This is a genomic window from Paenibacillus sp. NFR01, assembly GCF_900111565.1.
Lineage (GTDB): Bacteria > Bacillota > Bacilli > Paenibacillales > Paenibacillaceae > Paenibacillus_AQ.
This window is the reverse complement of the sequence record NZ_FOIK01000001.1, coordinates 1,879,001-1,936,671: the sequence shown is the minus strand read 5'-3', so window position 1 is coordinate 1,936,671 and position 57,671 is coordinate 1,879,001. Positions and strand designations below refer to the sequence as shown.

General features: G+C 56.0%; 56 protein-coding genes, 2 riboswitches and 1 other annotated feature (2 of these 59 running past the window's edge). Of the genes, 50 read left to right on the top strand and 6 right to left on the bottom strand.

Features of this window, described 5'->3' with window-relative positions; genetic code table 11:
• The 3 genes from BMW84_RS08965 to BMW84_RS08955 form a co-directional block, all read left to right on the top strand.
• Nucleotides 1-148, top strand: the 3' end of a protein-coding gene (locus BMW84_RS08965; protein WP_091066840.1) for a DNA topology modulation protein. It extends 362 nt beyond the left edge of the window; 148 of the gene's 510 nt are visible here — the last part of the coding sequence; the start codon falls outside the window, past its left edge; the stop codon is at nt 146-148.
• A 90-nt stretch (nt 149-238) separates the two neighbouring features.
• Complete coding sequence (locus tag BMW84_RS08960) at nt 239-1,402, top strand: AI-2E family transporter (RefSeq protein WP_091066838.1); 1,164 nt, start codon at nt 239-241, stop codon at nt 1,400-1,402.
• A gap of 20 nt (nt 1,403-1,422) precedes the next feature.
• Nucleotides 1,423-2,901: a carboxylesterase/lipase family protein gene (locus BMW84_RS08955; RefSeq protein WP_091066835.1), complete on the top strand. Its 1,479-nt coding sequence runs from the start codon at nt 1,423-1,425 to the stop codon at nt 2,899-2,901.
• Nucleotides 2,902-2,999: 98 nt separating this feature from the next.
• On the opposite strand, the gene BMW84_RS08950 is transcribed toward BMW84_RS08955, so the two are convergent.
• The gene (locus tag BMW84_RS08950; protein WP_254772902.1) at nt 3,000-4,085 is read right to left on the bottom strand and encodes a PstS family phosphate ABC transporter substrate-binding protein; all 1,086 of its coding nucleotides are present in this window, start codon (nt 4,083-4,085) and stop codon (nt 3,000-3,002) included.
• Between the two features lie 276 nt (nt 4,086-4,361).
• Nucleotides 4,362-4,508, top strand: a riboswitch (FMN riboswitch).
• 114 nt (nt 4,509-4,622) lie between these two features.
• Here BMW84_RS08950 and BMW84_RS08945 point away from each other — a divergent pair.
• From BMW84_RS08945 to glpK, 26 genes are all read left to right on the top strand, one after another.
• Nucleotides 4,623-5,582, top strand: a complete 960-nt coding sequence (locus BMW84_RS08945) for a DMT family transporter (protein WP_091066830.1) — start codon at nt 4,623-4,625, stop codon at nt 5,580-5,582.
• 152 nt (nt 5,583-5,734) lie between these two features.
• On the top strand, nt 5,735-6,394 hold the full coding sequence (locus BMW84_RS08940; RefSeq protein WP_091066827.1) for a stage V sporulation protein AA: 660 nt from the start codon (nt 5,735-5,737) through the stop codon (nt 6,392-6,394).
• Nucleotides 6,391-6,816: a stage V sporulation protein AB gene (locus BMW84_RS08935; protein ID WP_091066825.1), complete on the top strand. Its 426-nt coding sequence runs from the start codon at nt 6,391-6,393 to the stop codon at nt 6,814-6,816. The genes BMW84_RS08940 and BMW84_RS08935 overlap by 4 nt, the downstream gene beginning before the upstream one ends.
• Nucleotides 6,817-8,247: 1,431 nt before the next feature.
• Nucleotides 8,248-9,837 (top strand): spore germination protein, encoded by a 1,590-nt coding sequence (locus BMW84_RS08930; protein WP_254772951.1) that lies wholly within the window; start codon nt 8,248-8,250, stop codon nt 9,835-9,837.
• 123 nt (nt 9,838-9,960) lie between these two features.
• On the top strand, nt 9,961-11,295 hold the full coding sequence (lysA, locus tag BMW84_RS08925) for a diaminopimelate decarboxylase (protein WP_091066822.1): 1,335 nt from the start codon (nt 9,961-9,963) through the stop codon (nt 11,293-11,295).
• A gap of 145 nt (nt 11,296-11,440) precedes the next feature.
• Complete coding sequence (locus BMW84_RS08920) at nt 11,441-11,872, top strand: peptidylprolyl isomerase (RefSeq protein WP_091066820.1); 432 nt, start codon at nt 11,441-11,443, stop codon at nt 11,870-11,872.
• Nucleotides 11,873-12,152: 280 nt separating this feature from the next.
• Complete coding sequence (locus tag BMW84_RS08915; protein ID WP_175498711.1) at nt 12,153-15,494, top strand: LPXTG cell wall anchor domain-containing protein; 3,342 nt, start codon at nt 12,153-12,155, stop codon at nt 15,492-15,494.
• Between the two features lie 238 nt (nt 15,495-15,732).
• A riboswitch (FMN riboswitch) is annotated at nt 15,733-15,897 on the top strand.
• A gap of 226 nt (nt 15,898-16,123) precedes the next feature.
• Nucleotides 16,124-17,224, top strand: coding sequence for a bifunctional diaminohydroxyphosphoribosylaminopyrimidine deaminase/5-amino-6-(5-phosphoribosylamino)uracil reductase RibD (gene ribD, locus BMW84_RS08910; RefSeq protein ID WP_091066816.1), 1,101 nt, complete (start codon nt 16,124-16,126; stop codon nt 17,222-17,224).
• 24 nt (nt 17,225-17,248) lie between these two features.
• A complete protein-coding gene (gene ribE / locus BMW84_RS08905) occupies nt 17,249-17,917 on the top strand; it encodes a riboflavin synthase (RefSeq protein WP_091066813.1) in 669 nt (222 codons plus the stop codon).
• Between the two features lie 27 nt (nt 17,918-17,944).
• Nucleotides 17,945-19,198 carry a bifunctional 3,4-dihydroxy-2-butanone-4-phosphate synthase/GTP cyclohydrolase II gene (locus BMW84_RS08900; RefSeq protein WP_091066810.1) on the top strand — a complete coding sequence of 418 codons (1,254 nt, stop codon included), beginning with the start codon at nt 17,945-17,947 and terminating at the stop codon, nt 19,196-19,198.
• A gap of 36 nt (nt 19,199-19,234) precedes the next feature.
• A complete protein-coding gene (ribE, locus tag BMW84_RS08895) occupies nt 19,235-19,702 on the top strand; it encodes a 6,7-dimethyl-8-ribityllumazine synthase (RefSeq protein WP_091066808.1) in 468 nt (155 codons plus the stop codon).
• Nucleotides 19,703-19,837: 135 nt separating this feature from the next.
• A complete protein-coding gene (locus tag BMW84_RS08890; protein ID WP_091066806.1) occupies nt 19,838-20,629 on the top strand; it encodes a segregation and condensation protein A in 792 nt (263 codons plus the stop codon).
• Nucleotides 20,598-21,197 (top strand): SMC-Scp complex subunit ScpB, encoded by a 600-nt coding sequence (gene scpB / locus BMW84_RS08885; RefSeq protein WP_091066803.1) that lies wholly within the window; start codon nt 20,598-20,600, stop codon nt 21,195-21,197. The genes BMW84_RS08890 and scpB overlap by 32 nt, the downstream gene beginning before the upstream one ends.
• A gap of 161 nt (nt 21,198-21,358) precedes the next feature.
• Nucleotides 21,359-22,084: a DUF2953 domain-containing protein gene (locus BMW84_RS08880; RefSeq protein ID WP_091066801.1), complete on the top strand. Its 726-nt coding sequence runs from the start codon at nt 21,359-21,361 to the stop codon at nt 22,082-22,084.
• 139 nt (nt 22,085-22,223) lie between these two features.
• Nucleotides 22,224-22,691 carry a GerW family sporulation protein gene (gene ytfJ, locus BMW84_RS08875; protein ID WP_091066797.1) on the top strand — a complete coding sequence of 156 codons (468 nt, stop codon included), beginning with the start codon at nt 22,224-22,226 and terminating at the stop codon, nt 22,689-22,691.
• A 153-nt stretch (nt 22,692-22,844) separates the two neighbouring features.
• Entirely contained in the window at nt 22,845-24,023 is a 1,179-nt protein-coding gene (locus BMW84_RS08870) for a D-alanyl-D-alanine carboxypeptidase family protein (RefSeq protein WP_254772901.1), read from the top strand.
• Between the two features lie 18 nt (nt 24,024-24,041).
• Complete coding sequence (locus BMW84_RS08865) at nt 24,042-24,680, top strand: nucleoside recognition domain-containing protein (RefSeq protein ID WP_091066792.1); 639 nt, start codon at nt 24,042-24,044, stop codon at nt 24,678-24,680.
• 61 nt (nt 24,681-24,741) lie between these two features.
• Nucleotides 24,742-25,275, top strand: coding sequence for a spore maturation protein (locus BMW84_RS08860; RefSeq protein WP_091066789.1), 534 nt, complete (start codon nt 24,742-24,744; stop codon nt 25,273-25,275).
• Nucleotides 25,276-25,969: 694 nt separating this feature from the next.
• Complete coding sequence (locus tag BMW84_RS08855; RefSeq protein WP_091066786.1) at nt 25,970-26,314, top strand: peptidoglycan recognition protein family protein; 345 nt, start codon at nt 25,970-25,972, stop codon at nt 26,312-26,314.
• A 19-nt stretch (nt 26,315-26,333) separates the two neighbouring features.
• Nucleotides 26,334-27,092: a pseudouridine synthase gene (locus tag BMW84_RS08850; protein ID WP_091066785.1), complete on the top strand. Its 759-nt coding sequence runs from the start codon at nt 26,334-26,336 to the stop codon at nt 27,090-27,092.
• A 112-nt stretch (nt 27,093-27,204) separates the two neighbouring features.
• Nucleotides 27,205-27,729 (top strand): thiol-disulfide oxidoreductase ResA, encoded by a 525-nt coding sequence (gene resA / locus BMW84_RS08845; protein WP_091066782.1) that lies wholly within the window; start codon nt 27,205-27,207, stop codon nt 27,727-27,729.
• Nucleotides 27,726-29,399 carry a cytochrome c biogenesis protein ResB gene (locus BMW84_RS08840; RefSeq protein ID WP_254772900.1) on the top strand — a complete coding sequence of 558 codons (1,674 nt, stop codon included), beginning with the start codon at nt 27,726-27,728 and terminating at the stop codon, nt 29,397-29,399. Before resA ends, BMW84_RS08840 begins: the two co-directional genes overlap by 4 nt.
• Nucleotides 29,393-30,652, top strand: a complete 1,260-nt coding sequence (ccsA, locus tag BMW84_RS08835; RefSeq protein ID WP_175498768.1) for a cytochrome c biogenesis protein CcsA — start codon at nt 29,393-29,395, stop codon at nt 30,650-30,652. The genes BMW84_RS08840 and ccsA overlap by 7 nt, the downstream gene beginning before the upstream one ends.
• Nucleotides 30,653-30,727: 75 nt before the next feature.
• On the top strand, nt 30,728-31,444 hold the full coding sequence (locus tag BMW84_RS08830) for a response regulator transcription factor (RefSeq protein WP_091066778.1): 717 nt from the start codon (nt 30,728-30,730) through the stop codon (nt 31,442-31,444).
• Nucleotides 31,445-32,887, top strand: a complete 1,443-nt coding sequence (locus tag BMW84_RS08825; RefSeq protein ID WP_091066774.1) for a HAMP domain-containing sensor histidine kinase — start codon at nt 31,445-31,447, stop codon at nt 32,885-32,887.
• Between the two features lie 106 nt (nt 32,888-32,993).
• Entirely contained in the window at nt 32,994-34,472 is a 1,479-nt protein-coding gene (gene glpK / locus BMW84_RS08820) for a glycerol kinase GlpK (protein WP_091066771.1), read from the top strand.
• A 141-nt stretch (nt 34,473-34,613) separates the two neighbouring features.
• Here the strand turns inward: glpK and BMW84_RS08815 are convergent, their stop codons facing one another.
• The gene (locus BMW84_RS08815) at nt 34,614-35,864 is read right to left on the bottom strand and encodes a methyl-accepting chemotaxis protein (RefSeq protein ID WP_091066769.1); all 1,251 of its coding nucleotides are present in this window, start codon (nt 35,862-35,864) and stop codon (nt 34,614-34,616) included.
• Nucleotides 35,865-35,969: 105 nt separating this feature from the next.
• Nucleotides 35,970-36,950, bottom strand: a complete 981-nt coding sequence (locus BMW84_RS08810; RefSeq protein ID WP_091066767.1) for a helix-turn-helix transcriptional regulator — start codon at nt 36,948-36,950, stop codon at nt 35,970-35,972.
• A 178-nt stretch (nt 36,951-37,128) separates the two neighbouring features.
• Between BMW84_RS08810 and BMW84_RS08805 the strand changes: the two genes are divergently transcribed.
• Nucleotides 37,129-37,974: an SDR family NAD(P)-dependent oxidoreductase gene (locus BMW84_RS08805; RefSeq protein ID WP_091066765.1), complete on the top strand. Its 846-nt coding sequence runs from the start codon at nt 37,129-37,131 to the stop codon at nt 37,972-37,974.
• A 144-nt stretch (nt 37,975-38,118) separates the two neighbouring features.
• On the opposite strand, the gene serA is transcribed toward BMW84_RS08805, so the two are convergent.
• Both serA and BMW84_RS08795 read right to left on the bottom strand, forming a co-directional pair.
• Complete coding sequence (gene serA, locus BMW84_RS08800) at nt 38,119-39,711, bottom strand: phosphoglycerate dehydrogenase (protein WP_091066763.1); 1,593 nt, start codon at nt 39,709-39,711, stop codon at nt 38,119-38,121.
• Nucleotides 39,712-39,929: 218 nt separating this feature from the next.
• Nucleotides 39,930-40,157: a binding site (T-box leader), on the bottom strand.
• Nucleotides 40,158-40,267: 110 nt separating this feature from the next.
• Complete coding sequence (locus tag BMW84_RS08795) at nt 40,268-41,170, bottom strand: hypothetical protein (RefSeq protein WP_091066759.1); 903 nt, start codon at nt 41,168-41,170, stop codon at nt 40,268-40,270.
• Between the two features lie 69 nt (nt 41,171-41,239).
• Here BMW84_RS08795 and BMW84_RS08790 point away from each other — a divergent pair, with 69 nt between their 5' ends.
• The 3 genes from BMW84_RS08790 to BMW84_RS08780 are packed head-to-tail and all read left to right on the top strand — an operon-like array spanning nt 41,240 to nt 43,222.
• Complete coding sequence (locus tag BMW84_RS08790; RefSeq protein ID WP_091066757.1) at nt 41,240-41,833, top strand: type II CAAX endopeptidase family protein; 594 nt, start codon at nt 41,240-41,242, stop codon at nt 41,831-41,833.
• Nucleotides 41,834-41,835: 2 nt separating this feature from the next.
• The gene (locus BMW84_RS08785; protein WP_091066755.1) at nt 41,836-42,390 is read left to right on the top strand and encodes a hypothetical protein; all 555 of its coding nucleotides are present in this window, start codon (nt 41,836-41,838) and stop codon (nt 42,388-42,390) included.
• A gap of 7 nt (nt 42,391-42,397) precedes the next feature.
• Nucleotides 42,398-43,222: a metallophosphoesterase gene (locus BMW84_RS08780; RefSeq protein WP_091066752.1), complete on the top strand. Its 825-nt coding sequence runs from the start codon at nt 42,398-42,400 to the stop codon at nt 43,220-43,222.
• Nucleotides 43,223-43,322: 100 nt separating this feature from the next.
• On the opposite strand, the gene BMW84_RS08775 is transcribed toward BMW84_RS08780, so the two are convergent.
• Entirely contained in the window at nt 43,323-44,231 is a 909-nt protein-coding gene (locus BMW84_RS08775) for a polysaccharide deacetylase family protein (RefSeq protein WP_091068192.1), read from the bottom strand.
• 94 nt (nt 44,232-44,325) lie between these two features.
• Here BMW84_RS08775 and BMW84_RS08770 point away from each other — a divergent pair, with 94 nt between their 5' ends.
• The 17 genes from BMW84_RS08770 to spoIVA all read left to right on the top strand — a co-directional run.
• Nucleotides 44,326-44,688 (top strand): hypothetical protein, encoded by a 363-nt coding sequence (locus tag BMW84_RS08770; RefSeq protein ID WP_091066750.1) that lies wholly within the window; start codon nt 44,326-44,328, stop codon nt 44,686-44,688.
• 218 nt (nt 44,689-44,906) lie between these two features.
• Nucleotides 44,907-45,524: a genetic competence negative regulator gene (locus BMW84_RS08765; RefSeq protein WP_091066748.1), complete on the top strand. Its 618-nt coding sequence runs from the start codon at nt 44,907-44,909 to the stop codon at nt 45,522-45,524.
• A 75-nt stretch (nt 45,525-45,599) separates the two neighbouring features.
• The gene (prsW, locus tag BMW84_RS08760; RefSeq protein ID WP_091066745.1) at nt 45,600-46,292 is read left to right on the top strand and encodes a glutamic-type intramembrane protease PrsW; all 693 of its coding nucleotides are present in this window, start codon (nt 45,600-45,602) and stop codon (nt 46,290-46,292) included.
• A gap of 73 nt (nt 46,293-46,365) precedes the next feature.
• Nucleotides 46,366-46,512 (top strand): hypothetical protein, encoded by a 147-nt coding sequence (locus BMW84_RS24740; protein ID WP_175498710.1) that lies wholly within the window; start codon nt 46,366-46,368, stop codon nt 46,510-46,512.
• A 72-nt stretch (nt 46,513-46,584) separates the two neighbouring features.
• Nucleotides 46,585-47,943 carry a germination protein YpeB gene (ypeB, locus tag BMW84_RS08755; RefSeq protein ID WP_091066743.1) on the top strand — a complete coding sequence of 453 codons (1,359 nt, stop codon included), beginning with the start codon at nt 46,585-46,587 and terminating at the stop codon, nt 47,941-47,943.
• Nucleotides 47,944-48,087: 144 nt separating this feature from the next.
• Complete coding sequence (locus BMW84_RS08750) at nt 48,088-48,741, top strand: flagellar brake protein (RefSeq protein ID WP_175498709.1); 654 nt, start codon at nt 48,088-48,090, stop codon at nt 48,739-48,741.
• Nucleotides 48,742-48,867: 126 nt separating this feature from the next.
• Nucleotides 48,868-49,578, top strand: coding sequence for a (d)CMP kinase (cmk, locus tag BMW84_RS08745; protein ID WP_254772898.1), 711 nt, complete (start codon nt 48,868-48,870; stop codon nt 49,576-49,578).
• The gene (locus BMW84_RS08740) at nt 49,575-50,162 is read left to right on the top strand and encodes a lysophospholipid acyltransferase family protein (protein ID WP_091066738.1); all 588 of its coding nucleotides are present in this window, start codon (nt 49,575-49,577) and stop codon (nt 50,160-50,162) included. Before cmk ends, BMW84_RS08740 begins: the two co-directional genes overlap by 4 nt.
• Before the next feature lie 134 nt (nt 50,163-50,296).
• Nucleotides 50,297-51,610, top strand: a complete 1,314-nt coding sequence (gene rpsA, locus BMW84_RS08735) for a 30S ribosomal protein S1 (protein WP_091066736.1) — start codon at nt 50,297-50,299, stop codon at nt 51,608-51,610.
• 213 nt (nt 51,611-51,823) lie between these two features.
• On the top strand, nt 51,824-53,149 hold the full coding sequence (der, locus tag BMW84_RS08730) for a ribosome biogenesis GTPase Der (protein WP_091066733.1): 1,326 nt from the start codon (nt 51,824-51,826) through the stop codon (nt 53,147-53,149).
• A 12-nt stretch (nt 53,150-53,161) separates the two neighbouring features.
• Nucleotides 53,162-53,779 carry a glycerol-3-phosphate 1-O-acyltransferase PlsY gene (gene plsY, locus BMW84_RS08725; RefSeq protein ID WP_091066732.1) on the top strand — a complete coding sequence of 206 codons (618 nt, stop codon included), beginning with the start codon at nt 53,162-53,164 and terminating at the stop codon, nt 53,777-53,779.
• Complete coding sequence (locus BMW84_RS08720; protein ID WP_091066729.1) at nt 53,772-54,812, top strand: NAD(P)H-dependent glycerol-3-phosphate dehydrogenase; 1,041 nt, start codon at nt 53,772-53,774, stop codon at nt 54,810-54,812. The genes plsY and BMW84_RS08720 overlap by 8 nt, the downstream gene beginning before the upstream one ends.
• A 66-nt stretch (nt 54,813-54,878) precedes the next feature.
• Nucleotides 54,879-55,154: a stage VI sporulation protein F gene (locus BMW84_RS08715; RefSeq protein ID WP_091066726.1), complete on the top strand. Its 276-nt coding sequence runs from the start codon at nt 54,879-54,881 to the stop codon at nt 55,152-55,154.
• A gap of 161 nt (nt 55,155-55,315) precedes the next feature.
• Nucleotides 55,316-55,495, top strand: a complete 180-nt coding sequence (locus BMW84_RS08710; protein ID WP_091066724.1) for a DUF2768 family protein — start codon at nt 55,316-55,318, stop codon at nt 55,493-55,495.
• A 76-nt stretch (nt 55,496-55,571) separates the two neighbouring features.
• Nucleotides 55,572-56,222, top strand: coding sequence for a hypothetical protein (locus BMW84_RS08705; RefSeq protein WP_091066721.1), 651 nt, complete (start codon nt 55,572-55,574; stop codon nt 56,220-56,222).
• Nucleotides 56,219-56,941, top strand: coding sequence for a DUF3939 domain-containing protein (locus tag BMW84_RS08700; RefSeq protein WP_091066718.1), 723 nt, complete (start codon nt 56,219-56,221; stop codon nt 56,939-56,941). Before BMW84_RS08705 ends, BMW84_RS08700 begins: the two co-directional genes overlap by 4 nt.
• 295 nt (nt 56,942-57,236) lie before the next feature.
• Nucleotides 57,237-57,671: the 5' end (the start) of a stage IV sporulation protein A gene (spoIVA, locus tag BMW84_RS08690; RefSeq protein WP_091066713.1), read on the top strand. 1,044 nt of this gene lie beyond the right edge of the window; 435 of the gene's 1,479 nt are visible here — the first part of the coding sequence; the start codon lies at nt 57,237-57,239; its stop codon lies off the right edge, out of view.

Sequence of the window (57,671 nt, the reverse complement as noted above, 5' to 3'; positions counted from 1 at the left end):
GGCTTTTCTGAAGTGGATCTGGGATTACCCAAAGCGCAGCCGCCTAAAGATTATTCAGGCGATGGAAGCGCAGCAAGGCGTCAAAAACATTATATTCCTGAAAGGACGAAAGGCCGTGAAGGCTTTCCTTCAGGATATCGCCCGCTGAACATTTGACTTGCGCCCCCCGTGTTGACTATGCTTATTACAAACAGGAATAAGTGCGATAAATCACATGTTTAACTGTGGGGGGTTCGGTATGGAGAGGCTGCAAGTATGGCCTGAAAAATTCAAGAAGTTTTTTCTGAATAATAAATTCGTTGTATCGCTGCTCATCATTCTGCTCGTAGGGATCAACCTGCTCGTCTTCTCCAAGGTTCCGTTCATCTTTAAGCCGATATCGGTCCTGCTGCATACGGTAGCTGCGCCGCTGCTGCTTTCGGGCGTCGCTTATTATTTGCTCAACCCGCTGGTGGACCGGATGGAAAGGCGCAGCCGGGTTAAACGGGCGTACGGTATCGTGATTTTGTATCTCCTGATTGCCGGCATTATTACGCTGATCCTGCTTACCGTCATTCCGATGATCCGCGTCCAGCTGCTGGAGCTAATCGACAATTTCCCGAAATACAGCAAGCAGATCCAGGACGAATTTTTGGATTTGACCGGCAGCGAGGTTTTTGGCCATATCCAGGAGAATATCGGCACCGATTTCAGCAGCGTCTCCGGCAAATTGACTACCTGGGGCACGTCGTTCCTCAACAATGCCGCCAGCAGCGTCGGCAACTTCGTCGGTACGCTGACCGAGATTATTCTGGCGCTTGTGACGACGCCGTTCATTCTGTTCTATCTGCTGCGCGACGGCAAACGGCTGCCCGACTATCTGATGCGGTTCGTGCCGACCGCGCTGCAGCCGCAGACGCGAATGGTGATGTCGGAGATGAACAGCCAGGTGGCGTCCTATATCCGGGGGCAGATCATCGTCAGCTGCTGCATCGGAGCGCTGCTCTACATTGGCTATCTGATTATCGGCCTGAACTATTCGCTGGTACTGGCGATCGTAGCGGCTTGTACCGCGGTTGTCCCTTATCTGGGTCCGGCCATTGCGATTACCCCCGCCTTGGTTGTTGCGGCAGTGGCTTCGCCGTTCATGCTGCTTAAATTAGTCGTGGTCTGGACAGCCGTGCAGCTGATCGAAGGCAAGTTTATCTCCCCGCAGATTATGGGCAAATCGCTGCGGGTCCACCCGATTACGATCATATTCGTCATTATATTTTCCGGGAAAATGTTCGGCGTGCTCGGCATCATTCTGGCGGTTCCGGGGTATGCCGTACTGAAGGTGGTCGTTACCCATGTATTTCAATGGTTTCGCTTCCGGTCGGGGCTTTACGAGAAGCCTGCCCCGGAAGGGGAAGAAAGTGTGTAAATTTGGAGAGGATGATACATTTGACGGAACCCGTTGCAACGACAATTTATGGAAAAGTGCGCGGACTCGCGCGTGACGGGATTCGGCTCTGGCGCGGCATTCCTTTTGCCGCGCCTCCGGCCGGAGAGCGGCGCTTCCGCGCGCCGCAGCCGCCGGAACCCTGGACCGGCGTGCGGGACGCGCTGAACTTTAGCGCGGTCTGCTGGCAGCCGCCCAGCTCGAACGGCATCCGGTTCGGCGGCACTCTTCCGGAATATTCGGAGGATTGCCTGTACCTGAACGTCTGGTCGCCTGCGGCAGACGGCGAGACGCTGCCGGTCATGGTATGGATTCATGGCGGCACCTTTATAACCGGCTCCGGCAGCCAGCCGATGTTCGACGGAACGAACATGGCCTCGCGCGGGCGGGTCGTGGTCGTGACCCTCAACTACCGCCTTGGCCCGCTCGGTTTTTTGCATCTGTCCCCGTTCGGCGAGGACCTGTGCTCCAATGCCGGCCTGCTCGATCAGATCGCCGGGCTGAAGTGGGTGCAGGATAACATCGCCGCTTTCGGCGGCGACCCCGCGCGGGTAACGGTATTCGGCGAATCGGCGGGGAGTATGAGCATCGCCGCGCTGCTGGCGATGCCCGAAGCCAAGGGCTTGTTCTCCGCGGCGATTCTGCAAAGCGGAGCGTCCCAATCCCTCAGCGGCGGGCAGGGACGGCATATTGCCGAGGCTTTCCTCACAGAGCTGGAACTGCAGCCGGACGGTGCGCTTGACGCGCTTCACACGCTGCCGGTCGGCGTCATTCTGTCCGCCGCGGCCCGAATGGTCAGCAAGGTCGGCGGGGACTCGCTGGCTCTGCTGTTCCAGCCGGTGCTCGATCCTGCCACCTTGCCGCTGGAACCGCTGGCTGCCGTCGGCGAAGGCTCGGCGGCCGGTGTGTCGCTGCTGATCGGGACGAACCGGGACGAAGGCCACTTCTTTTTCCGGCCGGACCGCGAGGCCGGCAGCTTCGAGTCCGGGCTGCAGGCGCTGCAGCTGATGATGGGCATCCCGAGCCTGGAAGCGCTGGCGCAGGAGTATCCTCGGAACTGGGAAGGGCAGGCGCAGCTGCTGACCGACTTGCTGTTCTGGGGCGGCTCCATTGCGCTGGCGGAGTGCCAGCAGCCTTACGCGCCAGTCTGGATGTACCGTTATGATTGGGCGATTAACGGCCATCCCCTGCTGGATAAAGCCATCCATGCCGCAGAGATTTATTACGTGTTCAATAATCTGCCGCTGCTCGGCCAATACGGCGTGACCGTAACGCCGGAAATGGAGCGGGTAGCGCTGGCGATGCTGGACGCATGGACGTCGTTTGCGCATACCGGCAAGCCGGCGGTCGACGGCGCCGAGTGGCCGCCATATACGGCTAAAGAACGGGCCACGATGATCTTCGACCGGGAGCCGGAGCTGCAGGTCGATCCCGACCCGGCGAAACGGCTGCTGGTGATGGCGGCGCTGCAGAGTCGATAAACTTACAAGAGCTGTGCCGTTCCGCTTATCTTGCGGCTTGCGGCACAGCTTTTTAGTTCCGAAAATCCGTATGGAAGACGGAGCGTTGAATCCGGAAGCTACCGGATCGCCACATACCCGGTCTGCTCCACCAGCTTCTGCCCCTGCGGGGACAGAATCCAGTCGAGAAACGGCTGGATATTCGGATTGGCGCTGCCTGCGGTCACGGCATAAAATTCGGTCACATACGGATATTCGCCGCTGCGGATCGTCTCCGCCGAAGGCGCGATTCCGTCGATGGACAGCAGCTTGATTTTGTTGCTGCGGTTCATCTCCGAGGCGTAGAACAGAAAGCTGAAGCCGAGCGCATTTTTGTAATTGCGGTAGCTGGAGGTCTCCCTGATGATTCCGGCCATCATGCTCGTGACATCCTCATGCGGAGGCGTCATCAGCGTCTCCCCGGCCATGATCTGCTCCAGCCGCGTCTGGCTTCCGCTGTCCGGATTACGCTGGAAGGCGCGAATATGCCCGTCAGCCCCGCCAACGTCTTTCCAGTTTGTCGCCTTGCCGCCGTAGATGTCCTTGATCTGCCGGGTCGTCAGACCGTCCACCGGGTTTTTGCGGTTCACGAAGAATACGAAGGCCTCACGGCCGATCGGCGTCAGCTTCAGTTCGACTCCTTTGTTCTTCGCCAGCTTGGATTGGGCGTACGAAGGCGCAGCGGCAAAAATGATGTCGGCCTCTCCGCTGATCAGCCGGCGGTAAGCTTCGGTTGTCGAAGAGCAGACGACGGGACCGGCTTTTTCATCGTAAGGTTCATAAGTATTTGCCGGATAAACAGCCTGGACAAAGGCAGCATAAAGCGGGTAAAGCGCCGTTGCTCCGTCCAGCCGCGGCAGTTCGCTCCCGATACGGTAGGATGCAGGTTCGTCCAGCCGTACAGCTTTGGTGGGGTTGGCAAAAGGTTGGTATTCATGCAGGTTTACCTCCCGTTCATCCACGCTTCCGAGGCCGTCGATGTAAGCTTCTTTGGCTTCATAGTATCCGGCGGCTGCAAGACAGAGCAGAACACAGCCAAGTGCCGTGAGTACGCGGGTCCGCCGGGCAAACCAACCGAAGATGACGATAACGAGGTTCAAGGCGAGAAGCACCGCTGCCAGAACGACGAGGGAGACATAAAATCGGGCGCCTCCGAACAGCAACACGAAGAAACTTGCGAAAAATGCGCAGAAGGCAATGCCTACACAAGCAAAGACGGACAACGAGAAGCGGCTCCAAAAGTCCCTGGTCAATCGATCCCTACTTTCCATGTGTTAAATTATGGATTTACTAGAATCTATTATAACGTAACGGGGCTAAGAATATGGTGATTTATCGTTCAGCTTGGCATAATTATGAAAAATGTATGGATACTTTCAGTAAAAGCTGGACGAATAGCGAAAACGCAGGTATGCTGATGTTGTGAAAAAAATAACGGAGTACAAGATTCTCGGGGTAAGGTGAAATTCCTGACCGGCGGTAAAGTTCCATGGGAACAAGCCCGCGACTCGCAGCTTTGGCAGCAAGGCTGTGACTGATCTGGTGCAAGTCCAGAGCCGACGGTAAAGTCCGGATGGGAGAGGATCAACGTAGGGACGCCGCTTTTTGGTGTCTTTATTGTCGACGCCCCCGAATGCCATTCCCGGCAATTGGGGGTTTTTTGGTCTCTTGCGAGGTTTTGGCTCACACAAGGAGAATGAAGAATGAGTAACGTAATCAAGTCCACGGCTTCTAAACCGGCTGTACGCGTAGCGCCGATGCGCAGCGGATTCTGGCTGGTCGTCCTGGGAGCGGCGCTGTGGGGCGTCGATCCGCTGTTCCGCATTATTTTGCTGAAATCCCTCACGTCGTCGCAGATCGTCCTGCTCGAGCACTTGGTGCTCTTCGTCGCGGCAGCGCCCGTACTGTGGCGTCACCGGGCGGAATTAAAGGGAATCCGCATGAAGCAGCTCGGCGCGATTTTGGCAGTAGCCTGGGGCGGTTCGGCCATCGCCACCATTTTGTTCACTAAAGCGCTGACCGGCGGAGACCTGAACTCCGTCCTGCTGCTGCAAAAGCTGCAGCCGCTGTTCGCCATCGGCCTGGCTGCGGTGGTTTTGAAGGAGCGCCTGCCTCGCAATTTCGGATATTTGCTTGTCCTTGCGCTGGGCGGTACGTATCTGTTGACCTTCGGCTGGACGCTGCCGTTTGGCAATGTTCATGGCTTTGTGGGCAAAAGCAGCCTTTATGCGCTGGGTGCAGCGGCGCTCTGGGGCGGTTCGACCGTCATGGGCCGTTATCTGCTGGGTTCGATGAAATACGAGACCGTTACTTCGCTGCGTTTTGTCGTCGCTTTGCCGCTGCTTATCGTGATTACCGTAAATGAAGGCAACCCGTGGCAAATTCACGGCGGCGCTGGAACCGGCGCGCTGATCGCTGTGAACCTGCTGCTGCAGGCGCTGCTCCCGGGACTGCTCAGCATGCTGCTGTATTATAAAGGATTAAATACGACCAAAGCGTCTTATGCTACGCTTGCCGAACTCAGTTTCCCGATGGTCGGGGTTCTGATCAACTGGATTGTGTACCAGCAGCTCGTTACGCTGCCGCAGATCATCGGTTTTGCCTTTATCTGGACGGCTCTGTACCTGATCTCCTCGCAGGAGAGCCGGCAGGCTTCGCTATAATCGAATAAATAAACAAGGGATGGATTTCCGGGGGCACGCCGCCAGGAGATCCATCCTTTTTTTGCGTGCACAGAAGGAATGCCCTTCCGGAGTAAAAAAAAGTCTTTCCTCCCATACTATCGATATTCTTACCCGTACAGGAGGGATATGCGATGAACCACCAACAAGGCCCCGTCATTTATATACAGCTCAAAGCCCGGATTACGGTACCTAAAGGCAAAGCCATCTACCTGCGCGATGTGGCCGACTGGATCGCCGAGCCCGAATGGAAAGAACGGTTGAAATCGGTGTTGCTGCAACAACCGAAGCAGACCGACGGTAATTTGATTTTAATCGACCTGCTCAGCATTATCCCGAAGATTAAGGAGCAGGCTCCGGATGCGGAAATTCAGCTGATCGGCGAAGGCCGGTGCATCGTGCAGATTGAAGGGCGGGTGACCCGGAAGCCGTCGATTGCCTTATTCGTGCTCGTCTGGCTGCTGCTGTTCTTCGGATCGGCGCTCACGATCATGAATTTCCATGCCGATGTCAGCATGCAGGAAGTGCATGTGCGGATCGTGGAGATGCTGACCGGGCGCAGGGACGAACATCCGTACCTTTTCCAGGTGGCCTATTCGCTGGGCATCGGATTTGGCATGGTCATCTTTTTTAACCATCTGTTCAAGAAAAAATGGAATGAAGAGCCGACGCCGCTGGAAGTGGAGATGTTCCTATACCAGAAAAATATCGACCAGTTCGTCGTGCATGAGGAGTACGCCAAACGGAAGAGCCTGAAGAACCGCCCCGGCAGCCGGGCGGAGCGTAAGCCATGACGGCTCCCATATCGCTGGGGATACATCTGTTGCTGGGGATTGCCGGAGGCATTGCGGTAGGGGGCGGCGTCATCGCCTTGTTCATCGTACTTGACGTGATCCCCAGGCTGGCTCAGCTGACCTCTTCCTACGATAAAGTGCACTGGTATGAAGGTGCGATGGTCAGCGGATCGCTGCTCGGCACGCTCAGCGATTTCTGGAGCTGGCGAATTAGCGCGGGGCCGCTGGCCGAGCTGGCGGTCGGCTGGTTTGACGGCGTATTCGTCGGTATGCTGGCTGCAGCTTTGACCGAAGTGCTGAATGTGCTGCCGATTCTGGCGAAGCGGCTGCAGATGACGCATTATCTGTTCGGGCTGCTGATGGCGATGGTGTGCGGCAAAGTGGCCGGGTCATTGTTCGATTGGTTTGTTTACCAACATTAATCCGAGGAGGGGTACACATTGGTGCGATATATACACAGCGGCGACCGGGCGGAAGCCGACGACCGGAAACGCGGGGACAATGAGCGTCAGCCCGCAGGGGGCGAAGAGCGGCAAGATATCGAAGCTTCGGCGGAGCTTGGAACCGGCATGAAGGCAAGCGATAGGGAAGAAGACGACGAAAAAGAGGGTCCGGATGAAGGTAGCACGGCGCAAGAAAGAGCGCCGGGCCGGGAGGATGCGGGCTCCGAATCCGGACAAGGGCAGGCCGTGGCAAACGGAGCCCCCGGGATCGGCCAAACCGGCGGCATTCCCGGCGAACTGTCCGTTACCGGAACAGACAAACCGGCGGAAGGGCCGATGCTGTCCACCAACGGCAAAGGTACGGGTGCCGGAAGCGAGGCGGCAGCGGTGAACCCCGGGGCCGTTGCCTTTAATCCGGGCACTGCGAGCAATTCCGGGAGCGCCGCCGGTTCCGGAGGAGCGGGCACTGCTGCGGGTGCCGCTTCCGCCGGCGCAGGAGCGCTGGCGGGAGATCTTGCCGTAAATTCCCGCCTGCTCGATCACGGGCAAGAGCATGCGATCGGCAATGACGACCGCCGGATCGACATGACCGCTCCGCTGGGGCGCGGCAATGCCCAAGGAGCCGGCGGAGATGTTGAGGCGGGCAACGCCGGGGATGCCAGTCCTGACAGCGGCGCAGACCGGCAAAACAACGGCGGAGCTCTCGCATCCCGGGAGGCGCAGTATGACAGCGGCTCCGGGGATGAGGAGCGCGTCGGGGTGGACGCTGTCGGCGGCCAAGAGAGCGGACATCAAGCGTCCCCGGAGGATGATGCCGATGTACGCAGCGTCACAGCCTCATCCACCGATGGTGCGAGACAAAATGCGGGAAGGGCCGACGAGTCGCAATCACGCTCGGGCGGCGGTGCAGAGGAGAACAGTTACCGCGCCCAGGACAGCGGGAATTCCGAGGCGGAAGCCGAGCCGGGTGAATCAGGAACCGAAGAAGGAATCCGCGCCCAGTCCGGAAGTGATGTAGATACTCTAAACGGCACGGAGCAAAACGGCACGGAGCAAAACGTCAACGGTATGGAACGAGGCGGAGCCCAAGATAACGGCACGGAAGACGGGCAAATGGGAAATATGGAGGAACAGGACGACACCGGCTCGTCCTTCAGCGCAGGGGGGCAGGATGCCGAGGCTTCTGATGAGCTGGGAGCCGAAGAATCGCCGCGCGGCGGCTTTTTCGGGTTTCTGCACAGTATCTTCGGGGAAGATGGTTCGGAAGAGGATGAAGAAGCTCCTGAAGGGCAAGGGCCGGATGCGCAGGATGGCAGTCAATCCAAGTCGGAGAAATATTCGGCGAATTCGCAAGAAGTCAGCGGGGAGGGGCAGAAACGCGGCGGCAAAGCGGATCAGAGGGAGATCAGACTGAAGGTAGGGCCATCCGGGGGAGAAGAGGATCAGAAGGCCAAAGATCCGCGGCAGGAGAAGCGGGATGCCGAAATGTCGGATTCGCTTGAGGAGTCAGTGATTTACTGGCAGGGCGAGGATACCATTCCGGACTCGTTAAAGAAGACCAAAGATACATTGACCGAAGTGATCGGCCTCGGTTCTTCGTTTGACCTCGTATTCCGTGAGATGAGGTTTGGCGGGCGCAAAGCGGCACTGCTCTGCATCAGCGGGTTTGCCAACTCGGCAATACTCGATGATATTTTGCGCCGGTTGACCTACTTGACGCCCGATAACGTGGATTCGGACGTCGTTGCCGATTTTGCCAATGAATATATCCCGCATGTGCAGGTGGAGAAAGGCACGGTGCTGAGCGAAAGCATCAACAAAGTGCTTACCGGGATGAGCGCCCTTTTCATCGACGGCGAAACGACGGCAATCATTATGGACACCCGGATGTATCCCAGTCGCAATCCGGATGAGCCTTCCATCGAACGCGTCGTGCGAGGGTCGCGTGACGGTTTTACGGAGACGCTGCTGCAGAACGTTGCCCTCGTCCGCCGGCGCCTGCGCGATCCGGGCCTGAAATACGAAATGCACCAGGTGGGCCGCCGGACGCGGACCGATGTGTGCGTTGCGTACATCGACGATATCGTCGATAAGACGCAGGTGCAGGCAGTGACGGATCAGATCAAAGGCCTGAATATCGACGGCATTCCGCTGGCGGATAAACAACTGGAAGAAGCCATAGTGGCCAAAGGCTGGAACCCGTATCCGATGGTACGATACTCCGAGCGTCCCGATGTGGTCGCTTCGCATCTCATGGAAGGCCGGGTCGTCGTGTTCGTGGATACGTCGCCCAGCGTCATGATTTTGCCGACCACTTTTTTTGATCTGTGCCAGCACGCCGAAGAGAACCGCCAGACGCCGTTTATGGGGACCTATTTGCGCTGGGTGCGGTTTATCGGCATCTTTGCTTCTATGTTCCTGCTTCCGCTGTGGATGTTAATGGTCATTCATCCGGAGCTGAAGCCGCCGATGCTGGATTTTATCGGCCCGCAAAAAATGGCCAAGATTCCGCTGATTGCCCAGTTCCTGATCGTCGAGCTCGGGGTCGATCTGCTGCGGATGGCCGCCGTGCATACTCCGACGCCGCTCGGTTCAGCCATGGGCCTCATCGCAGCCATCCTCGTCGGAGACATCGCTGTGCAGACCGGCCTTTTTGTCAATGAGGTGGTGCTTTATATGGCCGTCGCGTCCATCGGCATGTTCGCTACGCCGAGTTATGAGCTGGGGTTGGCCAACCGGATTGTCAGGCTGGTTCTGCTGGTGGCCGTCGCCGCCTTCGGGGTGCCGGGTTTTGTGATTGGTACTACGCTGCTCATAGTTATGCTGACGATGAACCGTTCCTACAACTCGTCGTATCTGTGGCCGTTTATACCATTTAATGCAAAGGCCATGGGGGAGATTATTCTCCGTCCGCCGGTGCTCAGCTCCAAAACAAGGCCGTCTTTCAACAAAACGAGAGACAACACCCGGATGCCGCTATCCGATGCGAAGAAAAAATAAAAGCGGAAATATACAAATCAACTGCAAATTAGTCCATTCTATGGCGTTCCCTTCGTCTGCTATACTGAATACACTAATTTAGACGAAAGTGGAGGATTCCACGGAAATTGGAGGATTGTGCGAATGTTTTTACACGGGACGAGCCGAATTAACGCTGCCGGGCATTTGGAGATCGGCGGCTGTGATGTTACGGAGCTGAAGGCGGAATATGGAACTCCGCTGTATATAATGGACGAGCAATTGATCCGGCGCCGCTGCCGCGAATACATGGATGCTTTTGCGGCTTCGGGCTTGGGCTTCCAGGTGGCTTATGCCAGCAAGGCATTTTCGATCATGGCGATGTGCCGCATCGTTGACGAGGAAGGGCTGTCGCTGGACGTCGTATCCGACGGCGAACTGTACACCGCGCTGCAGGCCGGCTTCCCGGCGGCGCGCATCCACTTCCACGGCAACAACAAGACGCCGGATGAAATCGAAATGGCAATCGACGCCGGAATCGGCTGCTTCGTAGTCGATAACCTGGTGGAAATGAGCATGCTGCAAGCCATTGCCGCACATAAGGGCGTTACCGTCAACGTGCTGCTTCGCGTTACTCCAGGCGTAGAAGCGCATGCCCACCATGCCTACGCTTCCACCGGCCAGACCGACTCGAAGTTCGGCTTCGACATCGGCAATGGCGCCGCGTATAACGCAGTGCGCGAGGCATCCGCCCAGGCGAATCTGAAGCTGCTCGGCGTTCATTCGCATATCGGCTCGCAAATTTTCGAGACGGAGGGCTTCCAGCTTGCCGTTGAACGCGTAGCCGCATTCACCCGCCAGGTGAAAGAAGAACTAGGCGCGGAATTTACGGTCGTCAACCTGGGCGGTGGCTTCGGCATCCGTTATGTCGAAGGCGACACGCCGCTGGCCGTATCGGAATACGTGGCTGCCATCACCGACGCGGTGAAGACGCATTTTGCCGGCATCGGCGAGAAGCTGCCGCAAATTTGGGTGGAACCGGGCCGCAGCATCGTCGGCGATGCGGGCACGACGCTCTATACAGTCGGAACCAACAAGGAAATTCCGGGCGTGCGCAAATATGTGGCCGTTGACGGCGGCATGACCGACAATCCGCGACCGGCGCTGTATGAATCCAAATATGAAGCGATGCTGGCCAATCGCGCGAACGATGCTACCGAAGAAACGGTATCCATTGCCGGGAAATGCTGCGAAAGCGGCGATATGCTGATCTGGGACGTAGAGCTGCCGAAGGTGGAGAGCGGTGACCTGCTGGCAGTGCCTTGCACCGGCGCCTACAACTATTCGATGGCCAGCAATTACAACCGGATCCGCCGTCCGGCCGTGGTGTTCGTGCAGAACGGGCAAAGCGACCTGGTTGTGCGCCGTGAAAGCCATCAGGACATCATTGCCAACGATATCGTTCCGGAGCGGATCATCAAGCAAACGGTGGCTAAATAAACCGGCAGCACACATCAAACAGGAGCGAGCGGGAGATTCTCCCGCTTGTTTTTGTTTATCGGGGTTACTTTGCTTTGTCCTGCAATTCATAGTAAACTAAAAACTGGTGTTTAACTTCTGCATTTTAGAAAGGGGTCATTTACATATGGCAAAGCAAGCGAAGATTACTCTTGAAAACGGCGGCGTTGTACTGATCGATCTGTTCGAAAACGACGCGCCAAACACGGTCGCCAACTTTGAAAAGCTGGCCAACAGCGGATTCTACAACGGTCTTGTATTCCACCGCGTCATTCCGGGCTTCGTAGCTCAAGGCGGCTGCCCTAACGGCACCGGCACCGGCGGCCCAGGCTACACCATCAATTGCGAAATCAACCCGAACAAACATGAACGCGGCGTTATCGCCATGGCGCATGCCGGCAAAAACACCGGCGGCAGCCAGTTCTACATCACTTACGCGCCGCAGCCGCATCTGGACGGCGTGCACACCGTATTCGGCAAAGTAACCGAAGGCATGGAATACGTGGACGCATTCAAGGGCCGCGACAAAATGAGCACAGTAGAAGTAACTGAAGTTTAATCCATCCGATCCGCTTGTAACAGGAGACGCCGATGATATCGGCGTCTTTTTGCTGTGCTCCTTTATAATTATCAAATATTTAATTTAATTTTTTGAATTTCGTGATTCTACCATTACATGGAAAGGTGATATATGTATATAGGTCATACTATGCCAGCTGTCCATCCAAGGCAGGTCATACATAAACGGAACACCTATGGTTGAAGCCAAAGGGTTTGACCGGCTGCCAGACTGCAATGATTTAATACCCATCATTCACCGAAACGGAGGAACCCCGCAGATGTTGAAAAAGAGAATAAGTGTGGCGCTTGCTTTGCTCCTGCTGTTTGTGCAGGTCGCTTACGGCAATGATTTCAGCCCGCAAGCCAAGGCTGCGGCCATCGAAAACAACGGGAACATCTTGACCAGCATAACGATGTCTGTCTATGGTTCTAACGGCCAGACCGTTACAGACAATGTGTACACGCTGGACGACCAAGTAATCCTTGATTACACATGGGCATTGCCCGATGGCCACAACTATAAGGAAGGAGATTCGTTTACCTTCTCGTTGCCGGCCCAGTTTGCGTTGTTCAATGACATCAGCGGATCGCTTTCATCCGCCGATGGGGATGTTGGCACGTTTACGGTCAACCGTGCGACCCATCAGGTAGTCATGACCTTCAATGACTACATTAAAACCCATGGCAACGTGCAGGGGACGCTGCGGATCGAGACGAACTTCGACAAGCAGACGATTACCGGCAGCACCGTGCAGGAAGTCGTCTTCCCGCTGAACGGCGGCTCGCAGACGGTAACGCTGAAATTCAGGCCGCAATCCGATAAAGCAATCGGCAAAGCGGGTTCTTCACCGGGCTTTAATCCCGACCATCTGGATTGGACGATCGACATCAACAAAAAGCTGGAGACGATCAGCCAACCGGTCGTTACCGATCCGCTTCCAGCGGGGCTGTCGCCAGGCGCCACAGTGACGGCGGCCGTATATGAGCTGGACGTACGGCTCGACGGCACGCTCGTGCAAGGGGCGCTGCTGGATGCCAGCCGGTATGCGGTTTCCGCGGAAGGCGGCGTTATCAAAGTAACGTTTGCCGACGGGACGATCAGCAGTGCGTACCGGATCGCTTTGTCCACACCGATTACGGATCTCAGCCAAACCTCGTTCACGAACACGGCAACCTTGAGCGGCGACGGCCGCGATCCGGAAAGCGCATCGGCGACCGTGGATATTCAGCGCGGCGGAAGCCTCAAGAAGGTGGCGGCTAACTATGAATGGGGCAAACAAACCATCACCTGGGCGCTGGAGTATAACTACGGTGCACAGAATATTCCGGCAGACAACGCCGTACTGCAGGACTGGTTCGATGATACCGTGGAGTTTGTGCCGGGTTCACTGAAGGTCTACCCGGTGACGCTGGATGCAGCGGGCAACGCCACAAAAGGAACTCCGCTTACCGAAAACGCGGATTATACCGTAACCCCGACATGGATGGAAAAGAAAATGGGTTTTGAGCTTAAATTTAACAAAGCGGTGACTTCGCCTTATCGCGTCGAATACAAGACCTCGGCCGCTTATCGCGTGTATAAGGACACAACGGTTCGCAATACCGTGACGGACAGTACGTATACCAGCGAGGCGACTCAGCTTCTCCGTACGGCGATTATCTATAAGACACTGTCCGCGGTAGATTATCGTAACCATACAACCGATTGGAAAATTACCGTAAACGGCGACCGCTACATGATGGCGAGTGTCGTCGTCACGGACAGCTTTCCGCAGGGCGGGCAAAAGCTGGATCCTTCCACCATCGTGATCCGGGACGCCAGCGGAGACGTTGTCGAAGCTTCCTCATACAAGCTGGAATACGCTTCGCCCATCCAGCCGAATGTGGGCTTCAAAGTGAAGTTCCGGAACGTAATCTCTAATCAATACACGATCAGCTACCGGACAGAATTCAATTTCGACTGGATTACCGGCAATACCGACAACTTTAACAATACGGCCCGCGTCGAGTGGACCGATGAATCCAAAATCGTCAAATCTGTGGAAGCGAAGGGATTGTTCATTCCGCGGGCGGAAGCCAAGCAAAACGGCTTCAAGAAAGGGGCTTATGACGCCGCCGCCAAAGAATTAACCTGGACAGTAGGGGTTAATTACAACAGCAAAGCGCTGAATGACGCCGTGGTCAGCGACCCGTTGGGTTCGGGGCAGACGCTGGTGCCGGGTTCGCTCCATGTTTACCCGATGCTGCTTGACGCCAATGGCGATTACACATTAGGAACGGAAGTCAGCACAGGCAACTATACCGTAGATGCATCGGCTGGAAATGCACTGAAGGTTCATTTCACGAGCCCGATCAAGGATCCTTATGTTGTTGTATTCAAAACCAGTCTCGCCGGGCAACTGATCGGCAAGGACGTCAGCAATAAGGCGGTACTGCTTGACGGCGGCAAGCAGGTTTCGAAAGATCTGGTAGCAACCGTGACCATTCCGCATGGCGACGAATATGTCTTCAAGGACGGAGTGCAAGCGGGTGACCGGGTCAATTGGACGGTGCTGATTAACCGCACGCAGTCGCATGTGGCCGAGGCAGCCATTACCGATGAACCGAGCGGCAACCAGCTGCTCGTACCGGATTCTTTCCGGCTGTATAAAGCTGTAGTCGCCGCGAACGGCGAAGTGACGGCGGGTGGTTCGGCGCTGGTGAAAGATACGGACTATACGCTGGAGATCGGCAGCGACAGCAGCGGCAAACAGACCTTTACGCTGCGCTTCCTCCAGCCGATTGACACGGCATATGTGCTGGAATACGAATCCCTGATTGTGGCGGCAAGCGGCGAGAAGCTGACCAATACCGTGAAGCTCACCGGCAGCAACGTGGTTCTGGTGAACAAGGAAACGACGAAGGAACTGATTGTCGGCGTATCCAGCGGCTCGGGTACGGGCAGCGGCGAGCGCGGCTCCCTGACGGTTCATAAAGTGGATGCCGCGAATCCGCAAGCTTCGTTGTCCGGCGCGGTATTTACGTTATACCGTCTGAGCGGCTCGGATCGCGTGCTCGTCGGCACCCGTGCAACCGATACAAGCGGGAATGCGGAGTTCGCCCAGCTTTGGCTTGGCAGCTATGTGCTGACCGAAACGACGGCACCTGCCGGGTATGCGCTGAATGCGCAGGAATATCCGGTTACGATAGGGTCTGCCGCAAAAGTTAATCTGACGGTGACGAATACGGCTCTGCCAGTCTCGACTCCAACCCCGACGCCGGGTCCGTCAACCGCACCGACAACCGGACCGACAACCGCGCCGACGGCAAGCCCGAGTGAAGTGCCGGGCGTTATCATTGACGAGCCGGAGATTCCGGCAGGCGGTCCGGGAGGCTCGGCGACACCGTCGCCGTCCGCGGGAAGTACGCCGCAGCCGGGCGATGTGACGATCACGGATGACGATGTGCCGCAAGGCGGCGTGAAACCCGAAGACGATGACGTAACGGGCGGCGCCGGCAATCCGGCGAAGCTGCCGCAGACCGGCGAAAGCAGCCCTGCTCCGATCTACTGGACCGGCTTCGGCCTGATCGTGCTCGGGCTTGCGCTAAGCCGGATCAGACGCGGACGCCGCGAGGAATAGCCCCGCAATCGAAACAGCGGTTCCCCTAAGCAGGAGAACCGCTGTTTTTTATATACCTATCGTTGTTCTGCTCGGATGTTAATCTTTATTTTGGTTAAAATCCCTAAATGTGGTTCTCAGAACTATAGGTACGGCAAGGAGCTCTTGTGTTTTTTGGGTGAAGGTGGTATATTACCGCTAGGTTAGACCTGCTGAATTTTTAGCAGATTGCCGGGTTATACATCTAACTGAATAGGCATTTATCCTTCAGGGCAGGGTGCGATTCCCTACCGGCGGTGATGAGGCTTGACGGCTGTAAGGCGGTCAGGTCGGCTAAGTCCGCTACCCGTGTCATAGTCATATGAACGGTGGATCCGGTGCAAATCCGGAACCGACAGTATAGTCTGGATGGAAGAAGGAGAGATGAGCGCGCGGTCTGCTGTTAGCGGACAGGGCCGAATCCAGTGTTCTACATGATTATGTGCGAACTTTCACATGCCGTCTTTTTGGCGTGGTTTTTCGTATCATTTTTTTGAACTGCCGGAATAATCTCTTTCTTACCCGTCTTGAACTCCTCCTGGAGATCTAAGACGGGTTTTGTTGTTTTTCATGCGTTTCTACATTGCAGCCCAGAGATCGGAGGTTCTTCTATGGACAAAATGAATGATGAGTTTTACATGTCGCTTGCCTTGGACATGGCGGAACGCGCGCAGGGCCAGACGGGGATCAATCCGGTGGTTGGCTGCGTCGTCGTCAAGGACGGGGTAATGATCGGACTGGGAACCCACCTGCAGCGCGGCGGCGGCCATGCCGAGGTACATGCGCTGAACATGGCGGCGGGCAAAGCCCAGGGCAGTACGGCTTATGTTACGCTGGAGCCTTGCAGCCACTTTGGCAAAACTCCGCCATGCGCCCAGCGGCTGATCGATGAAGGCGTCTCCCGGGTGGTAGTGGCCTGCGAAGACCCGAATCCTCAAGTGGCGGGCCGGGGCGTCGCCCTGCTGCGCGAACACGGCATTGAGGTGGAGGTCGGACTGCTGCGCGGCCGCGCGCTGCGGCTGAACGAGAGATTCATCAAGTATATTTTGACTAAGCAGCCTTTTGTCACCTTGAAGAGCGCAAGCACGCTGGACGGCAAAATTGCCACAAAAACCGGGGACAGCAAATGGATTTCGAATCCTGCTTCCCGGGAGATCGTACACACGCTGCGGCATCGCCATCAGGGTATTATGGTCGGCGTGGGTACAGTGCTTGCGGACAACCCTTCGCTTACGACACGGCTGGAGGTGCCAGGGCTGAATCCGGTGCGGATTATCGTTGATTCAAAGCTGCGCACTCCGCTGGATGCGGCGGTAGTCACGGACAAAGTTGCCCCTACCATCATCGTGACGACGGAGGCGGCCGACCCGGCCAAACGCGCGGCGCTGCTGGAAGCGGGCGTCCAGGTCCTTGTCAGCGGCAGCGGTCCGCGGGTTGATCTGAAAGCGGCAATGGCGACGCTCGGGGAGATGGAAATCGGCTCGATCCTGCTGGAAGGCGGCGGTACGCTGAACGGTGCGATGCTGGAACTGGGTCTGGTGGACAGAGTCATGCTCTTCTTCGCTCCGAAAATCGTCGGCGGCGGGGCGGCCGCGGCCGGGACCTTCGATTTCCCCGGTGTGGAGCTGATGCGCGAGGCGATCGTGCTCGACGGATTGGAAGTCGAAGTGCTCGGGGATAATGTGTGTATCAGCGGCACGCCTGTCCGGTAAGCACGAAGGAGAAGGAGGGATCATATGTTCACCGGCTTGATAGAGGAACTTGGCGTCCTGCGCGGGGTGACCGGCGGAGGCGAAAAGATGGAGCTGAACATCGGCGCATCCCGGATTATGGATGATCTGAAAATCGGCGACAGCGTTGCCGTGAACGGGGTGTGCCTGACGGCAACCGCCCTCGGCAATCAGCATTTTACGGTCGATGTAATGCCGCAGACGTACCGCAATACGAATCTTAAGGATTTGCGTACCGGGAGCAAACTGAATCTGGAGCGGGCGATGGCGGCGGGCGGACGGTTTGGCGGGCATATCGTACAGGGTCATGTGGACGGCACCGGGCAGATCCGCAGCGTCAAACGCGACCAGAACGCGGTGGTATTCGAAATTGCGCCCGAGAAGAAGGCGCTCTTCAAATACATTATTCCGAAAGGCTCGATTACCGTGGACGGCATCAGCTTGACGGTGGCCTGGGCGGAAGGCGAGGGCTTTGCCGTTTCGATCATCCCCCACACGCTCGGCGAGACGCTTCTCGGCTTCAAACGTCCGGGCGATACCGTCAATCTCGAATGCGACGTCCTGGGCAAATATGTAGACCATTTACTGCATTACCGCGCAGAGCCGGGAAACGACGCTGAAGGGCATGATTCGAAGATCAGTGCGGAATTTTTGGCGGCGAACGGATTTTTGTAAGATAAAAAGCATCGGGAGGACCGAACCATGAGTGAGGAAGCGAAGCAAGGGCGCGTGCTGGATCCCATTGAGGACGCGATTTACGATTTGATGCGCGGCAAAGTCATTATTGTCGTTGACGACGAAGACCGCGAGAACGAAGGCGATTTTATCGCACTCGCAGAGAAAGCGACGCCGGAAGTCATTAATTTCATGATCAAGGAAGGCCGCGGACTCGTCTGCCTGCCGATTACGCAGGAACGTGCCGAAGAACTGGATCTTTCGCCGATGGTGACTCACAACACTGACAACCACGGCACAGCTTTTACGGTGTCTATCGACCATATCAACACCACCACCGGAATATCGGCCGGCGAACGCTCGATGACGATCAAAGCGATTATGGACCCGGACGCCAAGGCTTCCGACTTCCGCAGACCGGGGCATATGTTTCCGCTGATCGCCAAAAAGGGCGGCGTTTTGCGGCGCTCGGGCCACACGGAGGCGGCAGTCGATCTGGCCCGCATGTGCGGCGCCTATCCGGCCAGCGTTATCTGCGAAGTGGTGAAGGAAGACGGCGAAATGGCCCGCCTGCCGGACCTGATCGAAATCGCTAAGAAACATGATCTCAAGCTGATCAGCATCAAGGACTTGATCCATTACCGCAATGAAAAGGAACATCTCGTGACCCGCGAGGTATCGGTGAACCTGCCGACTGATTTCGGCGTGTTCCAGACCATTGCCTACACGAACGAGGTGGACGACAAGGAGCATGTGGCGCTTGTCAAAGGCGATATTTCCGGCGATGAGCCGGTGCTCGTCCGCGTGCATTCCGAATGCCTGACCGGCGACGTGTTCCATTCCCACCGCTGCGATTGCGGCCCGCAGTTTGAAGCGGCGCTGCGGCAGATCGAAGAGGCCGGCAGCGGCGTGCTGCTCTACATGCGCCAGGAAGGCCGGGGCATCGGGCTGATCAACAAGCTGCGGGCTTACAAGCTGCAGGAGGAAGGGCTGGATACCGTGGACGCCAACCTGAAGCTGGGCTTCCCGGCGGATCTTCGCGATTACGGCATCGGCGCGCAAATCCTCAAGGATCTGGGCATCCGCAAAATCAAGCTGATGACGAACAATCCGCGCAAAATCAAAGGGCTTGAGGGCTACGGACTGGAAGTCGTGGAACGCGTGCCGATCCAGATGCCGGAGAACAAGGATAATACGAAATACCTGCACACCAAGCAGGAGAAGCTAGGCCATCTGCTGTCGTTTGACAACATCGAGCAGAACGAGGATTCGAAAAATTAATATATCCTACTTACTAATGAAAGGTTGATGAATGTAATGCCGAACTATTTTGAAGGACATTTAGTATCCGAAGGGTTAAAATACGGGGTTGTCGTAGGCCGTTTCAACGAGTTTATTACCAGCAAGCTGCTGTCCGGGGCACTCGACGCCTTCAAGCGTCACGGCGTGGCCGACGATGAAGTGGATGTGGCCTGGGTTCCCGGCGTATTCGAAATTCCGCTGATTGCCCAAAAAATGGCCGAAAGCGGCAAATACGACGCCGTCATCACGCTTGGCACCGTTATTCGCGGATCGACGACGCATTATGATTATGTGTGCAACGAAGTGGCCAAAGGCGTCGCGGCGATCAACCTCAAGACCGGCATTCCAACGATTTTCGGCGTGGTGACCACCGAGAACATCGAGCAAGCCATCGAGCGCTCCGGAACGAAAGCCGGCAATAAAGGCTGGGACGCGGCGACTGCAGCCATTGAAATGGCGAACCTGAACAAACAGTTCAAATAAGCTCCCCTCTTGACGAACCGGCTGAAATCGTGCTTATTTATTAGTATGGGAAGAAAGTCTGGACGATAGAACCTTTCTACTTGTGTAGCGCCCTCTGCGGCGCTGCACTTTACTTTTTTAGCGGGAGGAAATCGTGTGACGGTATTGTACAAGCTGGAGACGTTCGAAGGTCCGCTCGATCTGCTCTTGCATTTGATAGATAAGGCGGAAATCGACATCCAGGACATTCCGGTCAGCGAGATCACCGAGCAGTACATGGATTATTTGCAGAGCATGCAGGAGCTGGAGCTGGATATCACCAGCGAATTTTTGGTGATGGCCGCTACGCTTTTATCCATTAAAAGCAAGATGCTGCTGCCCAAACCGCCGGTCATCGAGTTCGAGGATTTCGAATATTACGACGAGACGGATTTGGATCCGCGGGCCGAACTGGTGGAGCGACTGATCGAATACCGCAAAATCAAAAGCATTGCCGTGCAGCTTATGGATATGGAAAGCGAACGGAGCCTGATTTTTACGAAAGAGCCGGAGGATCTCGGTTCGTTTGTGCCGACGCAGCTGGAGAATCCGCTTAAGGGGCTGCATACCGCCGACTTGATCGCCGCCTTCCGCAAGGCGCTTAGCAAAGCGGCCCGCCGGTCGTCCTACCAGCGGATCACCCGGGACGAAATCTCCGTCAAAGACCGGATCCGCGAAGTTTCGGAAGCCCTGCGGAGCAAGGGGGCGGGCGGACGTTTGCGCTTCTCGGCGCTGCTGCATGATGAAATGGCCCGCCATGAGATCGTCGCCACCTTCCTGGCCATTCTGGAGTTGATGAAGATGAAGGCGATTTACTGCTACCAGGAGAAACTGTTTGACGACATCGTGATGGAATGGAGAGGAGGAGACGACTTCAGTGGATTACAAAACGCTGAAATCAGTTATTGAGGGACTGCTGTTCCTATCGGGAGATGAGGGCTTGTCGGTCCGGCAAATCGCCGAGATTACCGAGCAGCGTCCAGAGCTTGCCGCAGGTGCACTTGAAGAGCTGCGGGAGGATTACAGCCTGCAGGAGCGGGGCCTTCAGGTCGTGCAGATCGCCGGCAATTACCGGCTCGCGACGCTGCCGGAGCATGCGCCGTATTTTGAACGGCTCGCCTATTCGCCTTCCCGCTCAACCTTATCCCAAGCTGCGCTGGAGACGCTGGCAATCATTGCCTACCGGCAGCCGATCACCCGCGTGGAGATCGAGGAGATCCGCGGCGTGAAATCCGAACGGGCGATACATACGCTCAGCAACAAAGACCTGATTCAGGAAGTCGGCCGGGCGGAAGCTGTCGGACGGCCGATTTTGTACGGGACGACCAAGTCGTTTCTGGACAGCTTCGGGCTGGCCAGCCTGAAGGAGCTTCCGGAGCCGGCCAACTTCGAATTAACCGACAATCTGGAAGAGGAGACCCAACTGCTTTTCAGCAAGCTTGACCAGCAGATGACATTTGAAGATATGGATTCCTGACAACTGCACTCATTACACCGTATAACCGCCGCCGGATGCCCGTCATCCGGACGGCGGTTTTTATTTTCATGAACATCGGCGCCGCTGTCTCGAATGATTGCCCGGCCTTAATGCCATACTAACCCAAGATACCGATTAGATGGCAGCTTGGAGGTATACCTGTGGCGATATGGCTTATCGTGGTGCTGATCGTACTTTCTATCTTGGTTCTAGCGATCATTCTGGCATTGTCCTCATCCATCTCTTTTCACTTCCGGTTATGCCGGGTCGGCAAGGACGACCGGATTGAGCTGGATATCCGGGCGCTTTATGGCCTGATCAAATTTCATTACGAGCTGCCGAAAGTCATTTTCGAGGGCATGGTCAAAGGAATGAAGATCAAGCTGGAAGAGAGCGGACAGGGACCGCTCAAGAAAGAGAACGAAAGTGCACTGCAGATTGACAAAGAGAAGATATCGGATTGGCTGGATCAAGTCAAACAGGCGCTTAAAGCCACTCGTGGGCTCAAACGCTGGAGCAGAAACATACTCGGCCATGTCGATATCACTACGCTGGATTGGTCGACCGATTTTTCGCTGGGGGACTCCGCATCGACGGCGACGGCAGCAGGTGCGCTCTGGGCCGTGAAATGCACCGCTGTCGGTTGGTGCTCGCAATTCGTCCGATTGAAAATCAAGCCCCGGTTGTTTGTCGTGCCCGTCTTCGAGGATGCGCTCCGTTTCTCCACGGTGATGGAATGCGAGGGCAAGCTTTCGTTCGGCTATCTCGCATTTTCCGGCCTTGCGCTGCTGCGGCGGATTACGGCAGTGAAGGGCGGGCTTGCCGCGTGGAGGCGGCTGCTGAAACGGCCGGCACAAGGCCGTTCCCCCGCCGGGTCGCCCCATTAAATCGGATACGCCGGGCGCCGCCGTCAAACATCCTGCTCCTGCTCCCTGCCCCTTCGGCCAACCGATACATACTCTTTCCTGCGGTTGCGCATAATACTGACAGCGTGAAGAACATCCAGGACAAATAGGAGGATTAATCATGAGTGATCATCCCATTCAAGGGCTAATGCAGACCGCAATGGAAAATATCAAAGGCATGGTAGACGTCAACACCATCGTTGGTGATCCTGTCAATACGCCGGACGGAAGCGTCATTCTCCCGATCAGCAAGGTCGCCTTCGGTTTTGCAGCCGGGGGGAGCGACTACCGCGTAGAAGATGATTCGCCAAGTGTGAACGGTTCCGGCGGGGTCAAGCTGCTCCCGTTCGGCGGCGGCAGCGGCGGCGGCGTATCCATCCGCCCGATCGCGTTTCTGGTCGTGGGTAAGGAAGGCGTAAACATCGTACCTTTGGACAATCAAACCCATATTTTCGAAAAACTCATCGACGCTACCCCAACGCTTATCGACAAAATCCAAGGAATGTTCCAGGGCGGCGAACCGGTCGGCGCAGAAATCGTGCATACGCATGGGCATGAGGACAAACGCGAGGTTTTCCCGAGTATTTAAAAGCAGAAGCGATGTACCTCAGGATGACGCCAAAAGGCGTCGTCCTTTTTTTATGAGGTGCCGTTCCTATGTTTGCCGGGATACGATAAGCGGACATACCTGCAGGAAGACATGCATACACTTGTACCATCAAGGATAAGCCGGAGGATGAACATGAAGAGAATATCGAGAAAAATGCTGTCCGCATTCGCGCTGTTCACACTGCTTATGGCGCTTGTTCCGCTCTCTCCGCTGCGGGCGGAGAACCGCACGGTCTCCACGAATGCCCGGGCCGCAGCCCTGATCGACGTGACGTCGGGACGTATCCTGTACAGCAGCAGGGGAGACGAGCCGATGCTCATCGCCAGCCTGACCAAAATCATGACGGCGATTGTTGCCATCGAAAACAGCGATCTCTCCTCGATGGTTAAAGTCAGCAAAAACGCCTCCGGAAAAGAAGGCTCTTCCCTCTATTTAAAGCAAGGCGAAGAGATGACCCTCGAGAACATGCTGTACGGCCTGATGCTGCGTTCCGGGAACGATGCGGCAACGGCCATTGCCGAGCATGTCGGCGGGTCGGAAGAAGGATTCGTGCACTTGATGAACGCCAAGGCGGAGGAGCTGAACCTGAAGCATACGCATTTTGCCAACCCGCATGGGCTGGATGCAGAAGGGCACTATTCCAGCGCCAACGATCTGGCGGTGTTGACCGCCTATGCGCTGCATAATCCCGTGTTTGCCGAAATCGTGAAGACGAAAGAGAAGACGGCGGACAATCCGAACGAAGCCTGGGATTACAAATGGAGCAACAAAAATAAAATGCTGCGGCTGTACGAAGGCGCAGACGGGGTCAAAACCGGATATACGAAAAAAGCGCTGCGCTGCCTCGTCAGCTCGGCCACCCGCGGCGGGCAGCAGCTCGTGGCGGTGACGATCAACGACGGCAACGACTGGAACGACCATATGTCTCTGCTTGATTTCGGATTTAACCATTATCCGCTCAAAACGCTGGTGGAACGCGGAGAGGGGGTCAGCGGCTACGATCTCGCGGCCGGCAAGACGCTCGCTTATCCGCTGGGGCAAGGCGAGGAAGACCGGATCGTGACCCGGATGGTGCTGCAGGAAGCGAACGCCTCCCGTGCCGCCGATACAAGCTTCGGGCTGAAGGGGATGCTGGTGATCCAGCTGGGCGGCAAGGATATCGGCCGGGTTCCGCTTTACGCACGGGATCAGCTACCGCCGCTGGTTGCACCGAAGCGGAACGAGCCGGCGAGCGCAGAGGCTTATTCAGCCGATAACTGGCTGGAGGCGCTGGGCAGCACGTTTAAGGCGCTGTTTCACGTCGGTTCCTAAAAGAGAGGAGGGCGGACGATGATCAATGTGATATGGCTTGGCATGATCGTGATCGGCTTTGTCTTCGCCGCCGTCAACGGGAGAATGGATGCCTTTACCGCCGCGCTGTTCGACGGGGCCAAAAGCGGGGTGACGGTCAGTTTTGGCCTGATCAGCGTGCTCGTCTTTTGGCTGGGGCTGATGCGGGTCGCTGAAGATGCCGGTTTGCTGCGTAAAATCGCCAAACTGCTTGGGCCGGTTGTTGCTTTCCTGTTCCCGGACGTGCCGAAGGGCCACCCGGCCATCGGTTACATTCTGTCCAATATGAGCGCCAACCTACTCGGTCTCGGCAATGCCGCGACGCCGATGGGAATCAAGGCGATGCAGGAGCTGCAGACGCTCAATCCTGACAAGGAGACGGCAACGCCGGCGATGTGCACGCTGCTGGCGCTGAATACCGCCAGCATTACGCTGATTCCGGCCACGCTGATCGCGATCCGGCTGAATTACGGATCGGCGAATCCGGCCGGCATTGTCGGCACGACGCTGGCGGCGACTGCGGTGGCGACGTGCGCGGCCATCTTGGCCGACCGGCTGTGCCGCCGTTTCGCCTTGCGGCACCGGCCGCCGAAGCCCCCGGCGGCAGGGCCGCCGCAAGGCGCAGACCGGGCGGCTTAAGGGCAATAAGGGCACCTGTTGTGGCGGGTGCCCCTTTATTTTGGAGGAGAGGATGAGTCCGATGCTTGAGCTGATCAGCCTGATCTCGGCCTGGGCGATCCCGGTCATGGTTACCTTTATTCCGCTGTACGCTTATTCGCGTAAAGTGCCGGTCTATGAGTCCTTTGTCGAGGGGGCCAAGGACGGTTTCGGTACGGCGATCTCGATTATCCCTCATCTGGTGGGCATGCTCGTGGCCATCAGCGTATTCCGTGCGTCCGGCGCGCTTGATTTCCTGATGGGCTTTATCGCACCGGCGCTGAAGAGCCTTAACGTGCCGGCCGAGGTGCTGCCGCTGGGCCTGCTGCGCCCGCTCACCGGCACCGGCTCGCTCGCTTATACCACCGATCTGATCCGCGTCCATGGACCGGACTCGCTGATCGGGTTGATTGCCTCCACCATACAAGGCAGCACCGACACGACGCTGTACGTACTGACCGTCTATTTTGGCGCCGTCGGCATCCGCAATGGCCGGTATGCGCTCAAGGTGGGCCTCTTTTCCGATATTGTCGGGTTTGTTGCGGCGATCGTCATCTGTCTCATTGCGTTTGGATGAAGGAGGGCAGAGCGTGCTGACCCATTTTGACCGGTCACTTATCAACGGTGCAACCCAAACCGGTGTAGGTGTGCCATTCATCCGCTACTTCCTCTATTCCAGCTAACTGATACATCCGCTACTTCCGCTATCAGCTATACCAGCCATGCCAGCCATATCCGCTCTAGCCGATGTATCTGCAATCAAAATGCCCTGCCCTGCACCTTGTACAATGGAAACGGCGAAAAAACGGCCAAAATATGTCTTCGTTGTATTTCGTGCAATGGAATTCCGCCAAAACATCAAATATGGCCTGATTTTCGAATTTTCGTTGTACAGAATACAACGCAGCTGAATAAAGGGCCCGCTTTGGAGCGAATCCGTTGCACAAAATGCAATGAAGCCCGATAGAACGCACAAATGTTAACACTCGGATTTAACCTGCCGACCCCGTTAGAAGGCTCTTGATCCGCCCAGGCTCTACGTCCGGCTTATCACCCCGCACGTCCAGGCTCTCACCCGACCCGTTTCTTCAGTTCCCCCAGGCTCCCCGCCCGGCACATCTCTCAGCTAACCAGGCTGCCCAGGCCCTCTTAGTCCCTTCACCGCTGCCGTACCTGCCTCTCCGCCTGCAAACAATTCAAATCCGGGCCGTCACCCCGGGTTCCTCCGCTTCATATGCTATCCCAGCATCACGGAAGGAGGCCGGTACGGATTGGAGTATAAAGGATTTATTGTGCATCATTCGCGCTGTTCCTCGATTAACGGCAAAGGGTTCGATTTTTGGGTAGATTTGAACGGGGAGATTGTCGCGGCACCGCTGCTGACCGACCCGGATTATATTCATATTTGTCTGGAGGGCGATTACGGGGCGGAGGCTGCCCTGCCGCCGCCGGATGCGCGTCGCAAGCAGCTGTTCGCCGCTTCCAAGCTCGTGGTCGAGCTGTCGAAGCGCTTTCGCATCGCCCCGCTGCTGGTGGAACCGCACGGCGAATCATGCCCGGGGTCTTTTTTTCCTTGGAATGAGCTTGTGATTTATCCTTCGGGTGGGTATCATTAACCTGAGGTGACTGTCGAAAATGGAAAGATTACAAAAAATTTTGGCGCAGGCAGGCGTAGCGTCAAGACGGAAATGCGAAGAACTCATTCTGGCGGGCAAAGTGGAGGTTAACGGTGAGATCGTAACCGAGATGGGCACAAAAGCGGACCCCGAGCAGGATATCATTAAAGTCTCCGGCAAGCCGATCCGGGGCGAGAATAAAATCTATATTATGTTCAACAAACCCAAAGGCGTCATTACGAGCGCTTCCGACCCGCATGGGCGGAAAATCGTAACCGATTACTTGAAGGGCATCAAAGAACGGGTATACCCGATCGGCCGGCTGGATTACGATACGGAAGGTTTGCTGCTCCTGACCAACGATGGGGAGTTCGCCAATCTGCTGACCCATCCGAAGCATCACGTTCCCAAAACGTACCTTGCCACGGTGAAAGGCGTGCCGCATGGTACGGCGCTGGACAAGCTGAAGGCCGGCGTCAAGCTGGAGGACGGCATGACCGCGCCCGCCGAGGTCGAGTACAAGGATATTGATGAGGACAACAAGCAGTCGGTCATCAGCATCACGATCCATGAAGGCCGTAACCGCCAGGTGCGCCGCATGTTTGACGCAATCTCCCATCCGGTCATCCGGCTGAAGCGGATTTCCTTCGGGGATATTCTTTTGCAAAATTTGAAGCGCGGCACGTACCGCCATTTGACCAAAGATGAGATCAATCATCTGCGGCAGATCGCGAAAGCGGGAATGCTCAAAAACAATCCGCTGCGTAAGGACACATAAAGTTCACAATTGCCCCCTCCTAAAACTGTGACAATATTCGTTATAATGTTCATAGGATGTTCACACTTAACAACTATCGTAATGAGTTGCGTCACAGAAGGGGGCTTCGCGTGTGGGCAAAGCGAGAAAGCCGATTCAAATCGTGATTCTGTTCCTGATTGTTTTATTTGGTGGATATGCGATTGCTTCCTCGGTGATGGGCGGAGACGGAAGTCTCAAGGAAGGCAGCAAAGCGCCCGATTTCGAGCTGCTTGGTCTGGATGGCCAGACCCATTCATTAAAGGAATACAAGGGCAAAGCCGTGGTGCTCAATTTTTGGGGCTCCTGGTGCGCGCCCTGCGTCAAAGAAATGCCTGCTCTGCAAAAACAGTGGCAGAAGTGGAAGGAACAAGGCGTAGTCGTGCTGGGCGTCAACGTCGGGGAAGACCGGATGACGGTGGAGAATTTCGTCAAGCAGGTCGACATCGACTTTCCGGTGGTCATGGATACCGGGCGCGACGCGGTACGCAGCTATGGCGTATCTCCGCTTCCGACCACTTTTTTTATCAATGCGAAAGGGAAAGTGGACAGCATTCATATCGGACAGCTTGATCTTAGCTCGCTTGAAGGGCAAATCGGAAAGCTGGTGGCGAAATGAAGCAGCCGTTGATCACCAACACGAAATGCGAATGCGGACATCAGAATCCCGTCGGCACCGTGCTGTGCGAGGCCTGCGGCAAACCGCTTGACGAACGGCTCGAAGGCGATCTGGAAATGCGTTATGACGGCGTGGCCCGCCGCTCACAGCGGGTAAATCCGGGCATCATCGACCGGGTGTGGAACTTTTTCTCTTCGGTCAAAATCGCGATTTACCTGATCGTGCTGACGCTGCTGGGTTCGACGCTGGGGACGGTTTTTCCTCAGGAAAGCACTTTTCTGAACATTGATGCTTCCACCTATTATAAAGAAACGTACGGAACCGCCGGTGATATCTATTATAAACTCGGCCTTTCGCATACGTATTCTTCCTGGTGGTTCGTCACGCTGCTGGTGATGATCGGCGCATCGCTGGTCATTTGCAGCCTGGACCGCGTGCTCCCGCTTTATAAGGCGCTTACCCGCCAGAAGATCCGCAAGCACCGTCAGTTTTTGACCCGGCAGAAGGTGACGCTGGTCACCCCGCTGGATGCCGAGCCCGCAGCCTGGGTATCCTCCATGGCCGACACGCTCCGGCGCAAACGCTATAACGTTAAGACAGACGGGGATTCGCTTCTTGCCGAGAAGCACCGTTTCAGCCGCTGGGGACCATATGTCATACATATCGGCCTGATCGTGTTTCTGCTCGCCGTGCTGGCGAGAGGGCTGCCGGGACTGTATATGGACCAGCATCTCGCTTTTCCCCAAGGAGAACCAACCAAAATTCCGGAAACAAGCTATTATTTGAGCAATGAAAAATTTACCGTAGAGTTTTACACCGATGCAGAGATGCCCGAAGAATTCCGCGGCAAAAAGGTGCTGCCGAAGCTGTTCGAAACGGCGGCGGTGCTGTACGAATGTACGGCGGATTGCGGGAATCCGGCCAAGGAGCCGCAGCTTACCGAAGTGGCGCGCCACGACATCAAGGTGAATTCGCCGTTAAGCTACAACGGAATGAAAGCGTATCAGTTTGACTATAACCTGACGCCGATCCTCCGCTCCGTGCAGCCGCAGCTGGTGGATTCGCAGACGGGAGAGTCCTACGGGAAGTTCAAGCTGGAGATGAAAAATTCGCAGCGCACGTACCAAGTAGGCCCCTATACGCTGGAACTGAAGGAAAAATACATGGATTTCGGCCTGGACGACGAGGGCAAACCGGTCTCCAAATCGCCGAATCCGAACGCGCCGGCTTTTCTGTTTGTAATCAAAGGGCCGCGGCTTCCGGCCGAAGGACAGCAATATTTCTATTTTCCGAAGCAGGTGGACCAGGAGCAGTTTCAGCAGCAGGCGATCAATGACAAACTGGCCGGCGCCGAACGCTTTTTGGAGCTGGACGTGACGGACATGGCGGATGTCGATTTTGCCGAGTCCACTTCCTATCTCAATATCCGGGTCGACCGGGCAATGCCCTTTGTCTGGATCGGGGCAGGCATCGTGATGCTGGGGCTGGTGCTCGGATTCTACTGGCAGCATCGCCGCATCTGGCTGACGGTGGATCAAGGCGAGCTTGTGCTCGGCGGGCACACGAACAAAAACTGGTTCGGTTTCCGGCGCGAGATTGTGCAGCTGCTGGGCAAGATGGACCTGAACGTCGATGACAAATCATTGGGTGGCGGGGGAGGCCAATCATGATGCTTACATTCAGCAGTAATGTCTTCATTGCCGCATTTTTCTTATACAGCGGCTCGTTCATGTTGTATACGATCGCCATCATGGGGCGGAAGTGGTCCGGCCGCAAGCCGGAAGAACACAGTGCCCGCTTCGGGCGGATTGCCTTCATCGCTTCATCGCTCGGCTTGTTGTGCCACCTGGCCTATTTCGTTACCCGCTGGATCGGGGCGGGGCATATCCCGGTCAGCAATATGTATGAATTCATGACCTTTTTATCGATGATGGTGATGGTTGCCTTTACCGTGATTTTCATCTTGTACCGCAAAATCATCCTGGGCATGTTTGCCGTTCCAGTCTCAATTATCATTATGGCGTACGCGGCGGTATTTCCCCAGGAGGTACAGCCGCTGATCCCTTCGCTGCAGTCCATTTATCTCAACATTCACGTGACACTGGCCGCGCTGGGCGAATCCTTTTTCGCGATCGGCTTTGCCGCCGGATTGATGTATCTGCTGCGGACTGTGGACTTTAATCCGAAGACAGGTAATCGCCGGCAGCAGCGGCTTGTTGAATTTACGCTGTTCACCATCCTGGTTATCATCGGATTTCTCGGTTCGGTGTTCGCATTCCGGGCGGGTGGATATGAATCTGTTTTTGTCTCTTCGAACGTTACGATTGACAGCCCCGGGCAGGATGATAGTACAATAGAGAGAGTGAGTTATAAATTGCCCCCAATTGTCGCACCCTACCAGAGCGATATTGAGCGCTTTCAGCCGTTTTTAGGGCTGGATCAACCGCTTTTTGAAGCCCCTTCGTGGATGAACGGCGAGAGCGCCGGGCGCAAGTTCAACACCGTGCTCTGGTCGCTGATTTCGGGCCTCTTTCTCTATGGGCTTTTACGACTAATCACCCGCAAACCGCTGGGACGCGCGCTCCATCCAGTGCTCGACGGCATCGACGAACAGGATCTCGACGAAATTACGTACCGGGCGATTGCGATCGGATTTCCGATCTTTACCCTCGGCGCGCTGATATTTGCGATGATCTGGGCGCAGATCGCCTGGGGCCGGTTCTGGGGCTGGGATCCGAAGGAAGTCTGGGCCCTCGTCACCTGGTTGTTTTACAGTGCTTATCTGCATCTCCGGCTGGCCCGCGGCTGGCAGGGACGCAAATCGGCATGGCTGGCCGTACTCGGCTTTTTGGTTGTAATGTTCACCCTGGTTGGCGTTAATCTGGTCATCGCCGGACTCCATTCGTATGCCGGTACGGACTAAAGATCACATTAATGGTAATGCAGGTCATGAAATAGGGTAATGTTCTAGTGTATTTGATGAAGGGGTTGTTGTGAGATGGCAGAGCATTTGAACAGAATTCTGGTGGTGGATGACGAGGAGCGCATCCGCCGCCTGCTCAAAATGTATCTTGAAAAAGAAGGCTACGAGATCGACGAAGCCGAAGACGGCGAGATTGCTCTGCGCAAAGCGACGGCCAACGATTACGGGCTGATCCTGCTTGATGTCATGCTGCCCGGGATTGACGGGATCGAGGTGTTAACGCGGCTGAGAGGCGTGAAATCGACACCGGTTCTCATGCTGACCGCCAAAGGCGAGGAGATTAACCGGGTGCAGGGCTTCGAGATGGGCGCCGACGATTATGTCGTCAAGCCGTTCAGCCCGCGCGAGGTCATCTACCGGGTGAAAGCGATCATGCGCCGGTCCTCTGCGACTGCGTTCCTGTCCAAAGAAATCAATTCGAGCAACAATATCGTATTTCCGCACCTGGTCATTGAGCATGACGCCCACCGCGTCACCGCCGGCGGCCAGGAGGTCAGCCTGACGCCGAAGGAGTACGAGCTGCTGCATTATTTGGCCGTATCCCCGGACAAGGTGTTCTCGCGCGAGGAACTGCTGAAGGATGTATGGAATTACGAGTTTTTCGGCGATCTGCGGACCGTCGATACGCATGTGAAGCGGCTTCGCGAAAAATTGAATAAAGTTTCACCGGAATCGGCAGCGATGATCACCACCGTTTGGGGAGTCGGCTATAAGCTTGAGGTCCCGAAATAAGTGAACTTCTGGAGGAGCCTTGTCGGCAAACTGTGGATCACGATCATCTGCCTTGTCGCTGTCGTGCTCATTACGCTCGGGCTTTTCCTGCTGCCCTACATCGACAGCAACTTCGCCAATTCCGGGGCGATCAAACGTTTGTTTCTGTATACCTGCATGATCGGCTTTTCGTTGACGACGTTTTTTGCCCTGTTCCTATTTACAAAAATCACTCAGCCGATGCAGCAGGTCATTGAAGCGGCCAATAACATCCGCAAGGGCGAGTATGGTACCCGCCTGAAGCTGATGACCAGCGATGAAATCGGTCAGCTGGCTACCTCCTTCAATCATATGGCCGCCGAGCTGGAAGCCAATATCCGCAGCCTCAACCATGAAAAAGCTCATCTGTCGAGCGTGCTGCGCAGCATGAGCGACTCTGTCATTACCTTCGACACGGAAGGCAACGCCATCCTGACCAATCCGCACGGCCAGCATCTGCTGGAAGCCTGGGCAGGTCTGGACGGGGAGGAAGCAGAAGGCGAAGAAGCCGGGACAAAGCTGGCGGCCGCTGCTTTGGCGGTGCCCGCACCGCTGCGCACATTGTTTGCGCAGACGCTGAGCGAAGGCCGGGACCAGCGCGCCAATGTGCATGTGCGGCAAGGAGCATGGTCGGTGCATATGGCCCCGCTCTACGTGGAGAATCAAATCCGCGGCGCGGTGGCGGTGCTGCGCGACGTGACCGAGGAAGTTCGGCTCGAGAAGATGCGGACCGACTTTGTGGCCAACGTCTCGCATGAGATCCGCACACCGCTGTCGATGATGCAGGGCTACAGCGAAGCGCTGCTCGATGGCATGGCGACTTCGCCGGAAGAGAGCAGCGAGCTGGTGCAGGTCATCTATGACGAGTCGCTGCGCATGGGGCGGCTGGTCAAGGATCTCCTGGACCTGGCACGCATGGAAGCGGGTTATACGGACACGGCCAAAGCGGAAGTCAATATGAGCGAACTTCTGGAGCGGATCTTCCGCAAGTTTTCGGTCCGGGCGAAGGAACGGGACATTCGCCTGACGCTGGAGAAGCCGGACGGCATTCTTCTGCTGAAGGCCGCGGATGAAGACAAGCTGGAGCAGGTACTGACGAACCTGCTAGACAATGCGTTCCGGCATACGCCGGCCGGCAAAGCGATCGCGATTGCGGCCGGCCATACTGTCCTGGAGGGACGCCGGTACCTGGAGATTGTCATTCGAGACGAGGGCGTTGGCATTGCGGAGGAAGACCTGCCGTTTATCTTCGAGCGCTTTTATAAAGCGGACAAAGCGCGGGTGCGGGGCGAATCCGGGGGAACGGGTCTGGGGCTGGCGATCGTTAAAAATATCGTCGAGGCCCACCGCGGCCTGATCTCCGCAACCAGTAAAGTTGGCGAAGGAACCGCCTTTACGCTGCGGCTTCCTGTCGAAAAACAATAGATTGGAACCAAGGTTGACGGCGCCTCTGCTCGCAGAGGTGCTTTTTGTTGAATCAGCAAGGAAAATCTTGTTCATCGTGGAACATCGTTCCTCAGGAGGTCTTTTCATGATACTGTCACTGGATCAGGGTACCACCAGCTCGCGGGCAATCGTATTCGATACGGATGCCGTGGCGCTGGCGCAAGGACAATACGAGGTCAAGCAGTCGTTTCCACGGCCGGGCTGGGTGGAGCATGATCCTGAGCAAATCTGGGAGGGGCAGCTCGCGGCAGCGCGCGATGCGATCGCAGGAAGCGGCATCTCCGCACAGGATATCACCGCGGTCGGCATCACGAACCAGCGCGAGACGGCGCTGATCTGGGAGCGGACCTCGGGCAAGCCGATTTATCCGGCGATCGTCTGGCAGGACCGCCGGACGGCGGATTCCTGCGAAAGCCTGAAGCGGGAAGGACTGGAGGCAGAAATTTCCGCGAGAACCGGGCTGGTCGTCGACGCGTATTTCTCGGCAACGAAGCTCGCCTGGATTCTGGACCATGTGCCCGGCGCGAGAGAACGGGCGGAGCGGGGGGAGCTGCTGGCGGGAACGATCGACAGCTGGCTGATCTGGAAGCTGACCGGAGGCAAGGTGCATGCCACCGATGTCACCAACGCTTCGCGGACGATGCTGTACAACCTGCGCGAGCGGAAATGGGACGAGACGCTGGCCGGGAAGCTGCGGGTGCCGCTGAATTTGCTGCCGGAGGTGCGCATGTCCGGCGGCGACTTCGGCACGGTGCAGGAGAAATGGTTCGGTGCGGAGATGCCGATCCGCTCCGTGCTGGGTGACCAGCAGGCGGCTCTGTTCGGCCACACTTGCCTGGAAGCCGGCAGCGCCAAAAATACGTACGGCACCGGCTGCTTCATCCTGATGAATACCGGCGCGGACATTGTGGCCTCCAGTCACGGCCTGCTGACGACTGTCGCCTGGGGCATGGGCGACGAGCTGTATTACGCGCTGGAGGGCAGCGTTTTTGTCGCCGGCGCCGCGGTGCAGTGGCTCCAAGAGGGCCTCGGGCTGATCGGCAGCCCGGACGAAGCCGAGGCGAAGGCCCGCGAGGTGGAGGACAGCGAAGGCGTCGTTGTCGTTCCGGCCTTTACCGGTCTAGGCGCTCCGTATTGGGACATGTACGCCAGAGGCGCCGTTTTTGGGCTGACGCGGGGTACGAGCGCCGCCCACATCGTGCGGGCCACGCTGGAGGCGCTCGCCTTCCAGTCGCGCGATGTAATTGGCGCAATGGAGAAGGATGCCGGAATGGCGCTGAAGGAACTGCGGGTGGACGGAGGTGCGGTGCGCAACGACCTGCTCATGCAGTTCCAGAGCGACATCCTCGGCAGCGAGGTGACGCGGACCGCCAACGCCGAGACGACGGCGCTGGGCGCGGCCTTGCTCGCCGGCCTGACCTCCGGCGTCTGGAGCCGCGAGGCGCTCAGCCGGTTCAACCCGGCGGAGCGGGTGTTCGCTCCGGCGATGGAGGAAGCGGAGCGCGAACGGCGGTACCGCGTCTGGCAGGATGCCGTATCGCGGACGATGGGCGATTTTGCCTGAACGGAAATTGGAATGAGCATGATCGGCCTTACGAGAATCATAACCACAATCATCATAATAACCGCAACCACAACGAAGGGGTCTTCCTGCCAGCATTGCGCTGTGCAGGAAGACCCCTTGCCATTTCGCGGAACGGTGAAATCAGAACTTGAAGAAGTGAATCGTTTTTTGCAGCTGGAATACGGCGTTCGTCATCTTTTCGGTTTCTTCGGCGACCGATTGCAGCGCAGTGATCTGCTCGTTCATAGCAGCGGATACCTCTTCGGTACCGGCGGCCGTTTGCTGGGTGATCGCCGAAATGTTCTCGATGGCTCCGGAGATCTTTTGCGCGCTTTCGAGCATCAAATCGCTTTCTGCGGAGAATGCGGCGATCTGCTCGGAAATGAACTGCACGCTTTGCACGATTTGATTGAAGATATTTGCGGTTTCGACAATCAGCTCGTTTTGCACCTGTACGACTTCTTCGTTGATGGCGATATTGGCGACGGCTTGTTTGATGTCGGCTTCAATGCTGCGCACCAGCCCAAATACTTCCTTGGTGGAGGTAGTGGATTCCTCGGCCAGCTTCCGGACTTCCTGTGCGACGACGGCAAACCCCCGGCCGTGTTCTCCGGCCCGCGCCGCTTCGATGGATGCGTTCAGCGAGAGCAGATTCGTCTGTTCGGCGATTTCGGTAATCGTCTTGGCGATCATCGTGATGCCGCGGGCATTCTGCGACAAGGCTTCGATCGTGTCGGCCACTTTCTGCGTTGCCTGGATGTTTTTGCGCATGCCCTCCGCTTGCGTATCGACGGACACCCGTCCTTGCTCAACCAACTCAAGCGTATGTATGGATCGTTGATTCATCTCTTTGGTCGAATGGGTATAATTCGCGACCTTCGTTTCAATTGCCTTGATGGACTCCGTCATATCTGCGATATCGACGGAAATTTCGTTAGCCCCAAGCGCCAGTTCATTGGAGGAGGAGGCCACCTGCGACATAACGATCTTCAAATTCTGGTTTTTGTCTTCAATTCCCCGGCTTGCGTCCATGACCTGGCGGGTAATCTGCGACGCTTCGGTCAGAATCTTCTTCAGCTTGTCGATCATGCTGTTGAAAGACCGGCTGACATCGCCCATGGAGCTGTTTTCATCCGCGCGGGTGGTGAAGTCGCCTTTGGCAATCGTATGCGTCACGTTGGCGAATTCGTCAAACGACGATGTAAGCGTTCTCTCAACAACCCGCGAAAGCGGGTAGGTCAGCGCGCCAAGCACGACGACGAGGATCAGGCCGACGACGATTTTGCCGAGCACCAGCATCGTGATCAGCACCGGGATACCGAACAATGCCGCGATAAGATAACATCCGACCACGATTCTTTGCTTTAATGGAAGCTTGTTCATCCAGTCCATATTGCAAGTTCCCCCTAGAAAAAAAGATAGTCTACTGTCATATTATAGGCGATGATGACGGATGCGGTCTATTGTAATTACTAACATAAAAGATAACTTTATGACTTATTCGGGTTTAGTGTTGCGGATTTCTTCATATAGTGCCGCCGTCTCCTCCAGTTCCCGGACAAGCTGCTGCACCAGCTCGGGCGGAGAGACCGCCTTCAGGCTGCTTCCGAAGGAAAGAATGATCCGGCAGGCGGAATCGAGTGTATGAAATTCGGCCTCGGCCACGCGCCAGCCGGGCGATTCGGCCGTCCGCACCTCCACCAATCGGACGTAACGCTCCTGTTCGAGCAGCTCCAAAGCGGTATCCTTGACCAGCAGTACGGCAGGGTAACGGGGCAGAGAGCTTTTGAATTCAGCCGTAGACTGCTCCCAATACGGAATCAGCGCGAAATCGGCCGGGCGGCGAAAATGCTCTTCCCGCAGACCCGCTTCCGCGATCCGTGAAACACGGTAGGTGCGCAGACTGCCTTCGGTTAACGCGACGACATACCATACCCCGCGCTTAACGACCAAGCCGAGCGGGGCGATGATCCGCTGGCGTGTGGATGCACCTTGGCCGTAAGTAATTTCGGCCAAACGTTCTTCCCAGACCGCCTGCTGCAGAAGCCCGAGCCAAGGGCAGGTTTCGCCGGACGGATGCCAGCCGGTACCGTCGATATAAATGCGGTCGGAGAGAGAAGGAAGGCCTCCAACTGTATTTGACCGCGCCGCGCTGGAGGCCCCCAGCTTCAGCGCGGCGGCGGAGAAATCCTCGGAGGCCCCGAGCGCTTCAAGCACCGAGCGGTCGGCGGCCAGCAGCAGTGAAGCAATCTCGCGCGGCTTCATCCCGTTCAATGACGTCCGGTAACCTTCCGTCAGTCTCCAACCGCCCTCGCGGCCGCGCTCGGCATAGACGGGTATGCCCGCCGCGCTAAGCGCCTCCAGGTCACGGGTGACGGTGCGCTCCGATACCTCAAGCTCCCGGGCAAGTTGGCGCGTACTCATTTTCCCCTGGTTTTGCAGCAATAACAGAACCGATAACAGCCGGTCCGCTCTCATAGAAATCCCCTTTCTTCCACTGGCCGGTAGATGGATACCGCACAGCCGGCTTTACGATCAAGAATAAGTTTATCATACATATATGACACTTGTTGTCTTATATAATCGATACACTGATAAGGTACACAGCCGGAGCGTAAGCTAAGGCTGATTCAGTGACGAAGGGATGAGGGCTGGGATGAAATCATTGCATGGAACAGTCGCGCTGGTTACCGGCGCAAGCCGCGGGGCAGGGCGGGGGATTGCGCTTGAGCTGGCCAAGGCGGGAGCATATGTATATGTCACCGGCCGCAGCAGCGAAGCTTCGCCGGATCGCGCGCGCAAAGAGACGGTGGAGGCTGTAATCGCCGAGATGAAGCAGCTGGGCGGGGAGGGTGCCGCAATCGTCTGCGACCACACGGTTGACGCTGATACAGCCGCAGCGATCCGCCGCATTGGCGAGGAGCAGGGACGGCTGGATCTGCTCGTCAACAATGCCTGGGGCGGCAACCAGCTGCCCATTGATCTGCGGCCGATGTGGGAGCAGCCCGCCGGACATTGGGACAACATGTTTACCGCCGGCGTCCGGGCGCAGCTGATGACCAACCGGTACGCCATTCCGCTTATGCGCAGCGGCGGGACGGCCGGGAAGCTGATCGTCCACACGACATACTGGGAAGATTATAAATACCTTGGCAACTTCTATTATGATCTCTCCAAAAATGCGCTGGTCCGCATGGCGTACGGCTTATCCCGGGAGCTGGCCGCGGATGGCATCGCCGTCATTCCGGTTTCTCCGGGCTGGATGCGTACCGAGCTGGTGCTGGAAAGCCTCAATACGGACGAGGTTCATTGGAAGGGAGTCGCCGAGCTGTCATCCTCCGAATCCACGTTCTACATCGGACGGGCGGTTGCGGCGCTGGCCGCCGATCCGGAGATCATGCGGCTCACGGGGATTCCGCAGCAGGTCGGCAAGCTCGCCGAGTTGTACGGATTCACCGACGTCGACGGACGGCGGGTGCCGCCGTTTGCAGTTCCGGAATAAGCATTGTTGAGGGTATATGTCAGGCAGAAAGCGGCTAGATGGCCCGCAAGCCAAAAAACAGAGCAGCGATTCTCCGATGGTAGGAGGATGGCTGCTCTGTTTGCTATTGGCTTATAGGATTACTTCAATATAACTTGCCGAATCTTACTTCAGGTTGATTTCTTCCGCGGCATTGATTTCCGGCAATCCGGCCAGCTTCACCAGCACAGCTTGCGGAACTTCCTTGTCAATGGTCAGCAGCATGATGGCTTCGCCGCCGACCACTTGCCGGCCCACCTGCATGGAGGCAATATTGACGCCGTTCTCGCCGAGGAGCGTACCGACGAGACCGATGATGCCCGGTTTGTCGTTATGCGAGATGAAGATTTGATGGCCTTCCGGCGCAATGTCGATCGGGAACTTGCCCAGGCGCACGATCCGTTCGCCGTAGCCCTGGAGCAGCGTGCCTGCCACCAGGCGTTCTTCGCCGTGTTCCGCTTTGAGCGTTACGGTAATCAGGTTCGTAAAACCTTTGGTCTTCGGCGCTTTGGTTACGACGACGTTCACGTCGCGGCTCTTCGCAAGATGGAAGGAGTTGACGATGTTCACATCGCTGCCGAGGAAGCGCTCCAGTGCACCTTTGACGATATAGCGGGTCAGCGGCTGGGTGTCCACGTCCGACAGGTCGCCGGCATATTCAACGACGATTTCGCCGAGCGCGCCGTGTGTCAGCTGGCTGGCAAAGCTGCCCAGACGTTCGCCGAGCGTAAAGTAAGGCTGAAGTTTGTTCATGACGCTCGGAGCCACAGGAGGCATGTTGACGGCGTTGATGAACGGTTCGTTGCGCAAAATATTAAGCACCTGCTCGGATACGTCGATGGCGACGTTCTCCTGGGCTTCCACCGTGGAAGCGCCCAGATGCGGAGTGACGATGATTTTTGGATGCGACAGGAACGGATGATCCGCTTCCGGCGGTTCTTTCTCGAATACGTCGAAAGCTGCTCCGGCAACGATACCGCTGTCGATCGCTTCGATCAGAGCCATTTCGTCGATAATGCCGCCGCGGGCGCAGTTGATGATCCGCATCCCTTTTTTCATGACTTCGAATTGCGGGCGGGAGATGATGTGGCGGGTCTCGGGAGTCAACGGCGTATGCACCGTAATGAAATCGGCGCCGCGCACGATGTCGTCGACGGAGGCGAGCTTCACTTCAAGCTTCTCCGCACGGTCCGCAGTCAGGAACGGATCATACGCGAGAATGTTCATGCCGAAGGCTTTGGCCCGTTTGGCGACCTCGCTGCCGATGCGTCCCATACCGAGCACGCCGAGCGTTTTGCCGCGCAGCTCTACGCCGAGGAAGCTCTTTTTGTCCCAGACGCCGGTAATTGTTTTGGCATAGGCTTGGGGGATATGGCGGGCAAGCGCCATCATCATAGCGAAAGCATGTTCACAAGTGGTAATCGTGTTGCCGTCCGGAGCGTTAATGACGACGATGCCGCGCTGCGTCGCCGCTTCCAGCTTAATGTTGTCGACGCCGACGCCGGCGCGTCCGATCACTTTGAGCTTCTCGCCGGCCGCGATGATTTTCTCGGTAACGGTCGTTTGGCTGCGAACCAGCAAGCCGTCGTATTCTCCGATAATGGCAACAAGCTCGTCTTCGCTGAGGCCCGTCTTTTTCTCAACGGTAACATCCTCCGCGTCCATCAACTGCTGAATCCCCAGATCGCTGATCGGGTCCGATACTAATACTTTAAACATGTTTTCTTTTCCCCCTTAATCGTAATAAAGATAATATGTCCAGGATGCCCGCAAAGGCAGTCCACAGTACCGGAAGAGATGTCTGAATAACGTAGTGACGCGCTGTCGCATAAAAGAAGAAAAGTACATAAAACCGCTGCCGGCCGCCCTTTGGGGCGAATGCCGCCTGAAACAGATTCAGGTAACAAAAAAACTCCCGAATCCATACTACTGCCGTAGTAAGGGACGAGAGTTGTCGTGGTACCACCCTAATTTACCGCCTTCTTGCGAAGGCAGCCTTATAGGCCTCTAAAAGGCCACACCTTTAACGGGGTGAACCGATTGCATCTACTGAACCTTCGATACAATACCTCGGGAGCGCTAAGGGAATACCGTTGCCTACCGGTTTGCACCAACCACCGGCTCTCTGAAGACTGCGGGTAACCCTGTTCCGTCATCGCTTTTTGCTTGATTAATTTTTCATAATGTAACATGACCGTGCCAACTGTGTCAATAGGCCGTTTCCGGTGTTCGTCTTGAAGTGGAACGTAATTTTCGTTATGATGCAATAGCTGGTTTATTCATAGAAAAAAGGCAATTGCGGTACAGTTTCTTTGCCGTAATACTGCTCCCGCCATTTCATGTAATCCTGCTCCTGGACGGCTCCGGTGGAGATCAGGAGATTGACCGATGACTGCACGTCTTTCAGCCCCAGGGAGCTGGCCGTGCCCGAATAGATCATATCGTCGATCTTTGCGGTGATGTCCTGCGGATCGAAGCCGGCGTAGATACTGCGGTTCAGCATAATGGAAGCGATGGTCGCGTTTTTCTGCAGCAGCGGCATTTTTTTCCACTGGACGAAGGACAAGGTCTTCAGCTCGCCGGATTCGGCAGGAATTTTGCCGTTTTGTTTGGAGCCCCATTTGAGCATAGAGTCGTAGAAGTCCTTCTGTCCGAGAAGCCCGTATCTGACGGCGCTGACGGTGAATGCTTCCTTCTTCAGCAGCTTGGCCGTTTCTGAACCAGACGAGCCGGCGGTCACCTTATCCGCAGCCTGCGAGAACAGCCTGAGGCTCTTGAGAATATTAAGCTGGGACTGGCTCAGCAGCGGAGAGTTCTGGAAGAGGGAGTCCTGGTTGACCTTCTCGTACTGTTTGTCCGCCAGCAGGCTCAGATTCTTCAGGCTCGCCGCGTTTTCGCGGGCGCTGGTGCTGCGGGAGAGCGTGTCCACCTCATTGTTCCAGTTGCGCTTGAATTCCCGATAAGGTAAAAATACATTATGGTAGAAAGCGACAAGGTCCTGCTGCTGGTAAGAGCCGGCATGCTCCTCCGGCGTTTCGGGATCCGGATGGACATATTTGGCCTCCGTCTTGTCTGCTCCAACTTTCACTCCCGTAAAAAAAGCGGCAAATGCGCATATTAGGAAGAATAAGAATCCGAGTGTGTATAACATTTGGGTGCGGGAGTTGCGGCTACTCATAAATGACTGCTCCTTTTTCTGGAAAAATTATCTATATATTTATAAATCACTTAAGAACGGGTTGATTACGTGAAAAAGTTCAAGTTGGGCGAAGTTAAAATTAAAAAAGCCGATCCGCAGCATTTAACCGACAGGCTTTTGCTGATCAATTTGTATATTACGCAGGGTCTTACTTTATTTATCGGTCTCATATGGATATTATTGCAGAAAAGAAATCCCATTTCGCTATTAAATTTTCCCCACGACGCCAAATTCGTTTACTGGGGCCTCGGACTTGCGGCCGTTATGCTCGTGGTGGACTTTATTCTGACCTATATCGTACCCGAAGAAAGCATGAATGACGGCGGAATCAACGAACTGCTGTTCAGAAGCCGGCCAATTTGGCACATTGTTTTTATTGCCGCCATCGTATCCATTTGCGAGGAGCTGCTGTTCCGCGGAGCCATCCAGCATTCCCTCGGCCCATACTGGACCAGTATCCTGTTCGCGGTGATCCACATCAGGTATCTGCGCCACTGGATTCCGACCGGCTGGGTGTTCCTCAGCAGCTACGGGCTTGGTTATGTATACATTCATTCCGGCAGCCTGTGGGCGCCGATTCTTTGCCATTTTGCGATCGACCTGTTCTCGGGTCTCGTCATCCGTTACAGAAGGGAGGCTTGAACGTGGAGCTTAGCCGGGTCAAATCCCGCCGTAAACCGGAAAAAGCAAGCATGCAGCCAGAGAAAACAAGCAAACGCGGCGCGCCATCTGTCCCCGCTGAGCCGGCAGTCCCTGCCGCTCAGAATCTTTTTGACCCTGCCGCACCGGCGGCGGCTGAGGATCTTAGCGGTTCACCCATTGCATTATCACGGAAGGAACGCCATTCCGCCGCGGCGGCAAAGGCTTCGGCCGGAGGATTCCGGTTAAGCCGGAGAGCGGTGCAGGCCGAGGATCGTGCGTCTTTGCAGCCTGCAGAGACCGTTCAGGTTCCCCCTGTAAAAAGGCTAACCAAGCGTGGCAGGGGATCGGACCGGATATCCGGAACGGAGCCGGGGACCGAAGCGTCTTCGGCTGCGGGGGAAGCCACGCCTTCCCGCGCCTCCTCCTATCCTTCCGAACGCGTTCGCCTCAGCAAGATGTTTGTCAATTCCCTGATCGTCGTTTTTTTGCTGCTGCTGGTTTCCCTGCTCTGGTGGGGAATCGAGGGCGCGCCTGAACTAAGAACATTGTGGGAGTGAGCGCCGGTTGTTGCCGATAATCCTGATCGTGCTTGTGCTGGCCGTTGCCGGATGTCTTCTGGCGATGGTGATTTCCGCGTTTGGCAAACGCATGATTCCTCTGGATATTCCGCTTGAACATTTGCCCGAGAGCCTTTCGGGCTTCCGCATTTTATTGATCACCGATATTCACGCAAGACGGCTGCCAGGGAAGCTACTCGAACCCTTGCGGGGCCGGGTGGACGCCGTGCTGCTTGGCGGCGATTTGACGCAGGGAGGCAATCCGCCGGAGCGGCTGCGGGACAATATGCGGCTTGCCGCTTCCATTGGTCCGGCCTATGCCGTGCATGGCAACCATGACGGCAAGGCGGACCTCGCCGTGGTCGATGCCATCCTCCGGGAGAGCGGCGTACGCCTCCTGCTCGACGAGAACGTCGTGCTGCGGCATCCCGGCGGCGAGCTGCTGCTCACCGGCGTGGACTTTCCGCGGACCGGCGGCAAACGTGCCTATGCGCCCCTGCCGGTCCGCGAGGCCGGCACGGAGGACCTGTGCCGGATCATTCTCGTCCATGACCCGCTTTGGCTTGAGAAGCGGGAAGAGCTGCCGGCCGATCTGATTCTGGCCGGCCACACCCACGGCGGCCAGGTCGTGCCGCCGCTGCTGGAACGCCGGCATGTGGAGGCGTTCTACCGGGAATACAGCGCCGGCATGTACCTGCTGCCGCGGGGGACCGGGCGGTCCGAGCCGCCGGTCCGGCTGTTCATCAGCAGGGGCTTCGGCACGGCGCATTTGCCGCTGCGTTTCCGCAGCCCTGCGGAAATGCATGTGTTGACCCTGCGCCGCACGCGGTAGGGCGGCGCAGCAGCGGCCCCGGCGGCCAAACAAAAGGTGCACCTCTGCAAGGGACAGAGGTGCACCTTTGTGTTTACGGACGATGCTGATGATCGTCCGTTTATTTTGCCACCGGCGCCTTGGTGGAGATGCTGCGCGGATCAACGAAGCTGTAGCCTTTGCCTTCCAGCGTGGTCAGCAGCTGGTCCAGCGCCTCCACGGTCCACGGTAGCTCATGCATCAGGATATTGCTGCCGGAATGGAGCTGGTCGGTGACGTTTTTGATCAGCTTACCGGTTTTGCCGGTTTCCTTCTCTTTCATCTCCCAGTCGAGCGATCCGTTCGACCAGGTCATGTAGAGCAGGTGATTCTCGGCGGCGACCTTCTTGCCGACATCGCCGCCCGCCCCGTGCGGAGGCCGGAAAAACACCGGCGTTTCGCCGGTCGTTTCCTTGACGATGGCCTGCACGTCTTCGATCTGTTTTTTTACTTCCGCATAACTTTTATCCTTCAGCACGATGTGATCCCAGCTGTGATTCCCGAGGATGCCGCCGCGGTCGTGGATCAGCTTCAGGAGCTCGGGATGTTCCTTCACCCGGTAGCCGTTGACGAAGAAGATTGCTTTGGCGTGATGTTTGTCCAGGACATCCATGAGCGGATTAATCATTGCCGCTTCTTTTGGACCGTCGTCGAAAGTGAGCAGGACGACTTTTTTAGCGGTGCCTTCGTCATTCGGCACGATATCGTAATTTTTGTTCATATGATACAAAAGCGGAATGTTCTCCGGATCCCCCGCAGCTTCACTTCCGGGAGATGCGCTTGCTGTATCCGGTGTTGCCGTCGGCGATGGAGACGGCGAAGGAGCCGCCGACGACGGTGCGTCCGTCTGTACAGGCTCCGGAGCCTGGGATGCCGTCGCCGTCGCCGTGGGCTGAGAATTGTCCCCTGATGTAGTGCCGTTGCCCGTATTGTTGCCGCATGCCGACAGCAGCAGAACGGTCAGCAGCAGCGCTGATGTCCATTTACCCACTTTTTTCATCTCGCTTTCTAGTTGATTGTTTGTATGAGCGGCTAGCTTTCCGCGAACACTACACATGATTTTACCATACAAGGAGGCCAGAGGTATGAATACTTCGTCATTTTTGTGCGGGGTCATGATGGGTGCTGTAGCCGGTGTCATGGTGTCCAGAAAACGCGGAGTCGCCATGTCTTCGCTGATGAACGGCTCTTTTAGCGGAGCCGGCGAACGGGCGAAAGACAAGATTCTGGGCATGGCGGTGACCGGCTTCGGCGATACGGCTCGCGAGGCTAAGGAAGAGAAAGAAAGCGGACTGAAATCCTCCGCCGAACACAAGCATGAATCCCCGGTGCAGTCCAAGGAATCGAACCTGAAGATGCTTAAGGATTTTATCCGCAGCAATCCGGAGGTCAAGCACGAAGTGGAGAAAATCCTTAAGGATACCCACACCGCAATACCCGGATTGTAAACCGGATCGCCGCTGCAGAATCATTTTGAGGAAGCGCCGCTTTCGCAAAATGATTCTTTTTTTATCCCCGCGGTCGGTAAAGAGCGTTTTATATATTTATTCACGTGCATTTGCCTTCCCAAAATGATAACATACATACATAGTAACCATTTTTGGCTCAATACTCGGGACTCATCATACACTATTATCAAATGAGCTTTCAAAAGGAGGATCCTGTCATGAGAATAGAACGTTTAAGCCAAGATAAGATACGGATTTTCCTCACTTTTGACGACCTGAGCGAACGAGGCATCCAGAAGGAAGACATGTGGCAGGAAGTTCCTAAGGTTCATGACCTGTTTACGGAAATGATGGATCAGGCTTACAGCGAGCTTGGATTCGACGCAACGGGTCCCCTGGCCGTGGAAGTTTTTGCTTTGCCCGCCCAAGGAATGGTCGTTATTGTGACCCGGGGGAAATATGACCATAGTCAATACGGTACGTCCGGGGAAGATGAATTGCCCGAAGACATCTTTGAAATGGAAGTTACGCTCGAACAAACCGATTCGATTGTATATGTATTCCGTGATTTCGAAGCTCTCGTCGAAGCCGCCCATGTGCTGATCGGCAATATTACCTCCCAAGGCAAGCTGTATTCTTATAACGATAAATGGTATCTGTATTTTGATCCGAAGGATTACGAAGAGCAGACGCTAGTAGCCCTGGTGGGCGTGCTCGCGGAGTTCGGCGACGCGTCGCCGGTGACCGAAGCGGTGCTTGGAGAATACGGGAAGACCGTAATGGCGGAGAACGCGATTCAGACGTTGTGCACCCACTTTAAACGCCAGCAATATTAAGCGTACCGGAGGGGGAGGGCCCTATTAGAAGGTTCTCTTCCCTAGGGTAGAAAGAGTTTGCGGGGAGGGTATTCGGTGCTTTTGTTATCGGTTATTTCGTCGGCAGTGGCACCGGGCCTAGCGCTGCTGACTTTTTTCTATTTAAAGGATAAATATGATCAGGAGCCGCTGCATATGGTGGTCAAAGTCTTTTTGCTGGGACTCTTAATCGTTTTTCCGGTTATGATCATTCAGCGTGGACTTATGCTTGGATTGCACAGCGGGCCGTATGTGGAGTCGTTCCTGATCTCCTCCGGAGTGGAAGAATGCCTGAAGTGGTTTGTGCTGTACCATATGATTTACAACCATACCGAATTTGACGAGCCTTATGATGGAATACTATACGCCGTGGCCATATCCCTTGGCTTTGCGACGATTGAGAATGTAATGTACGCCTGGTACAGCCACGCTTCGTTCGGCTCCATGCTGCTCCGGGCGCTGCTGCCCGTGTCGGGCCATGCGATGTTTGGCGTCGTGATGGGTTACCACATGGGTAGAGCGAAATTTTCCGGCGGGAGCCGGCGGGGAATTCTCCTAGTTTCACTCCTGCTCCCTTGGCTCTGGCATGGAATCTATGATTTTATCCTGAACACGATGACGATCTACTGGATCTGGTTTATCGTGCCGCTCATGGCCATCCTCTGGTACGGCAACATGGGCAAGGTGGCGAGGGCTAACAACCGTTCGCCGTTCCGGTTTTTAAAACGGGAGGAAGAGGTTAACCTCTAAAAAGGATGGACACACTTATACCTGAAGGCAGTCCGCATGGCGGGAATCCAGAAGGGAAGAGGGTGTCTTTTTTTTGCGTGTAAAAGTCCGGATCATTTGCAAACAGTGCGGCGAGATTTATATTCTCAGAGGCAGCAGAGAGCAGGGGATCATTCAAACCGGATTCAAGCAATGTCTCTGCAACAGCAGCAGCGGCTTTGAAATCGAAGAGCATGCTTAAAGCAGGTGCATAAGACTTCCTTCTTATTGTCACACTAACGGCAATACGCTATGGAAGGAGTCTTGCGGCATTATGTACAGAAGATTGAGCGCCATTCTGTTTCCTTTGACCGCGCTGCTGCTGGTGGGAGCGCTGGTTTGGGGGTATCAGGAGAACCAGGAGAAGAATTCGATACTGCTGAAGGCGGAAAACCAGTATCAGCGCGCCTTTCACGATTTGTCCTTTCACATGGAGCGTCTCCATGGAGAACTGGGGAATACGCTTGCCGTCAATTCCGCTGCCAGCGGGGTGCACCGCAAAGGGCTGGTGAATGTCTGGCGGCTGACGAGCGAGGCGCAGAACGAGATCAACCAGCTTCCGCTGACGCTGCTGCCTTTTAGCCAGACGGAAGAATTCCTCTCGAAAATTTCGAATTTTTCCTATAAAGCGGCGGTTCGGGATTTTACGAAAAAACCGTTGACGGACGGAGAACTCAGCAATCTCAAAGCGTTGTATAAAAGCTCCGGCGATATCTCGAAGGATCTGCAGGAGGTACAGAGCAAGGTTATCACGAACAAGCTGCGCTGGATGGACGTAGAGTCTGCGCTTGCCACGGAGGATAAGGCAGAGGATAACACGATCATCGACGGCTTCAAGACCGTGGACAAGCGTGTGGCGGCATATCCCGAACTGGACTGGGGACCTTCCGTGGCCAGTATTTATGATAAACGCTCCGTGAAAAAACTCGGGGGTAAGCCGGTTACGGCCGAAGAAATCAAGCAGAAGGCGCTGAAATACGCAGACGCCGGCGCAAATGCGCAGATTCAGGTCGTGGAAAACGGCAAAGGCACGGAATGGTCTTCCTATACTGCGACGGTGAACGAGCCGGGAAGCAAGGAAGCGATAAGCATGGATTTTACCCGTGAAGGCGGTCTGTTGATCTCCTATAACAATAACCGGGAGGTCGGCCAGGCGCAGGTGTCCATGAAGCAAGCCGTGGCCAAAGCTGTTAAATTCCTGGAACGCAAAGGCTTCCCGCAGATGACGGCGGTCAGTGCCGACCGTTATGACAATCTTGGCAATATGACGTTTGTAAGCAGCCAGAATGGCGTGCTGATTTATCCGGAGAAAATCACCGTGCGCACCGGTCTGGATACCGGCGAACCAGTAGGCTTCCAGGCCAGCGATTATGTCCGCGAGCATCAGGAGAAGAGAGTCATTCCGAAGCCGCAGCTTTCGCTTGCCGAAGCACGCAAAATGCTGAATCCGGACTTCAAGGAACTGTACCACCGGCTGGCCTGGATTGAAAACGACGACGCCACCGAAGTGTTGACCTATGAGTTCGGCGGTAAAATCAACGGTTCGCAGTACAGGATTTATCTCAACGCATCCGACGGCATCGAGGAGACGGTAGAAGAGGTGCGGACCTCCTCGGGCGCACAGCAACAATAAAGATGCTTCTATAGAAAGGGTGAGGGCGTTTTCCGATGGGGAGACGCCTTTTTGCCTGCATGACGGCAATTTTTTTAACCGGTCGGCAAACCGCCATGCTATAATCGGGGATGAATATATTACATCCTTGTGGCGGTGAACCATTTGTATCCAAAAATCAATGAATATCTCTACATACATATCGCCTCAAGCGATACGGCCGAGTCCGATATCGAATACAGATCGCGAATTGCCGAAATCGAAGAAGATGCCTTGCTGATTGAGATTCCGATGCAGGAGAAGAACGGCCGGCTGAAAAAGCTGTTCGTCGGGGACGAGCTTTCCGTCTATTTCATGACCGAAGGCGGCATCAAAAATTATTTCAGTACGTACGTGATCGGTTTTCAAGAGGATGTCATCCGCATGGTGCGGGTGCGCAAGCCTGCTCCGGAGGCCATTTCCAAGATTCAGCGCCGCAGCTTTCTGCGCGTGGATGCCGAACTGGAGCTGGCGGTGAAGGATGCTCAAGGCGCGCGTTATCTCGTCCGCACGGACGACGTGGGCGGCGGGGGCGTGTCGTTTCTGAGCGACGCCAGCGTCAAGCCGGATGAAGGGGGCAAACTGCATTGCTGGCTGCTGCTCCCGTACCGCAACGGCTCGACGGAGCATGCCAGCTTTGAAGGCGAAATCGTGAGGGTGAAGAAGCTGGAGAACGGACGCCATCTGGTCATGCTGAAATTCGTAACGATCACCGATTCCGAACGGCAAAAAGTGATCCGTTATTGCTTTGAACGGCAGTTTGATTTCCGCAATCGTTAGTATATTATTGTGACCATTATCGCCATGCGGTTTTGCACTGCGTTATAAACTGTGGTATAATTTCATAAGTTGCAGGCAATGCCTGCTTTTTTCTTGATAAGGTGTGTTTTGAGGAGGAATGCCCCGTTGCATAGGCAGGGTACACATACTGAAGACAGAATTAACGTCGCCATCGACGGACCTGCCGGGGCAGGTAAGAGCACTGTAGCCCGTTTGGTAGCACAGAAATTGTCCTACATCTATGTCGACACCGGAGCAATGTACCGGGCCATTACCTGGTATATGATCCGCGAAGGCATACCCCCGGAAGATCATGGGCGAGTGAGCCAGGTGGTCCGCGATATGATCATCGAACTGATTCCGGAAGAGGATGTACAGAAGGTGCTCATCGACGGGGAAGACGTGACTGCTCATATCCGCAGTCTTCAGGTCAGCGGCCAGGTGTCGCAGTATTCGAAGATCGAAGGCGTCAGATCCCGTCTCAGCCAGCTGCAGCGGCAGATGGCACAGCGTAAGGGCGTGGTGATGGACGGCCGCGATATCGGAACGACCGTGCTGCCGGATGCCGAAGTTAAGATTTTTATGACAGCCAGTGTTGAGGAGCGGGCGCTCCGCCGGTATAAAGAACTGAAGGATGCGGAAAAGATTACGCTGGAACAGCTTGAACATGACATCGCCGCACGTGACCGTCTTGACGAGAGCCGGGAGATTTCTCCGCTGCGCCGGGCGTACGACGCGATATTACTGGATACCACGCATATGGATATCCATCAAGTTGTGGAAGCGATCGTTTCTCACTGCAGATCTTATGTCGACGGGGAGAGGAATCATTTATGATTTATGTCATTTGCCGCAGTTTGCTCCGCATGATTTATGCCGTGTTATATCCACTGAAGATTGTGGGTAAAGAGAATGTGCCGAAGGAGGGCGGAGTGCTGCTCTGCGCCAACCATATCAGTCTGCTCGATCCGATGACGATCGGCATCAAACTGAAACGCCAGGTCAAATATATGGCCAAGGCGGAGCTTTTCAAGGTTCCCGTGCTCGGCTGGCTGATCAGACAGCTGGGAGCTTTTCCGGTAAAGCGTGGCGGCGTAAGCAAAGATTCCATTAAAATCGCCCTGGTGACGCTTCGCGGCGGACATGTTATGGGCATCTTTCCGGAAGGAACGCGCAACTCCGACTCCGGAGTGGCGAAGAAAGGTGCGGCAAGTTTTGCGCTTCGCAGCGGTGCTGCCGTAGTGCCGGCCGCCATTGTGGGCAATTACAAGCTTTTTCGCCGGATGACGGTCATTTACGGTGCGCCTATTGATCTTAGCGCTTATGAAGGCGCAGGCAGCGAATCTTTTGAAGAGGTTACCGATGTCATTATGGGCCGGATTCATGAGATGATGCGTACCGGCAAGCCGACTGTGAACTAGCGCGCGGCATAACGACTAATTTTTGGAACATACTAATCCGAAGGCGCAAGGCGCTGGAGGAGGCAATACTGTTTTGAACCCTGCGACCACGCGGGTTTAAATAAATGGGGTTTTGAATCGAGGAGGGTAATCACATGTCTGAAGAAACTAGAAACCAGGAAACTGCGCAAGAGAACGAGAATGTGGAAGTAGCGGAAACGGTAGAATCCGCACCAGCAGCTTCCAGCAAAGAAGAAGAAGTGACAAGCCAAGAGGGTCTTGAAATCATTTCTCTCAAAAAAGGCGATACCGTGAAAGGAACAATCGTCAAAATCGAAGATAACCAAGCTTATGTAAGCATTGGATATAAATACGACGGCGTAATTCCGATTCGCGAATTGTCTTCCGTACAACTGGACAACGCTGCTTCCGCGGTAGAAGTAGGACAAGAGGTGGAATGCAAAGTGGTAAGCATCAATGATAACAAGGAAAGCCTTGTGCTCTCCAAACGCGCGATCGACAGCGAAAAATCCTGGGATGACCTCGAGAAATTCTTCGCTTCCCAAGAAGTGATCGAAGTGACTGTAGCCGACGTGGTTAAAGGCGGTCTCGTTGCCGACGTAGGCGCACGCGGATTTATTCCGGCTTCCATGGTTGAACGTCATTTCGTTGAAGATTTCAGCGACTATAAAGGACGCACGCTGCGCGTCAAAGTCAAAGAACTCGACCGCGAAAACGGCAAAGTAATTCTCTCTGCCAAGGAAGTGCTGGAAGAGGAATTCGAAGCCAACAAACAAAAAATCATGTCCGAGCTGGCTGAAGGCCAAGTGATCGAAGGTACAGTGCAACGCCTGACCCAATTCGGCGCTTTTGTTGATGTCGGCGGCGTAGACGGCCTGGTTCACGTATCCGAGATGGCTTGGAACCATGTGGACAAACCGGCTGACGTAGTATCCGAAGGCGACAAGGTTCGCGTGAAAGTACTGAAAGTGGATCCGGAAAAAGGCAAAATCAGCCTGAGCATCAAAGCAGCTTCCCCAGGTCCTTGGGATTCCGCAGCAGGCAAAATCAACATCGGCGACATCGTGACCGGTACGGTTAAACGTCTCGTGAACTTTGGCGCATTCGTTGAGCTGCTTCCTGGCGTGGAAGGCCTTGTGCATATTTCGCAAATCTCCCACAAACATATCGGCACTCCGCATGAAGTGCTGAAAGAAGGCCAAGAAGTTCAAGTGAAAGTACTGGACTTCAACCCGTCCGAAAAACGCGTCAGCCTCAGCATCAAGGAAACCGAAGAGGCTCCTGCGCCTTCTCCTAGACCTGAACGCACCGGCGGCAGAGACAGAGCGGACAAAGCGCCTAAAGAAGTATTGAACAACCCGAACGTTTCGCTGAACAACGAAGGCCTGAGCTTCACGCTGGCTGAACGTTTCGGCGACAAGCTGGACAAATTTAAAGGTAATAACTAATATTATTTTGAAAGCTTACGGGTAAAGTAATAGGCGAACCCCCGACATGGGGGTTCGCCTATTGTGTTTTTCGCATCATTTCCGGATCCACGCAAAGTATCTGATCAAGAGACAAAGCCAAGGCCCCGCTTTGCGAGGAATTCTAGCGGCTGTGTTAGCCAAAAGAACCGTTTTTTGCTATGATGAGGGGTAGGAAGACAGGAGGAATGAATTATGGCAAGACCCGTTGTGGCCATTGTAGGGAGGCCTAACGTCGGGAAATCGACGATATTTAACAGACTGATTGGCGATAAGCTCGCCATCGTGGAGGATAAACCGGGCATTACGCGCGACCGGATCTATGGAATATCCGATTGGAACGGTGTGTCCTTCAGCGTAATCGATACCGGGGGTATTGAAATTGATGGCGAGGATTTCATTTTGAAATCGATCCGCGCCCAGGCGGAGCTGGCCATCGAAGAAGCGGATGTTATCATCTTCATGTGCGAGGCCAAGAGCGGCTTGACAAACTCGGATGAAGAGGTGGCGCAGATCTTATTCCGCTCCGGCAAGCCGGTTGTGCTGGCCATCAACAAAGTGGACAATATGAAGCGCGCAGAGGATATTTACGAATTTTACAGCCTCGGCTTCGGTGATCCAATCGGCATCTCCGGCAGCCACGGCACGGGAATCGGCGATCTGCTGGATGCGGTTACCGCGCTGCTGCCTGAAGAGACAGAGGACGAATACGATGACGACGTGATCCGCGTCGCCCTGATCGGACGGCCAAACGTCGGCAAATCGTCGCTGGTCAACGCCATTCTGGGTGAGGAACGGGTTATTGTAAGCGATATGGCCGGGACGACCCGGGATGCGATCGATACGCCGTTTGAGCGGGACGGACAGAAATATGTGCTGATCGACACGGCCGGGATGCGCAAGCGCGGCAAGGTGTACGAATCGACCGAGAAGTACAGCGTCATGCGCGCGATGCGGGCCATCGAACGTGCCGATGTGGTGCTTGTCGTCATCAACGGCGAAGAAGGCATTATCGACCAGGACAAACATATCGCCGGCTACGCTCATGACGCGGGTAAAGCGTCTATATTCGTCGTCAACAAGTGGGATGCGGTCCAAAAGGATGATAAAACGATGCAGCATTTCGAAAACGGCATCCGCGATCATTTCCTGTTCATGACGTACGCGCCAGTAGTCTTTTTGTCAGCGCTGACCAAACAACGCCTGCAAAAACTGCTTCCGGTAGTGCAGCATGTTGCCCAGCAGCATGCACTGCGCATTGCGACCCATCTTGTCAACGACGTCGTATCCGACGCTGTAGCCATCAACCCGCCGCCTACGGATAAAGGTCGCCGTCTGCGCATTAACTACGTGACCCAGGTGGCGGTGAAGCCGCCGACCATCGTCGTATTCGTCAATGACCCATCGCTGATGCATTTCTCCTATGAGCGTTATTTGGAGAACAAGATCCGCGCGGCGTTTGACTTCCAGGGAACACCGATCCGTATCTTTACACGGCGCAAATCCGAAAACGAAGGTTAGGGGAGAAGAGTAGTGGCGTTAGATCTTCTGGTAATCGTAATCAGCTATTTGCTGGGCTCTGTCAGCTTCAGTGTGTTGTATGCCCGGCTGTTTAAAGGAATCGACATCCGTAATTACGGCAGCGGCAATGCAGGCGCGACCAATACGCTGCGGGTGCTCGGCAAGGGTCCGGCCATTCTGGTGTTGGCGCTGGACGTGCTGAAAGGCATCGCCGCCGTCTGGCTCGGGACATGGGTCGGCGGCTTTGGCGGCTGGACCGCTGCGCTTTGCGGCATCGCCGCGATTATCGGGCATAACTGGCCGCTCTATTTCCATTTCCGCGGCGGCAAAGGCATTGCCACGACCATCGGGGTCATGGCGACGCTGTGCTTTCTTCCGGCGTTTACAGCCGGAGTGATCGCGATTCTCTCCATCTTCGTTACACGGTTTGTATCTCTCGGGTCGCTGATCTTCGTCGCACTGACACCGGTCTTCCTGCTCATCATGGGCTTTACGCCGCCGGTGCTGTGGACGAGTCTGATCATCGCCGTGTTCGCGTTTTGGCGTCACCGAAGCAACATCGTGAAGATTTCGCAAGGACGCGAGAACAAAATCGGTTCCAAAGCAAAGGAGGAGAAGCGCGTTGGCTGAGAAAGTGACCGTGCTCGTGGCAGGCAGCTGGGGAACGGCGCTGGCTACCGTGCTGGCCGCCAATCATACCGAAGTTCATTTATGGACGCGCAAGCAGGAGCAAGCCGCCGAAATCAATGAAGCGCATACGAACGAACATTATTTGCCGGGGGCTACACTGCCCCATAACATCATCGCAACAACGGACATGCAGGCTGCCGTCGAAGGATCGAAGGCCGTATTGATCGTTGCGCCGTCGTCGGCGATGCGCGAGGTCTCCCGCAGCCTGAAGCCGTTCTGGCATAAGGATATGCTGGTGATCCATGCGACCAAAGGCTTTGAGAAGGACACCCGTAAGCGGATGTCCACGGTCATTGCCGAAGAGTTGGAAATGCCTGAGGAACAAGTCGTCGTCCTCTCCGGACCAAGCCATGCGGAGGAAGTCGTCCGCAAATGCCCGACGACCGTCGTCGTAGCTTCGCTGGATCTCGAGCGGGCCGCCGAGGCGCAGGAGCTGCTGATCAATAACGATTTCCGCGTGTATACGAACCGCGACCAGGTTGGCGTCGAACTTGCCGGGGCGCTCAAGAACATTATTGCCTTGGGAACCGGCATGTCCGATGGGCTCGGGTACGGCGATAACGCCAAAGCCGCGCTGCTGACCCGCGGTCTGGCCGAGATCTCCCGCGTGGGCGTGGAACTCGGAGCCAATCCGTTGACTTTCTCCGGGCTTGCGGGTCTTGGAGACCTTGTCGTAACCGCGACAAGCCGCCACAGCCGGAACTGGCGGGCCGGCTCCATGCTGGGGCAGGGCAAACCGCTGCCGGAAGTGCTGGAGTCGATGGGCATGGTCGTTGAAGGCATCCGCACGACGGAAGCCGCATACGCCTTCTCCCGCAGCCTCGGAGTGCAGATGCCGATTACCGATCAGATTTATCATGTGCTGTTCAAAGGGCGGTCGCCGCGCAGCGCGGTGGAGGCGCTGATGGGCCGGGACCGCAAGACGGAAATGGAAGCCATCTCGCAGGAAACCTGGGAGCAGTGGCATTCCTGATTCCCTTCACCTTTTGCCGGAGGGCCTCATATGTTGTAATGGGGATTGCCGGAGGAGGGATGAAGAGTGAGCAAAGATTTTGGCAAGGACGCACTGAACGCGATCAACAAAAAAACGGGCAAAAACATTACGCCGGGCGCGGTTAAAAAACTGGCCAGCACGGTGAAACCGAGCACCATGCAAAGCGAAGCCCAGCTCCGCCAGTTAATCAAGCAGGTCTCGGCCATGGCGAAAGTGCCGGTTACCGAAGAGACGATCCAGGAGATCGTCAACACGGTCAAAAAAGGCGGCGCAACATCGGGAACCATGGAATCATTGATGAAATTGATCATGAAAAAATAGCGTTTGCGTACGGCCGGCCAACAGCCGCAAGATCCTCCGGGGTCTTCTGCGTTGTTGGCCTTTTTGGCGTTTGGCATTAGAAGAAAGTATATATTTCCGGGGCCGCCGCAGATCATGCTATAATATCCAAAAAAAGCAGGCTGATGGGAGGCTATCGATTCATGGACCCGATGACGAAGATGTGGCTTTCGCTGATCGCAATCCTGGTAATGGGCTGTTCCGTGTTTTTGATTACCTTTGCGCGGAGCAAAACGAAAGGCTGGGTGCGGGCGCTCTTGTCCGTGCTGGCGTTCGTGATTATGCTGATCGGGTTCCTTGGCGGGGCCGCTTCAATTATGTAAGCATTTACATGAATTCAGGCAGACGTTGTACTGGAAGAATCGCTGGACGATTTTGCAGGGACGGAGGCATGTTGGGATGGATGGAAATGAACTGACTTACGGAATCCGCAAGGCGATTGTCGGTCTTGCGGAGAAATTGAACGGGCTGCAGCATCCGCCGGCCTGGCTGCTTGGCGGGAGCTGCGGTCTGCTGCTTCAGGGAATAGCGCTCTCGGCACAGCCGCGCGATGTCGATCTGTTCGCCGATCCTGAGGATGCGGAGGAGCTGCATCAGGCCCTGAGCCCCTATGCGGCGGGACAACCGGTGGAGGATTACGGCGGCGGCTGCTATTCGCTGCGCAGCGGGTATGTCGTGGAAGGCGTGCAGGTCGAACTGGTATGCGGCTTCGAGATCGGCAGCGCCCCGCTGCAGTACCGGGTGCAAGTGAAATCGCTGCAGCCGTTTGGGCCGCTCTGCGGGCTGCCCGGGGGGCTGACCGTCGGGTTAATGCCGGCGGCCCATGAACTGATCTACAGCCTGCTCCGCGGCCGGCTGGACCGCGCTGCCGCGATTGCCGCGCTCATTCGCGGCAATCCGCGGGCGCATGTGCCGCTGCTGCGCGGCCTGCTCGCAGCGAACAGGCTGGAGCGGCAGCTGCAGCCGCAGATCGAGACGCTACTGAACGGAGATCCGGTGCCGGCTCCGCAGGCAAATAGACAGGCTTATACAAGGGGGAACAGCGCATGAACGGAAGGTCAAGGCGTTTGCTTGCGCTTGTCCTGCTGCTTCTGGCGGCTGGTACAACCGGCTGCATGTACCGGGAGGAGACGCATTCGCCGGGCAGCTACCGGCAAAGCGTGATGCTGGTGCAGGATGCGGTGGACCAATACCAGCAGGCAACCGGGCTGCTGCCGATCGAGAACAGTGACCAGAGCGTGCCGCGTTACGAGAAGTTCCGCATCGATCTGGACAAGCTGCACCGCGAAGGGTACTTGGATGAAATTCCGTCGGCGGCGTTCGAGAAGGGCGGCAGCGCTTATTTTCTGCTGCAGGATGAAGAAACCGCCCCGACCGTCAAGCTAATAGACCTGGTCACGGTCCAGGCCGTAAACGACGTGCAGCGCGAGGTGCAGCGCTACCGCATGTCGCACGGCGGCTCCCTCCCGCTGGAAGAGGAGCTGTACCCGGGGCTGTTCGCTATTGATTACGGGAAGCTGAAGCAACGCCAGGCCAAACTGGCCAGCGTGTATTCGCAGCGCCCGCTGACGCTGCTGATGGACGGCTCAGGAGGCGTCTATGCCGATTATGCCGAGGATATTATAACCGCTATCCAGAAGAACGGCTCGGAGCCGGCGGAGGATGAGGATCTGCGCCAGGAGCTTACGCAGGCCTCCTATTATGTGCCGGCCAAATCGCTGCCGTACCGCTGGATTCAAGGCTCGCCCGTGCCGCAAACGGGAGATTGACGGGAAGTCCAGCTTTTTTTCAAAACAGGTTCTACTCTCCTATCGACGTTCATATGTTTGATGAGAAGGCTTCCGGGCGCCGGAGCATACTGCAGCGCGCAGCGCAAGGGCGGGAAATTCCTGCAATTTGCGCATTGCGTCAGGTCATAAATCCATTTCGGATACATATGATGATACTAGTCCAAATGCATGTCCGAGCATTCCGGGTTAGCGCGGGGCGAAAGACTCTGCTGTGGAACGCGAAGTCGATGCTCTTCAAGCATTTTTTCGGAAGTATATGAGGAGGGGATCTCTTTTGGAAAAAGTGGATATTTTCAAGGACATTGCCGAGCGTACCGGCGGAGACATCTATCTTGGCGTCGTCGGCGCGGTTCGCACGGGAAAATCGACATTCATCAAGCGCTTCATGGAGACGGTGGTGCTTCCGAACATCACCAGCGAAGCGGACCGGGTCCGCGCGGTCGATGAGCTCCCGCAAAGCGCGGCGGGCAAAACGATCATGACTACCGAGCCGAAATTCGTGCCGAACAATGCGGTGCAGATCAAGGTCGCCGAAGGCCTGGAGGTCAATGTGCGCCTCGTCGATTGTGTCGGCTACGCCGTGGACGGCGCTAAAGGCTACGAGGACGAAAACGGCCCGCGGATGATTTCGACGCCGTGGTTCGAAGAGCCGATTCCGTTCCAGGAAGCGGCCGAAATCGGTACACGCAAGGTCATTCAGGAGCATTCC

Bases quoted from the DNA above. Each gene is read 5' to 3' on its own strand.
- BMW84_RS08960 (WP_091066838.1), top strand. From the start codon at position 239: ATGGAGAGGCTGCAAGTATGGCCTGAAAAATTCAAGAAGTTTTTTCTG.
- BMW84_RS08840 (WP_254772900.1), top strand. From the start codon at position 27,726: ATGAAGCAGCCGTTGATCACCAACACGAAATGCGAATGCGGACATCAG.
- BMW84_RS08860 (WP_091066789.1), top strand. From the start codon at position 24,742: ATGCTTGAGCTGATCAGCCTGATCTCGGCCTGGGCGATCCCGGTCATG.
- BMW84_RS08945 (WP_091066830.1), top strand. From the start codon at position 4,623: ATGAGTAACGTAATCAAGTCCACGGCTTCTAAACCGGCTGTACGCGTA.
- ribD (WP_091066816.1), top strand. From the start codon at position 16,124: ATGGACAAAATGAATGATGAGTTTTACATGTCGCTTGCCTTGGACATG.
- glpK (WP_091066771.1), top strand. From the start codon at position 32,994: ATGATACTGTCACTGGATCAGGGTACCACCAGCTCGCGGGCAATCGTA.
- BMW84_RS08935 (WP_091066825.1), top strand. From the start codon at position 6,391: ATGACGGCTCCCATATCGCTGGGGATACATCTGTTGCTGGGGATTGCC.
- BMW84_RS08850 (WP_091066785.1), top strand. From the start codon at position 26,334: ATGGAAAGATTACAAAAAATTTTGGCGCAGGCAGGCGTAGCGTCAAGA.
- BMW84_RS08770 (WP_091066750.1), top strand. From the start codon at position 44,326: ATGAATACTTCGTCATTTTTGTGCGGGGTCATGATGGGTGCTGTAGCC.
- BMW84_RS08765 (WP_091066748.1), top strand. From the start codon at position 44,907: ATGAGAATAGAACGTTTAAGCCAAGATAAGATACGGATTTTCCTCACT.
- BMW84_RS08815 (WP_091066769.1), bottom strand. From the start codon at position 35,864: ATGGACTGGATGAACAAGCTTCCATTAAAGCAAAGAATCGTGGTCGGA.
- BMW84_RS08700 (WP_091066718.1), top strand. From the start codon at position 56,219: ATGAACGGAAGGTCAAGGCGTTTGCTTGCGCTTGTCCTGCTGCTTCTG.
- ypeB (WP_091066743.1), top strand. From the start codon at position 46,585: ATGTACAGAAGATTGAGCGCCATTCTGTTTCCTTTGACCGCGCTGCTG.
- rpsA (WP_091066736.1), top strand. From the start codon at position 50,297: ATGTCTGAAGAAACTAGAAACCAGGAAACTGCGCAAGAGAACGAGAAT.
- BMW84_RS08795 (WP_091066759.1), bottom strand. From the start codon at position 41,170: ATGAGTAGCCGCAACTCCCGCACCCAAATGTTATACACACTCGGATTC.
- serA (WP_091066763.1), bottom strand. From the start codon at position 39,711: ATGTTTAAAGTATTAGTATCGGACCCGATCAGCGATCTGGGGATTCAG.
- BMW84_RS08870 (WP_254772901.1), top strand. From the start codon at position 22,845: ATGAAGAGAATATCGAGAAAAATGCTGTCCGCATTCGCGCTGTTCACA.
- BMW84_RS08810 (WP_091066767.1), bottom strand. From the start codon at position 36,950: ATGAGAGCGGACCGGCTGTTATCGGTTCTGTTATTGCTGCAAAACCAG.
- BMW84_RS08915 (WP_175498711.1), top strand. From the start codon at position 12,153: ATGTTGAAAAAGAGAATAAGTGTGGCGCTTGCTTTGCTCCTGCTGTTT.
- ribE (WP_091066808.1), top strand. From the start codon at position 19,235: ATGCCGAACTATTTTGAAGGACATTTAGTATCCGAAGGGTTAAAATAC.
- BMW84_RS08940 (WP_091066827.1), top strand. From the start codon at position 5,735: ATGAACCACCAACAAGGCCCCGTCATTTATATACAGCTCAAAGCCCGG.
- BMW84_RS08920 (WP_091066820.1), top strand. From the start codon at position 11,441: ATGGCAAAGCAAGCGAAGATTACTCTTGAAAACGGCGGCGTTGTACTG.
- der (WP_091066733.1), top strand. From the start codon at position 51,824: ATGGCAAGACCCGTTGTGGCCATTGTAGGGAGGCCTAACGTCGGGAAA.
- BMW84_RS08740 (WP_091066738.1), top strand. From the start codon at position 49,575: ATGATTTATGTCATTTGCCGCAGTTTGCTCCGCATGATTTATGCCGTG.
- BMW84_RS08705 (WP_091066721.1), top strand. From the start codon at position 55,572: ATGGATGGAAATGAACTGACTTACGGAATCCGCAAGGCGATTGTCGGT.
- ytfJ (WP_091066797.1), top strand. From the start codon at position 22,224: ATGAGTGATCATCCCATTCAAGGGCTAATGCAGACCGCAATGGAAAAT.
- BMW84_RS08900 (WP_091066810.1), top strand. From the start codon at position 17,945: ATGAGTGAGGAAGCGAAGCAAGGGCGCGTGCTGGATCCCATTGAGGAC.
- lysA (WP_091066822.1), top strand. From the start codon at position 9,961: ATGTTTTTACACGGGACGAGCCGAATTAACGCTGCCGGGCATTTGGAG.
- BMW84_RS08805 (WP_091066765.1), top strand. From the start codon at position 37,129: ATGAAATCATTGCATGGAACAGTCGCGCTGGTTACCGGCGCAAGCCGC.
- BMW84_RS08830 (WP_091066778.1), top strand. From the start codon at position 30,728: ATGGCAGAGCATTTGAACAGAATTCTGGTGGTGGATGACGAGGAGCGC.
- ribE (WP_091066813.1), top strand. From the start codon at position 17,249: ATGTTCACCGGCTTGATAGAGGAACTTGGCGTCCTGCGCGGGGTGACC.
- BMW84_RS08865 (WP_091066792.1), top strand. From the start codon at position 24,042: ATGATCAATGTGATATGGCTTGGCATGATCGTGATCGGCTTTGTCTTC.
- BMW84_RS08710 (WP_091066724.1), top strand. From the start codon at position 55,316: ATGGACCCGATGACGAAGATGTGGCTTTCGCTGATCGCAATCCTGGTA.